General features: G+C 67.6%; 43 protein-coding genes, 1 tRNA gene and 2 pseudogenes. 24 read left to right on the top strand and 22 right to left on the bottom strand.

The window, feature by feature from the left end:
- Positions 1–269 precede the first annotated feature (269 nt).
- Positions 270–986 (bottom strand): class E sortase, encoded by a 717-nt coding sequence (locus tag AB0H83_RS43940; RefSeq protein WP_360107141.1) that lies wholly within the window; start codon positions 984–986, stop codon positions 270–272.
- A gap of 168 nt (positions 987–1,154) precedes the next feature.
- Here AB0H83_RS43940 and AB0H83_RS43945 point away from each other — a divergent pair, with 168 nt between their 5' ends.
- Positions 1,155–1,409, top strand: a complete 255-nt coding sequence (locus AB0H83_RS43945; protein ID WP_360107144.1) for an EAL domain-containing protein — start codon at positions 1,155–1,157, stop codon at positions 1,407–1,409.
- Here AB0H83_RS43945 and AB0H83_RS43950 read toward each other — a convergent pair.
- Complete coding sequence (locus tag AB0H83_RS43950; protein ID WP_360107263.1) at positions 1,406–1,897, bottom strand: hypothetical protein; 492 nt, start codon at positions 1,895–1,897, stop codon at positions 1,406–1,408. The two genes, AB0H83_RS43945 and AB0H83_RS43950, sit on opposite strands and share 4 nt — an antisense overlap.
- Before the next feature lie 283 nt (positions 1,898–2,180).
- Between AB0H83_RS43950 and AB0H83_RS43955 the strand changes: the two genes are divergently transcribed.
- The 4 genes from AB0H83_RS43955 to AB0H83_RS43970 all read left to right on the top strand — a co-directional run bounded on the left by AB0H83_RS43955 (position 2,181) and on the right by AB0H83_RS43970 (position 5,779).
- A complete protein-coding gene (locus AB0H83_RS43955; protein ID WP_360107147.1) occupies positions 2,181–2,873 on the top strand; it encodes a phosphoribosyltransferase family protein in 693 nt (230 codons plus the stop codon).
- 67 nt (positions 2,874–2,940) lie between these two features.
- On the top strand, positions 2,941–3,684 hold the full coding sequence (locus AB0H83_RS43960; RefSeq protein WP_360107150.1) for an ATP-binding protein: 744 nt from the start codon (positions 2,941–2,943) through the stop codon (positions 3,682–3,684).
- Between the two features lie 162 nt (positions 3,685–3,846).
- A complete protein-coding gene (locus tag AB0H83_RS43965) occupies positions 3,847–4,986 on the top strand; it encodes a SigB/SigF/SigG family RNA polymerase sigma factor (RefSeq protein ID WP_360107153.1) in 1,140 nt (379 codons plus the stop codon).
- 73 nt (positions 4,987–5,059) lie between these two features.
- Positions 5,060–5,779, top strand: coding sequence for a GAF and ANTAR domain-containing protein (locus AB0H83_RS43970; RefSeq protein ID WP_360107156.1), 720 nt, complete (start codon positions 5,060–5,062; stop codon positions 5,777–5,779).
- A gap of 11 nt (positions 5,780–5,790) precedes the next feature.
- Here AB0H83_RS43970 and AB0H83_RS43975 read toward each other — a convergent pair whose 3' ends face one another.
- The 7 genes from AB0H83_RS43975 to AB0H83_RS44005 form a co-directional block, all read right to left on the bottom strand.
- Positions 5,791–7,398, bottom strand: coding sequence for a S8 family serine peptidase (locus tag AB0H83_RS43975; protein WP_360107159.1), 1,608 nt, complete (start codon positions 7,396–7,398; stop codon positions 5,791–5,793).
- Between the two features lie 132 nt (positions 7,399–7,530).
- A complete protein-coding gene (locus AB0H83_RS43980) occupies positions 7,531–7,893 on the bottom strand; it encodes a response regulator (RefSeq protein ID WP_360107162.1) in 363 nt (120 codons plus the stop codon).
- A gap of 71 nt (positions 7,894–7,964) precedes the next feature.
- Positions 7,965–8,156, bottom strand: coding sequence for a hypothetical protein (locus tag AB0H83_RS43985; protein ID WP_360107165.1), 192 nt, complete (start codon positions 8,154–8,156; stop codon positions 7,965–7,967).
- A gap of 22 nt (positions 8,157–8,178) precedes the next feature.
- Positions 8,179–9,801, bottom strand: coding sequence for a glycoside hydrolase family 13 protein (locus AB0H83_RS43990; RefSeq protein ID WP_360107168.1), 1,623 nt, complete (start codon positions 9,799–9,801; stop codon positions 8,179–8,181).
- The gene (locus AB0H83_RS43995) at positions 9,798–10,739 is read right to left on the bottom strand and encodes a carbohydrate ABC transporter permease (protein ID WP_360107171.1); all 942 of its coding nucleotides are present in this window, start codon (positions 10,737–10,739) and stop codon (positions 9,798–9,800) included. Before AB0H83_RS43995 ends, AB0H83_RS43990 begins: the two co-directional genes overlap by 4 nt.
- The gene (locus AB0H83_RS44000) at positions 10,736–11,734 is read right to left on the bottom strand and encodes a sugar ABC transporter permease (RefSeq protein ID WP_360107174.1); all 999 of its coding nucleotides are present in this window, start codon (positions 11,732–11,734) and stop codon (positions 10,736–10,738) included. Before AB0H83_RS44000 ends, AB0H83_RS43995 begins: the two co-directional genes overlap by 4 nt.
- An 82-nt stretch (positions 11,735–11,816) precedes the next feature.
- Complete coding sequence (locus tag AB0H83_RS44005; RefSeq protein ID WP_360107176.1) at positions 11,817–13,157, bottom strand: ABC transporter substrate-binding protein; 1,341 nt, start codon at positions 13,155–13,157, stop codon at positions 11,817–11,819.
- 187 nt (positions 13,158–13,344) lie between these two features.
- Here AB0H83_RS44005 and AB0H83_RS44010 point away from each other — a divergent pair, with 187 nt between their 5' ends.
- The 3 genes from AB0H83_RS44010 (at position 13,345) to AB0H83_RS44020 (ending at position 14,719) form a co-directional block, all read left to right on the top strand.
- The gene (locus AB0H83_RS44010; protein WP_360107179.1) at positions 13,345–14,373 is read left to right on the top strand and encodes a LacI family DNA-binding transcriptional regulator; all 1,029 of its coding nucleotides are present in this window, start codon (positions 13,345–13,347) and stop codon (positions 14,371–14,373) included.
- Positions 14,374–14,422: 49 nt separating this feature from the next.
- Positions 14,423–14,563 (top strand): hypothetical protein, encoded by a 141-nt coding sequence (locus AB0H83_RS44015; protein ID WP_360107182.1) that lies wholly within the window; start codon positions 14,423–14,425, stop codon positions 14,561–14,563.
- 80 nt (positions 14,564–14,643) lie between these two features.
- A tRNA-Lys gene (locus AB0H83_RS44020) sits at positions 14,644–14,719 on the top strand.
- 343 nt (positions 14,720–15,062) lie between these two features.
- On the opposite strand, the pseudogene AB0H83_RS44025 reads toward AB0H83_RS44020, so the two are convergent.
- The 3 genes and pseudogenes from AB0H83_RS44025 to AB0H83_RS44035 form a co-directional block, all read right to left on the bottom strand.
- Positions 15,063–15,296 (bottom strand): annotated as a pseudogene (locus AB0H83_RS44025) (IS6 family transposase); the annotation flags it as partial.
- 89 nt (positions 15,297–15,385) lie between these two features.
- Entirely contained in the window at positions 15,386–17,044 is a 1,659-nt protein-coding gene (locus AB0H83_RS44030; RefSeq protein ID WP_360107185.1) for a DUF262 domain-containing HNH endonuclease family protein, read from the bottom strand.
- A gap of 388 nt (positions 17,045–17,432) precedes the next feature.
- Positions 17,433–17,780: pseudogene (locus AB0H83_RS44035) on the bottom strand (integrase core domain-containing protein); the annotation flags it as partial.
- A 306-nt stretch (positions 17,781–18,086) separates the two neighbouring features.
- On the opposite strand from AB0H83_RS44035, the gene AB0H83_RS44040 reads away from it, so the two are divergent.
- The 10 genes from AB0H83_RS44040 (at position 18,087) to AB0H83_RS44085 (ending at position 29,797) form a co-directional block, all read left to right on the top strand.
- Positions 18,087–18,362: a hypothetical protein gene (locus tag AB0H83_RS44040; protein ID WP_360107188.1), complete on the top strand. Its 276-nt coding sequence runs from the start codon at positions 18,087–18,089 to the stop codon at positions 18,360–18,362.
- Positions 18,363–18,610: 248 nt separating this feature from the next.
- On the top strand, positions 18,611–18,886 hold the full coding sequence (locus AB0H83_RS44045) for a hypothetical protein (protein ID WP_360107191.1): 276 nt from the start codon (positions 18,611–18,613) through the stop codon (positions 18,884–18,886).
- 64 nt (positions 18,887–18,950) lie between these two features.
- Complete coding sequence (locus AB0H83_RS44050; RefSeq protein ID WP_360107194.1) at positions 18,951–20,948, top strand: ATP-binding protein; 1,998 nt, start codon at positions 18,951–18,953, stop codon at positions 20,946–20,948.
- A gap of 258 nt (positions 20,949–21,206) precedes the next feature.
- The gene (locus AB0H83_RS44055) at positions 21,207–21,518 is read left to right on the top strand and encodes a hypothetical protein (protein WP_360107197.1); all 312 of its coding nucleotides are present in this window, start codon (positions 21,207–21,209) and stop codon (positions 21,516–21,518) included.
- 71 nt (positions 21,519–21,589) lie between these two features.
- Complete coding sequence (locus AB0H83_RS44060; protein WP_360107200.1) at positions 21,590–24,196, top strand: Z1 domain-containing protein; 2,607 nt, start codon at positions 21,590–21,592, stop codon at positions 24,194–24,196.
- Positions 24,189–25,187: a PD-(D/E)XK motif protein gene (locus AB0H83_RS44065; RefSeq protein ID WP_360107203.1), complete on the top strand. Its 999-nt coding sequence runs from the start codon at positions 24,189–24,191 to the stop codon at positions 25,185–25,187. Before AB0H83_RS44060 ends, AB0H83_RS44065 begins: the two co-directional genes overlap by 8 nt.
- Before the next feature lie 86 nt (positions 25,188–25,273).
- The gene (locus AB0H83_RS44070; protein ID WP_360107206.1) at positions 25,274–27,040 is read left to right on the top strand and encodes a hypothetical protein; all 1,767 of its coding nucleotides are present in this window, start codon (positions 25,274–25,276) and stop codon (positions 27,038–27,040) included.
- Complete coding sequence (locus tag AB0H83_RS44075; protein ID WP_360107209.1) at positions 27,030–27,947, top strand: hypothetical protein; 918 nt, start codon at positions 27,030–27,032, stop codon at positions 27,945–27,947. Before AB0H83_RS44070 ends, AB0H83_RS44075 begins: the two co-directional genes overlap by 11 nt.
- A complete protein-coding gene (locus tag AB0H83_RS44080; protein WP_360107212.1) occupies positions 27,944–28,759 on the top strand; it encodes a DUF6339 family protein in 816 nt (271 codons plus the stop codon). The genes AB0H83_RS44075 and AB0H83_RS44080 overlap by 4 nt, the downstream gene beginning before the upstream one ends.
- A gap of 591 nt (positions 28,760–29,350) precedes the next feature.
- The gene (locus AB0H83_RS44085; protein ID WP_360107215.1) at positions 29,351–29,797 is read left to right on the top strand and encodes a very short patch repair endonuclease; all 447 of its coding nucleotides are present in this window, start codon (positions 29,351–29,353) and stop codon (positions 29,795–29,797) included.
- A gap of 10 nt (positions 29,798–29,807) precedes the next feature.
- On the opposite strand, the gene AB0H83_RS44090 is transcribed toward AB0H83_RS44085, so the two are convergent.
- From AB0H83_RS44090 to AB0H83_RS44110, 5 genes are all read right to left on the bottom strand, one after another.
- Complete coding sequence (locus tag AB0H83_RS44090; RefSeq protein WP_360107218.1) at positions 29,808–30,914, bottom strand: DNA cytosine methyltransferase; 1,107 nt, start codon at positions 30,912–30,914, stop codon at positions 29,808–29,810.
- Positions 30,915–31,240: 326 nt separating this feature from the next.
- Complete coding sequence (locus tag AB0H83_RS44095; protein WP_360107221.1) at positions 31,241–33,145, bottom strand: hypothetical protein; 1,905 nt, start codon at positions 33,143–33,145, stop codon at positions 31,241–31,243.
- Positions 33,145–36,600 (bottom strand): helicase-related protein, encoded by a 3,456-nt coding sequence (locus AB0H83_RS44100; protein WP_360107224.1) that lies wholly within the window; start codon positions 36,598–36,600, stop codon positions 33,145–33,147. The genes AB0H83_RS44095 and AB0H83_RS44100 overlap by 1 nt, the downstream gene beginning before the upstream one ends.
- Positions 36,597–39,119, bottom strand: a complete 2,523-nt coding sequence (locus AB0H83_RS44105) for a hypothetical protein (protein WP_360107227.1) — start codon at positions 39,117–39,119, stop codon at positions 36,597–36,599. Before AB0H83_RS44105 ends, AB0H83_RS44100 begins: the two co-directional genes overlap by 4 nt.
- Before the next feature lie 433 nt (positions 39,120–39,552).
- On the bottom strand, positions 39,553–39,705 hold the full coding sequence (locus tag AB0H83_RS44110) for a hypothetical protein (RefSeq protein WP_360107230.1): 153 nt from the start codon (positions 39,703–39,705) through the stop codon (positions 39,553–39,555).
- Positions 39,706–39,912: 207 nt separating this feature from the next.
- Here AB0H83_RS44110 and AB0H83_RS44115 point away from each other — a divergent pair, with 207 nt between their 5' ends.
- Entirely contained in the window at positions 39,913–41,619 is a 1,707-nt protein-coding gene (locus AB0H83_RS44115; RefSeq protein WP_360107232.1) for an IS1634 family transposase, read from the top strand.
- A 76-nt stretch (positions 41,620–41,695) separates the two neighbouring features.
- Here the strand turns inward: AB0H83_RS44115 and AB0H83_RS44120 are convergent, their stop codons facing one another.
- On the bottom strand, positions 41,696–42,172 hold the full coding sequence (locus AB0H83_RS44120; protein ID WP_360107235.1) for a DUF4314 domain-containing protein: 477 nt from the start codon (positions 42,170–42,172) through the stop codon (positions 41,696–41,698).
- Between the two features lie 155 nt (positions 42,173–42,327).
- Between AB0H83_RS44120 and AB0H83_RS44125 the strand changes: the two genes are divergently transcribed.
- From AB0H83_RS44125 to AB0H83_RS44135, 3 genes are all read left to right on the top strand, one after another.
- Positions 42,328–43,017, top strand: coding sequence for a hypothetical protein (locus AB0H83_RS44125; RefSeq protein ID WP_360107238.1), 690 nt, complete (start codon positions 42,328–42,330; stop codon positions 43,015–43,017).
- The gene (locus AB0H83_RS44130) at positions 43,014–44,138 is read left to right on the top strand and encodes an XRE family transcriptional regulator (protein WP_360107240.1); all 1,125 of its coding nucleotides are present in this window, start codon (positions 43,014–43,016) and stop codon (positions 44,136–44,138) included. Before AB0H83_RS44125 ends, AB0H83_RS44130 begins: the two co-directional genes overlap by 4 nt.
- 310 nt (positions 44,139–44,448) lie before the next feature.
- The gene (locus AB0H83_RS44135) at positions 44,449–44,709 is read left to right on the top strand and encodes a hypothetical protein (protein ID WP_360107243.1); all 261 of its coding nucleotides are present in this window, start codon (positions 44,449–44,451) and stop codon (positions 44,707–44,709) included.
- A gap of 390 nt (positions 44,710–45,099) precedes the next feature.
- Here the strand turns inward: AB0H83_RS44135 and AB0H83_RS44140 are convergent, their stop codons facing one another.
- From AB0H83_RS44140 to AB0H83_RS44155, 4 genes are all read right to left on the bottom strand, one after another.
- Complete coding sequence (locus AB0H83_RS44140) at positions 45,100–45,861, bottom strand: hypothetical protein (protein WP_360107245.1); 762 nt, start codon at positions 45,859–45,861, stop codon at positions 45,100–45,102.
- A complete protein-coding gene (locus AB0H83_RS44145) occupies positions 45,824–45,997 on the bottom strand; it encodes a hypothetical protein (protein WP_360107248.1) in 174 nt (57 codons plus the stop codon). Before AB0H83_RS44145 ends, AB0H83_RS44140 begins: the two co-directional genes overlap by 38 nt.
- 900 nt (positions 45,998–46,897) lie before the next feature.
- The gene (locus AB0H83_RS44150; protein WP_360107251.1) at positions 46,898–47,335 is read right to left on the bottom strand and encodes a hypothetical protein; all 438 of its coding nucleotides are present in this window, start codon (positions 47,333–47,335) and stop codon (positions 46,898–46,900) included.
- Positions 47,332–47,598: a hypothetical protein gene (locus tag AB0H83_RS44155; RefSeq protein WP_360107254.1), complete on the bottom strand. Its 267-nt coding sequence runs from the start codon at positions 47,596–47,598 to the stop codon at positions 47,332–47,334. The genes AB0H83_RS44150 and AB0H83_RS44155 overlap by 4 nt, the downstream gene beginning before the upstream one ends.
- A gap of 250 nt (positions 47,599–47,848) precedes the next feature.
- On the opposite strand from AB0H83_RS44155, the gene AB0H83_RS44160 reads away from it, so the two are divergent.
- Positions 47,849–48,415, top strand: a complete 567-nt coding sequence (locus AB0H83_RS44160) for a hypothetical protein (RefSeq protein WP_360107257.1) — start codon at positions 47,849–47,851, stop codon at positions 48,413–48,415.
- 253 nt (positions 48,416–48,668) lie between these two features.
- Positions 48,669–48,929: a hypothetical protein gene (locus AB0H83_RS44165; protein WP_360107260.1), complete on the top strand. Its 261-nt coding sequence runs from the start codon at positions 48,669–48,671 to the stop codon at positions 48,927–48,929.
- Positions 48,930–48,983: the final 54 nt, after the last annotated feature.

Here is a 48,983-nt window from a genome sequence, read left to right on the forward strand (position 1 = left end):
CCCGGCGCCGCCTCCAACGCCACCAGATCCCGGTCCAACTGGTCCAGGTTCTCGTGCGACTCCACGAGAAACTCCTGAACGATGTCACCCAAGTCACTCACGGCCAGGCTCCCTTCAGCCCTCACCGGGACAAACCACGCAACGGGTCCGCGCACCGGCTCCCGGCGGCAAACTCACTGGACAATCGGCACAACCGGGTGCCGGTCAAGGAGATTTGTTGCGTTACGGTAAGCGAACCGTCACGCAGCATTTCAGCGATGCGGCGGGGGTCAGCCGAGTTCGGCCGGGCGCGGGCCGCCGGCGGGGTCGCGGCGCACCAGGGTGGCCTGCCGGATCAGGCGGCGCGCGGTGCTGAGCTTCGGCTCGCAGGTGACCAGCGTGAGCAGCGGCCCCGCGCCGGGCGCCGGCGGGGCGAGCACCTCGCTCTGCTCCGGCCGGACCACGCTGCCGTCGACGACGCGGTAGACCAGCCAGGTGTCCCGGGTCTCCACCACGACCGGGGCGCTGACCTCCAGCTCGTCGAGGTCCCAGAAGACGCCCGGGTAACGATGCCCGGCGATGCCGGCGTTACCGGTCTCGCCGAACGCGGCGGTGCCGGGGATGTGGCCGGGGCCGAGCATGAGCCGCGCCGCGTCGGACCCTTCGACCACGTAAAGCTTCAACCGCAGCGTCGGTACGTGCAGCAGCGCGACCGGCCCGTCGCCGGCGGTGGCGTCCTCGCCGTCCTGCGGCGCGCCACCGAACGGCATCGGCGCCGGGGGCCTGCGCCCGGCCGCCCCGGCCGCGGCGGCCGCCCCGGTGCGGGCGTGCCGGGCGTCCTGCGCCCACTCGGCGGCGAGGCGCTCCTGTGCGGCGTGGACCGCGCGGACCCGGTCCCACCAGCCCCACGCCGTCCAGCCGCCCGCCGTCACGCCCGAGGCGAGCAGCAGGACGGCGGCGAACAGGAGCAGGCGGCTCGTCCGGTCGCTGCCTCTGCCGGTACCCACAAAACGGACTATAGGCGCCAATATTCGGGCATATGGTGCTTCCATCGCCATTCAACCGTTCGGCGGATCCTGTTCGAACCCCGCGGCGCAACCGGCCGGCACCCGGCGACCCGCTGAATGGAACGGTGTGGATCTGGCTGTGGTTCTTGACGTGCGCCGCCCATCGACGTGCTGAAGATCGACCGGGCGTTCGTGTCCCGGGTCGCCGACCGGCAGGAGAAGGCGCTGTTCCGCGCCGTGGTCGAGCTGGCCCGCAGCATGTACCTGCAGCCGGTCGCCGAGGGCGTGGAGACCGACCAGCAGGCCGCCGCCCTGCGCGAGCTGGACTGCGGCTTCGCCCTGGGCTTCCTCTTCGCCCGCCCGATGCCGGCCGACGCCCTGACGGCGCTGCTGGCCACGCAGCTCGTCCCTGCGGCGCGCTAGGTCCGGCCCTCCCGCTCCTGGGCGGTGTGCAGGGTCGAGGAGTGCGGGACCCAGTCGGCGAGCACGACCGGATGGCCGAGACCGCGCAGCCGGGCGACCACCTCGGGGTCGTCGTCGACCACGACCGCGATCGGCGACTCGCGGGCCAGCCGGGTCAGCTGGCCCGCCTTGAAGTCCCGGGCCGGGCGCCGGTCGTTGGCCGGGCGCATGAACAGCAGCTCCGCGGGCAGTCCGGCCCGGCGCAGCCACGCGTCGGTGACGGGGCGCAGGTGCTCGGGGCGCCCGGTCAGCCAGACCAGCACGTGCTCGGCGGCGTGGCGCAGCGCGAGCTCGACGCCCTCGGGCAGCACCGGGTCCCGGTCGGCCGCGGCGAAGAACCGGGCCCAGTCCTTGGGCCGCTTGTCGAGGTGGCGCAGCCGGTGCCGGACGTCGGCCACGACCCCGTCGATGTCGAACACGGCGAGCGCCGCGTCCCGCTGCTCCGGCATGTCCACCCGCTCATTCTGCCGGGTCCCCGGCGGCACTCTGAGACCAGCACATCACCGCCGTTCCCGACATGTCTGGTTCACCCCTGAAGAAGTACGCCAAGCGGACGTTTTCCCAGCTCAACAGGCGTAGTCTTCGCACCGTGCGCGGCGGCCGCGGCAGAGCGGCCAAGTGGGGACGAGACCCAGCATGGCGACGGCCCCACCGCGCCGATCGAAGGGGGTGTCCGCTTGATGCGGATCATGTTGACCGGCCTCCGGGTCGCCCGAGTGAAAGCCCACGACCATGTGGCCGCCTGAGGAGGAGCGCTTCGCGGACCGGACGGCCGCGGGACGCATGCTCGGCACCGCGGTCGCGGCACACCTGCGGCAGTTCGACCTGACCCACCGGCCGCTGGTCCTCGCGCTGCCCCGCGGTGGCGTGCCCGTCGGGCACGCGGTGGCCCAGGCCATCCGGGCCGACTTCGACCTCATGATCGCCCGGAAGATCGGGCTGCCGTGGCAGGCCGACCACGGCGTCGGCGCGATCGCGGAGAATGGGCCACCGGTGTTCGACCGTAGCGCGCTCGCGTGCGCCGGGCTGACCACCAGCGACCTGACGCCCGCGGTCCAGCGCGAGCGAATGGAGCTGCGGCGGCGGCAGGAACGCTACCGCGGGTCCCGCCCACCGGAGGAGGTGACCGGACGCGCGGTCGTTCTCGTTGACGACGGCCTGGCGACCGGGGTCACGGCGCGCGCGGCGATCCGGGCCCTGCAGACCGGTAAGCCGGCACACATCGTGTTCGCGGCGCCGGTGTGCGCGGCGGAGTCGGCGGACCTGCTCGCCGGCGACGTCGACGCGGTCATCGACATCCACTCTCCCCGGGAGTTCCACGCCCTCGGTCTGTACTACACCGACTTTCCCCCGGTCACCGACGCGGACGTCGCCGACGTCTGCGCCCTGGCCTGGGGCGCCGTGAAGGTGCCCACGCCGGTCTGACCGGCGACCGTGACGCTCCGCCCGCCTCCAGGGTTTAACCCACCGGGGGCGGGTAGAGCGTCACCCCATGAGGGCGAGTCTTGCCGCGACCGTCGAGATCCGCGGCGATGCGACTGTAGTGCACCTCGCCGGCAGCCTCGGCGTGAGCACCGCGTCGGTGCTGCGCACCGCCGTCCTGGAGTGCCTGGCCGCGGAGCCGGCGCTCATCGTCCTCGACGTCTCGGAGCTGCGGGCCCACGACGACGTGGCGCTGACCGTGCTCCCCGCCCTCGCCCAGCACGCCGCGGCCTGGCCCGGCAGCGCGGTGAGCATGGCGGCCGCCCCCGCGCCGCTGCGCTCCGCGCTGGACCGGATGGCGGTCGCCCGGCAGATCCCCCTCTTCGCCACCACCGACGCGGCGATCGCGCACGGTGGTGCCGGTGCGCCCGGCGGCGAGCCGCAGGGGATGCGCGTCAACCTCCAGCCGATGCTCGACGCGACCGCCGCCGCGCGGCACCTGGTCAGCCGCGCCTGCAGGCTGTGGGGGGTGCCGCAGATCGGCGACCTCGCCGAGCTCATCATCACCGAGCTGGTCAGCAACGGGGTCCGGCACGCGCGCACCGACCTGGAGGTCCGGGTCGCGCTGCGCCACCGGCAGCTGCACCTGTCGGTGCGCGACGGCAGTTCGAAGCTGCCGGTCCGCGGCGCGGCCGGTGACACCCTAGCCGAGAGCGGCCGCGGGCTGCTCGTGGTCGAGGCGCTCACACATCGGTGGGGTTGCACGCCGGTGCCCGGCGGAAAGGTCGTCTGGGCGACCCTGCGCACCCGGTAAAGGTCACCCACGACCTCACCCTTTCACATATTCATTGGCAATTCCCCCGTGCGTACAGTGACCGGGAAAGCAATTCCGCCCGGTTCCACGACCGCACGCTCAACCGCGAATCGCTTGCTGCGCAACGCGATGGGATAGGGGGGAGTCTCCACCATGGAGACAATGCCCATATACAAAGACCGATTCGATTCGGCACTTTCACTGGAATCCTGGCGTCAAGGCGACGAGGAGATCCTGCGCCCTTCCGGAGTGCTCGACCACGCGGCGAGCCTCGACCTGCGACTCGCGCTCAGCCAGCGGCTCGACGCCGGTCAGGTGAACCTGACCGTCGACCTGTCCCGGCTGCGACTGCTCGACTGCGCCGCCGCCGACACCCTGCTCCGGGCCCAGCTGGAGGCACAGGAACGCGGCGGCGGGCTGCGGACCCCGGGCGCGTCCGACCTGGTGCTGGACGTCCTGGAGATCATCGGGGCGGCGAAACGCCTGCGCGCCTACGACGATCCTCCTCAGGGCGCGCCCGCCCCCGTACCGGAGGAGGAAGAACCACAGAGCCAGTGGACGACCGTCAACGAGCTGCTGCGCCAGGCCGCCACGATGGACGTCAAGGACGCCCGGCGCGGCGCGCTGCGGCAGCGGGCGATCGAGCACAGCCTGCCCCTGGCCGACCGGCTGGCCCGCCGGTTCCACGGGATGGGCGAGTCCCCCGCCGACCTCAGCCAGGTCGCCGCGCTGGGGCTGATGAAGGCCATCGACGGGTTCGACCCCGACTACGGCACCGACTTCGGCGGGTACGCGACGCCGACGATCGTCGGGGAGCTCAAGCGGTACTTCCGGGACAAGGGCTGGGGGGTCCACGTGCCCCGGCGGCTGCAGGAGCTGCGGATCGAGATCAACCGGGTCCGCGACACGCTGGGGCAGCGGCTGGGTCGCTCCCCCACCCCGCACGACGTGGCCGAGCACCTGGGGGTCGCCGAGGACCAGATCCTCGAGGCCCTCGTGGCGTCCTCGGCCTACCGGCCGGTGTCGCTGTTCGCGCCGCTCGGCGGGGACGACGACGCCGGCACCCTCGCCGACGTGCTCGGCGACGACGACCGCGACATCGACGGCGTCGAGTTCCGCCAGGCGGTCAAGCCGCTGATCGCGCGGCTGCCGGAGCGCGAGCGGCGGATCCTGTCGCTGCGCTTCTACGGCAACCGTACCCAGGCCCAGATCGCGGCCGATCTGGGCATCTCCCAGATGCACGTGTCGCGGTTGCTGTCCCGCACGTTGGAAGGACTCCGAAGGGCGCTGCTCGACGGTTGAGATCACGGACCGTCGGGTAGGAGGCCCCCGGTGCACCGCCGGCACCGCCGCCGGCGTGGCTGAAGGGGGAATCGTGACTGACCTCCACACTGTGGAGATCGCCGCTGTGCTGCGCCAGCTCACTGCCCGCCTGATCGCCAGCGACGACCTCGACGAGGCCCTGGAGGACCTCGTCGAGACCGCTGCCGACCTGGTGGACGGGGCGTCGTGGTGCGCGGTCACCCTGGTGCGGGCCGGTGGCCCGTCCACCGCCGCGTCCTCGCCCGAGCTGCCTGCGGAGCTGCACGACAGTCAGTACCACAGCGGCACCGGACCCTCGATGGAGGCGATCCGCACCCGGGACCTCATCGTCAGCGCCGACCTGTCGTCGGACGACCGCTGGCCGGGCTGGCGTGAGGACGCCCTCGCGGCGGGGGTGCACGGCGTGCTGACCGTCCCCGTCGACATCGACGAGCAGGTCATCGGGGCGTTGACGGTGTACGCGGCCCAGCCCGGACGGCTCACCCCGGACGCGGGGCTGACCGCGGTGCTGATCGCCGAGCACGCCGGGCTGCTGCTGGCCGCGGTGCTCGACCGGGGGCGCCGGGCCGACCTGCACGCGGAGCTGACGGAGGCCCTCGCCGACGGGGAGACCGTCAACCGGGCCATCGGGATCATCATGGCGCAGCGGGCGTGCTCGTCGGACGCGGCCCTGGACGTGCTGCGCGGCACGGCGAGCCGGCTCGGCCTGCCGCTGTCGGTCGTCGCGCAGCGGCTGGTGGAGACGGTGGAGCGGCGCGCAACCGTCGCGTGAGCCGCTTGTGGTCAGACCGTCAGGGTCCAGCTGTCCAGGTAGCCGGTGTTGCCCTTGTACGAGTCGCGCACCCGCAGCTTCCAGGTGCCGTTCTTCTGGCGGCTGCTGAGGTTCACCGTGTACGTGGCGTTGAGGTTCCTCGCCTTGTCCCTGGAGCTTGCGGCCTTGAGGCGCTTGACGGAGCCGTTCGGCGCGACCAGCTCGACCACCAGGTCGCCCTTCTTGGCGTGCACGACGTGCACCTCGACGCGGGCCTTCGCCGACGCCCTGCCGGCGCAGCCGCTGACCACGACGGCGGTGGTGACGCTGCCGCGGTCGCGGATCGCGGCGTCGGCCGGGTTGGTGCGCACGTTGCACGGCGCCGGGGGCGCGGCGACCACCGCGACCGGCTGCCGCGCCGGCTGCTGGGTGACGGGCTGCGTTCCAGGTGCCGCCGCGGCGGGTGCCTGCAGCAGGCGGTTCGGCGAGCCGGTGCCCGGGTTGCCGACGGCGTTCTGCACGGCGGTGGCCAGCAGCGCGCTCTGCACCTGCGCCGGGGTCGCCGACGGATTCGCCGAGAGGTAGAGCGCGGCGGCGCCGGCCACGTGCGGGGTCGCCATCGAGGTACCGCTCATGATCGCCGCGGCGGTGTCGCCGCTGTTGCTGGCCGAGGTGATCGCGACGCCCGGGCCGAACACGTCGACGCAGCTGCCGTAGTTGGAGAACGAGGCCCGGTTGTCGCTGGCGTCGGTGGCGCCGACGGTGATCGCCTCGCCGGCGCGGGCCGGGGAGACGCCGCAGGCGTCGGCGTTGCTGTTGCCGGCCGCGATCACGTACGTGACGCCGGAGGCGATCGAGTTGCGCACCGCCCGGTCCAGGGCCGGGCTGGCGGAGCCGCCGAGGCTCATGTTGACGACCGCCGGCTTCTGCGCGTTCGCGGTGACCCAGTCGATCCCGGCGATGATGCCGGAGTACGAGCCGGAGCCGTTGCAGTCCAGCACCCGGACGCTGACGACGTTCACCGACTTGGCCACGCCGTAGGTGCTGCCGCCGACGGTGCCGGCGACATGGGTACCGTGGCCCTGGCAGTCGCTCGCGTCGGTGTCGTTGTCGACGAAGTCGTACCCGGAACGGGCCCGGCCGCCGAACTCGCTGTGCGTCAGGCGCACCCCGGTGTCCAGCACGTACGCCGTCACGTTCGCGGCGGTGCCCGGGTAGGTGTAGGTGCCGTCGAGCGGGCGCTGCGCCTGATCGATGCGGTCCAGTCCCCACGGCGCGCCGCCCTGGCTGCCGGCAAGGGCGACGGTGCGGTCCTGCTGGACGTATTCGACGAGCGGGTTCGCGGCGAGCCGCTTCGCGCCGCGCTCGGTCAGCTGCGCCGAGAAGCCCTTCAGCGTGCTGCCGAAGGAGCGCCTGACCTTACCGCCGAACCGCTCGGCGAGCCGGCTGGCGCTGCCGGCGGTGTCGGCGGCCGCCACCGTGTCCTTGAGCACGACGATGTACCGGTCCCGGATCGCGCCCGGCTGGCCCGCGCCGTGGATCTGGCCTTCCGCCGGGGCGGCCAGGGCCGGGGAGCCGGCGGCCAGGAGTCCGGCGACCGCCGTGGCGGCGACGACCGTGGCACGCTGGGTGACTCGCATCTGGCTGGCCCTCCCGAAGTGGTGACGTCCTGCTGGGTGTCACCAATGTTCGGGAGCGGGCGGTGCGTGGCCGGTGCGCCGCGGGTTGCCGTGCGGTTGCCGTGTCCCCCGGCCGTCGTGCCCGGCCGGCGGTCAGTGCGACAGGCAGTTGATGGTGGCCAGGAGGCTGTTGAGGGGTCGGCCGCGGGTGAGCCCCGGGTCCGCGAGGGACAGGCCGTGCACCGACGTGGCGTGCGGCGCGTTCGCGCTGTAGAACACCACGGGCAGGTCCGCGGTCGCCTGGTGGCCGCGGAACAGGTCGAGCAGCTCGTCGCCGTCGGCCCGCGGCAGGTGCAGGTCGAGCACGGCCACGTCGAAGTGCGGCTGGCCGGCGGCGACGTCGAGCGCCTCCTGCGGCGTGGCCGCGGTGATCACGTGGTGGCCGCCGATCTGCAACCTGATCGCGGTCGTCTCGCGGATGTCGGTGTCGTCGTCGACGAGCAGCACACGGGCCATGACGGCAGGGTTCCCTTCCCGACGGATCGCAACCGTCTCATCGGCCGGGGAACCCTGCCATTGAACACGCGCTACGCGCTCGGCCGCCGCCGGCGCATCACGATCACCACGACCACGACGGCGATGATCACCACGACGGCGCAGCAGCAGGCACCGATGAGGCCACCGCCGCTCACCTTGCTCTTTTTCTTCGCCACCTCACCGCTGAACTCCAGCGCCGTGGGGTTGAGGTAGCTGACGACGTACGCGAAGAGAGCGGTCATGTGGTCAAGGTATCCGGTGCTGTCACGCCCTGATCCACGCGGTTGTGTCCGGCGGCAGGCTGCCGTCGGCGGCGAGGTCACTGCTGACGAGCAGCACCTCCCCCTGGGGCAGCGGCGCGGGCACCTGGCCGAAGTTGGTGATCACCCGGATGCCGCCGTTGCGGAAGTCGACCAGGTCCTCACCCGTGCCGTCGTGCCAGGTGAGCGTGCCGCGGCCCAGTTGGTGGGTACGGCGCAGGCGCAGGGCCTCGACATAGAGCGACAGGGTCGAGCCCGGCACGCCGCGCTGGGCGTCGGCGGCGAAGCGCCCCCAGTCGGCGGGCTGCGGCAGCCACGACGCGGGCCCCGGGCCGAAGCCGAACGACGGCGCGCCGGCCTCCCACGGCACCGGCACCCGGCAGCCGTCGCGGCCGCGGACCTCGTGCTTGGAGCGGAACCAGGTCGGGTCCTGGCGCTCGTCGTCGGGCAGCGTCGTGTGCTCCGGCAGGCCGAGCTCCTCGCCCTGGTACAGGTAGGCCGAGCCGGGCAGCGACAGCATCAGCATCGTGGCGGCCCTGGCCCGGCGCAGGCCGAGCGCCTCATCGGGCTGCCGGTCGCCGATGCCGATGCCGCCCTGGGTGCTGTAGCCGGGCTCGTACCCGAGCCGGGACGCGTGCCGCACGACGTCGTGGTTGGACAGCACCCAGGTGCACACGGCGCCGACCGGCGCGACGCCCTCGATCGACTCGGTGATCGCGGCCCGCTGGTCCGCCGCGGTCCAAGGTGCCATCAGGTAGCTGAAGTTGAACGCCTGGTGCATCTCGTCGGGGCGGATGTACCGGGCCATCCGTTCCGCCGGCGACACCCACGCCTCGCCGACCATCATCCGGTCGCCGTCGTAGGAGTCCAGGACCCGCCGCCACGAGCGGTAGATGTCGTGTACGCCGTCCTGGTCCCACATCGGCGGGGTGCGGTGCTCCGCGCCGGGGCTGGTGATCGGCACCTGCGCCTCGGTCCAGTCGGGCAGGCCGCTCTCCTTGATCAGGCCGTGCGCGACGTCGACCCGGAAGCCGTCGACGCCCCGGTCCAGCCAGAAGCGCAGCACGTCCTCGAACATCTGCCGGACCTCGGGCAGGTCCCAGTTGAGGTCGGGCTGGCTGGTGTCGAACAGGTGCAGGTACCACTCGCCGTCCGGCACGCGGGTCCAGGCGGGGCCGCCGAAGACGCTCTGCCAGCCGTTGGGCGGCTGCTCACCGTCCGGGCCGAGGCCCTTGCGGAAGTGGTACCGCTCCCGGGCGGAACTGCCCGGCCCGGCCTCCAGCGCCTCGGTGAACCACGCGTGGCCGCTGGAGGTGTGGTTGGGCACGAGGTCGACCACGACCCGCAGGCCACGGGCCTTCGCCGCGGCGACCAGGGCGTCGAAGTCGTCCAGGGTGCCGAAGCGGGGGTCGACGTCGCAGTAGTCGGCGACGTCGTACCCCGCGTCGTGCTGCGGCGAGGGGTAGAACGGCGACATCCACAGCGCGTCGACACCCAGCTCGGCCAGGTGGTCCAGGCGCGACGTGATGCCGCGCAGGTCCCCCATGCCGTCGCCGTCCGCGTCCGCGAACGAGCGTGGGTAGACCTGATAGATCACGGCATCACGCCACCAGACCAGCGAACTCACCCCTTGACTCCACCGGCCGTCAGGCCGCGAACGAAATACCTTTGCAGTGACAGGAACACGATGATCGGGATGACCATCGAGACGAACGCCCCGGAGGTCAGCCGTTGCCAGTCGTTGCCCCGGGTGCCGGCCAGCTCGGCGAGCCGCACCGTCAGCGGGCGGGTCTCCGGGCCGGACGTGAACACCAGGGCGACCAGAAGATCGTTCCAGATCCACAGGAACTGGAAGATCGTGAGCGAGGCCAGCGCCGGCGTGATGAGCGGCAGCACGATGCGCCGGAACACCATCGCCGGGCCCGCGCCGTCCACCCGGGCCGCCTCGAACAGGCCCGCCGGCAGCTCCGACATGAAGTTGTGCAGCAGGAACACGCCGAGCGGCAGGCCGAAGCAGGTGTGCGCGAACCACACGGCGAAGAAGCCGCCCGCCCAGTCGGTGTAGTCGCCCAGGATCTGCAGCAGCGGGATGAGCGCCATCTGCAGCGGCACGATCTGCAGCGTGAACACGCCGATGAAGATCCAGTCCCGGCCGCGGAAGTTGAGCCACGACAGCGCGTACGCGGCCATGGCGGCCAGGCTGACCGAGAACAGCACGGCCGGCACGGTGATGGTCAGCGAGTTGACGAAGTAGCTGGCCAGCCGGCCGGAGGACGCCGAGGTGCCGAAGACGACCTCGTTGTAGTTGTCCAGGGTCAGGCTGGGGTTGCTGAAGAACTTCCACCAGCCCGTGGTCTTGATCTCGTCCTCGGGCCGCAGCGACGAGACGAACAGGCCGAAGGTGGGGATCGTCCAGACGATCGCGATGATGATCGCCACGACGCTGGCCACGCGCGAGGTCAGCTTGCGCCGTACCCGGGCGGCCACGGTGTCCGGTTCGCGTGACGTACGCCCGGCGACCGGGCTGGTCGCGCCTGTTGCCTTGTCGACGGATACGTTACTCATCGCATCTCCGCTCGCTGCCGCAGCTGCCGGACCTGGTAGGCGACGATCGGCACGACGAGCAGGAACAGCACGACGGCGAGCGCGGCACCGCGCCCCTCACCGCTGGGGTCGTCGCTCAGACGGAACGCCTGGTTGTACATCTCGAAGGCGAGCACGCTGCTCTTGAAGTTGCCGTTGGTCGACGTCCGGACGATGTCGAAGACCTTCAGCGTGGCGATGGTGATGGTGATGGTGACCACCACGACCGCCGGCCGGATGCTCGGCATCGTGACCTTCCAGAACATCTGCCACGGGTTGGCGCCGTCCAGCCGCGCCGCCTCGATGATCTCGGACGGGATCGCCTTGATCGCGGCGGACAGGATGACCATCGCGAAGCCGGCCTGGATCCAGATCATCATGACGATCATGTAGAAGGTGTTGCTCGGCGAGCTGGTGAGGAACTGCTGGGGCTCCATGCCGAACCACACGAGGATCTGGTTCAGCAGGCCGATCTGCTCCTGGTCCGCCTCGCGGTACGCGTAGACGAACTTCCAGATGATCGTGGCGCCGACGAGCGAGATCGCCATCGGCATGAAGATGAGCGACTTGGCGATGCCCTCACCACGGGCCTTGTCGACCAGCACCGCGTAGATCAGGCCGAACGCGGTGGCCAGCAGCGGCACACACACCACCCAGAACAGGGTGTTGCGCAGCATGATCAGCGTTTCGTCGTTGGTGACGATCCAGCTGTAGTTGTCGATCCCGACGAACGAACCGCGGGAGTTGTTGTAGAACGACAGGGTGACCGTGCGGACCAGCGGGTAGACCAGGCCGATGCCGAGCAGGACGAGCGCCGGGCCGAGGAAGCCGAACATCTGCAGGCGCTCTTTGCCCTTCCCCCACCTGGGCAGGATGTCGAGCACGAACAGGAGCCCGCCGACCGCGGCGACGAAGGCGCCCATGAAGAGCAGTGCCGGCCAGACCTTGTCGACGTCTTCGGAGAAGTCATATTCCATTGGGGGGTTTCCTCCGACCGGCCGGCTCCGGCACCGTGTGCGCTCGTGCACACCTCGGTGCCGGAGCCGGACCTCAGCTCAGTTACTTGGGCCAGGTGCTTTCGATGTAGTCCAGCGTCGCCTTGGTGTCCTTGGTGCCGTTGATCCAGTCGGTCATACCGGTCCAGAAGGACTTGGAGCCGACCGCCGCGGGCATCAGGTCCGAACCGTCGAACCGGGCCACCGTGGCCGGGTCCTGCAGGATCTTCACCGAGAGCTTGTCGATGGAACCGGTGACCAGGTTGACGTCCAGGCTCTTGTTGGCCGAGATCCAGTCACCGAGCTTCGCCTTGCTGTTGGCCCACTCACCGGAGGCGAGGTAGGTCTGCACCTTGACGACCTCGTCGCGGTCCGAGAAGGCGGAGACGAACTCGCCACCGACCAGGACCGGCTTGCCCTTGGACGGGTCGACGGCCGGGAAGTAGAACGCGAACACGTCGCCGTCCTCGGCCACGTTCGTGCCCTTCGCCCACTGGTTGGAGTAGAAGTTGGCCTGGCGGTGGAAGCCGCACTTCTTGTCCTTGACCGGCAGGCCACCCTCCTGGAAGGAGGTGGTCACGATGGTCTTCGGGTTACCCACGTACTTGGGGTTCTTCAGGATGGAGGCGGTCCGCTCGGCGGCCGACGCGATGCGCGCGTCGTTGAACGGGATCGAGTGGTTGACCCACTGGTCGTAGACGTCGGGGCCCTGGTCGCGCAGGACGATGTCCTCGATCCAGTCGGTGGCCGGCCAGCCGGTCGCGTCACCGGACTCGATGCCGGCGCACCACGCCTTGATGCCCGTCGCCGCGATGTCGTCGGAGAGCTTGATCATCTCATCCCACGTGGTGGGAATCTTGTAGTTCTTCTCCTTGAACAGCTGCGGCGAGTACCACACCAGCGACTTGACGTTGGCACCCATCGGGACGCCGTACACCTTGCCGTTGACGGTGGCGTACTTGGCCCAGTCCTTCGACCAGTTCTTGTCGAGGTTCGCCTGGACCGACGCGGGCAGCTCCTTGAGCTGACCCTTCGTCGCGAACGAGGCGAGCAGGCCGGGCTGCGGGAAGACCGCGATGTCCGGCGGCTGACCTCCGTCGGCGCGCACCTTGACCTGGGTCTCGAACTCGCCGGACCCCTCGTAGTCGATCTTGATGTTGGTGCACTCCTCGAACTGCTTCCAGGACGCGGTCAGCTTGTCGGCCTCGGCGTCACGGATGGTCGCGTAGATCGAGACGGTCTTCTTCTTGTCGACCTTGTATTGCGCGTACGGCGCGCACTCGGGCTTGTCGGCAGCCGATGAGCCGGTGTCGCTGTCACTGTCACCGCAAGCAGCGGCGACCAATGCCAGCGCGGCCACACCGGCGAGCGCGAACGCCCGACGCCGCCTCGAAAGGACAGCCATGGTTAGCCTCCTTTTGGCTAGACCCGGTCCGGGCGAACGACTCCGCCCACGTACCGGTGTGCTGTGTCTCTCGGATGTAAGCGTTTACAAGGCGGGTTTGTCGAGCCTTTCGGCTGGATTGATCGATAACGAGTTAGCAACACGGTGGACATATTGCTGTTGCGCGGAGTGTTGCTAGCCTCCCGGTGTGGCCGACGTTCCCGTGCCCGTGAGCATGGAGGACGTGGCCCGGCTGGCCGGGGTCTCCTCCGCCACCGTGTCACGCACCCTCCGAGGGCTGCCCAACGTCTCCGACGAGACGCGCAACCGCGTGCTGCAGGCCGCGGCGTCGCTGTCGTACGTCGTGTCGCCGATCGCCTCGCGTCTGGCCAGCGGCCGCACCCACACCGTCGGGGTGATCGTGCCGTACGCGGCACGCTGGTTCTTCGGCCAGATCGTGGCCGGCGCCGAGTCCGTCCTGCGCGAGCACGACCTCGACCTGCTGCTGTACAACCTCGGCGACGCCGCGGCCCGCCAGCGCTTCTTCGGGCAGCTCCCCCTGCGCCGCCGCGTCGACGCGGTCCTCGTCGTCGCCATGCAGTTCACCGAGGCCGAGATCACCGACCTGCGCAGCCTCGGCGTGCCGATCGTCGCCGTCGGTCACGACGTCCCCGGCGCCGGCTGCGTCCGGATCGACGACCTGTCCGCCGCCACCTCCGCCATCCAGCACCTCCTGAGCCTCGGCCACCGGCGGATCGGGATGATCTCCACGTACGCCGACCAGGCCATGTTCCTGCCCGTCGCGCACGCCCGCCGCCGCGCCTACATCGACACCCTCACCGCCGCCGGCCTGCCCGTCTGCGACGAGCTCGTGATGTCCGTCCCGCACGGCCTCGACGGCGGCGAGCAGGCCATGCGCCGCCTCCTCGCCCTGCCCGACCCACCCACCGCCGTCTTCGCCGAGTCCGACGAGCTCGCCTTCGGCGCCCTCTCCGCCCTGCGCCGCACCGGCCGGCACGTCTCCGTCATCGGCTTCGACGACCACGAGCTCAGCGCCCTGCTCGACCTCACCACCGTCCGCCAGCGCGTCTTCGAGCAGGGCGTCCTCGCCGCCGGCATGCTCCGCCGCGCCATGACCGTCAGTGACTGGACCCCCGAAGAGCTCCTCATGCCGACCACCCTCGTCCAGCGGGCCTCGACCTGGCCCGTCGCGGTTAGGACCGCCGGCACCGGGTAGCTCGCCGCCCGTTGGATTCCCTTCGGTAGCACTTCAGGGGGTTAGTGCCATGACCGAGATGCCGGTGACCTGGGAGCAGCCGGACGACGAGCTCGAAGACCTGATCGGCCCCGACGCTGAGCTGATGGAGCAGGAGCCGGAGCAACCCACACCGACGGACTTCTTCTGGGAGGACGACGACGAGGAGTAACGCACCGCACAGGCCGGACGGGGGGTATCTCGTTTTTGGGGCACCAGTTGGGCGTGCTAGAGTTTCCTCCGTTCAGCCAGGCGCCGCTAGCTCAACTGGCAGAGCAGCAGACTCTTAATCTGCGGGTTGTAGGTTCAAGTCCTACGCGGCGTACCAACGATCAAGGCTCTGACCTGGGCTTATGCCTCGGCGGAGCTTTTTTCGTGTCCGACCCCGCCCGCGTGGGTGCTCGGTGGGTGCTCTTCCGCGGCCGTGCGTCCAAATCCACGGCAACGAGCAAACGGCCACTGGTTGGCAGCCGACCGGTGGCTGCATGCGCCACGAACGGCGGCCCGACCCCGTGCCGCCGCGGTCCCGGTCTCGGGACGTGTCCACGACCAGCGTGGTGGTGGTGCCACTGCCTTCGTCCGGCGCGATGGTGATGGTGTACGACTGCATGGGCGTGTCCTTCGCGTCTTGACCGTCTCGACCATGAGGGCGCTACCCTCCAGGCATCAAGCCATCGGCGGTTTGGCCGCTGGGTGAATGCCGGCAGAACCGGGCAGCGTCGGCCAGCGGCGGCGTGAGCCGCTGCACCCACCGATAGACGGTGCGTGGTCGGCCTCGACTCCGCGTTCAACCAGCAGTTCCTCGCCAGCGCGGTGGGAGAGGCTGTGGCGCAGACACCAGCGCACGGCAACGACGATGACCTCCTGCGGGAACGGAACCCGGCGAACGCCGACTTCGCAGGCAGCTACGGATCAGATCGGGTCGAAGACTTCACTGCTCAAGCCTGCCTCGATCTTGCCAACGCTCAATGCAACGGCGCCGGACGCACCGCTGTCACGGGTCGGTGAGCACGTCGGCTGCGAAGTCTTCCGTTCGCTTCCGGATCACATCAGCGGACCAATGGTCATAATCGAGCACCTGCACGCTGCGCGGAAAGTCGGAGACCCGTGGCTTCAGGTAGCCCTTCTTCTTCTCTTCGAAGTCCTTACGCCCGGCGGACGAGTTCTTGCTCTTGCTGAGCAGGACGAGATTTCCGGCAGTATTCACGAGCGCTGCATGCTCCGCGTCGGTGAAGATCTGCGCCCAGAGGCTGTCTGAGGCCGGGTTCTGCGGGAGGACATGCTCGATCGAGCGCACCGTGTAGTGATGCGGATGGTCCATTTCGCTGGCGACGATCTCCGCCCGGACCAACAGATACTTGGCGTGACCAGCGCCGTAAAAGTTGGTAGCACGGCATGCATTTTGGATTGTTGTTACATCGACGGTGATTCTTCCCAGAAACTCGCCCGCCGTGCTGGTCGACTCGATCGCCTTAAGCAGTGCGGTGTAGGTGCCATACCGCTCGTCTTTACGCACGCCACGTACCCAGTGGTCAAGGTAGACCTTCTCGATGTGCAGGACAAATCGGTAGAGATCATCCTTCCCGTATTTTTTGACAAAAGCCAATAGGCAGGCCTTCCACTCGGACGCGGTGAAGTGCTCGACCATGGCCTCCATCAGAGTGTGATAGCGGGCGCTCTTGCCGTCCGCAGAGTCCAGGAAGTCGCGTGCGATAAACAACGCGTCATAGAGATCGACCGACCTGCGCAGATCGTCCATGAACTCGTCGCCAGGGGTGGGCATGCCGGCCTTGTTGAAGATCCGATTAGCGAATTCCGACTGCAAATCGGCCTGAGGCTTCTCTTTGACATACATGAGGCGCAAGAGATGGAAGATCTCCTCGAAGTCCGCCTCGCCGAGTTGATTCTCCATTGCCTCCCAATCGGAGGCGTACTTGGCGCGGGAAGCTTCGTTGGGAACGTATTGCGGGCCCAGGTTATGCGCCTTGAGAACGTCGATGCGGCGCAACTGTTTACCTCGGTCGTTCACGACGGAGAAAAGCCGGAAAGCGTCCTCGAAAGAGTCGGTGGCGAGATAGATTACATGACACTTCTGGGTCACGATTCCCGCAAGGCGCCGTACTTCTGAATCCGACATCTTTGAGATCGCCCCCCAGAAGATCAATCTCGCGAGCTCATACCGCTCCTCGCTGGCCGTGGGCGTGCCCGTGTACGGCGCCGGCGTGGCGGCCCCACCCTTCTTTGCAACGAGTGAGTTGAATACCTTCTGATCCTTGACCTGAAGACGGTCTCGAGCCGGGACGTTGTCCAGGACGCGCTCGGGTTGGATGATCTTTTCGTGCAGCTCGTTAACGATGGCGGCGTTGTCGGAAATTGCGGGTGCATCGCGAATGCAGGCGATCAGAATGCACAGGGCGGTCAGACGCTGCTGACCGTCGACGATGTCATACTCCGACGTCTTATACCGGTGCAGCACTAGCGTGCCCATGAAGTATGGCTCGTCTGAGTCTGCGGAGGTCAGATCCTCAAGCAGTTCGGTGAAGTGCTCTGCGTCCCACAAGAACGGCCGCTGATAATCCGGTATTCTGAAGAAAAACTTTTGCGAGAAAAGCTCGGTGAGGGGGATCATGTAACTCTCGAGCTTCTTCGTCATCGTCTGCACAGACTCCTACTGGTTGCTGTCAACCCTGCTACACCATATCGTTGGAGTCCATCATGAGTTACGACGCATGTCCATAGGCGCCTCCGGCGGCGGGACGTCGGAGCGGGACTGATCCCGGAACCTCGATGTTGACCGACATCGGCCAGATGATCGGCAGCGAGGCTACCCGCAGGGCGGTCCACGTGCGTGTGACAGAGGGCCCAGATCAACCGACCCAGGCCCGCCAAGTGGTACGCCGCGTAGCTGAAACCTGTCCCACGGCGACCGAGCACCCGACATGGCGCTTCCCTGGCTGTCAAGCGAGCATTTGTGATCGGGCAGGTGGGGCTCGGGTGCCGTCGCTAAGGATTGTCAAGCCCCGGGTTTGATGGACAGTTGGTTATCTGATTTCCAAGGTTGCGGTGACCGGGTGGGTCATCGCGTGTAGGGCTTCGTGTTCGGCGGGCGGGACGGGCCCGAGTTCGCCGTGCAGGCGCCGGTTGTTGTACCAGTCGATGTACTCGACGGTGGCGAGTTCGAGGTCGTGCAGGCCTCGCCAGGGTCCTTTGTTGCGGACGAGTTCGGCTCTGAACAGTGAGTTGAACGCTTCGGCCATGGCGTTGTCGCTGGAGCCCCCGACCGAGCCGACGGAGGCGACAGAGACGCCGGCGGCGGCCTCGGCGAGGCGTTGGGTGTAGCGGATGGCGCGGTATTGCACGCCGCGGTCGGAGTGGTGGACCAGGCCGGTGAGGTCGGCGCCAGCGGCTCGGCGACGCCAGATCGCCATGTCGAGGGCGGGGTCGGCATAGAGGTTGATGGCCAGCTACCAGCCGACGATCCGGATCTCCTGGTAGCCTTCCCGCGCGACTCGGTCCGGGATCCGGAGATCTTCAGCATGGCGTAGCCGGACGCCCGCCCGCTCGGTCGCAGCGCGGCCGTCGTAGCGCCTTCGTCAGGATGAACCGACCAGCAAGTGGCTCATGAGGCCAGCGAGAACTCGACGCCTCGTTTATCGCACGGCTCGGAAGGGAAACAGCGGGTGGCACGTTACATAATGCCGCACAAGGAGGACATCTCCGTCCTCAACGCGGCGCTACACCTCGTCCTTGAGCACTCCACCGTTGGCCGGCCGACCCGTCAGCGGATCGCGCGGACGCTGACGGCAAACGGCTTGGCTAACGCAGCGGCCAAGGCGCTGGTGCTCAGCTCAGTACCACTGCGCTGCTATGCGGAGGTAAGAGTCGCGCTCGACGACGAGGCGGGGCGCGAGTTCACGCTCGCGGTGATTCGGGCTGGTGAACTGCTCGGCCGCCCACCAGGCGACTTCTGAACTCCCTGCTGCCACGAAGATCGATGCTTTCCTTACCGCGTTGCGGACTGGCGGTACCGAGGTTCAATTCGACACGGTCCCGATTCGTATCCGGCGACCAATCGTCCGGGCCCAGAGACTTTCCGGTCGAGCGATGCCGAAGTGGGCGAGTACGTGTTCGCCCGCCGGGTCCATGAATAGCCCGCGTCACTTCGGATAGGACAGCATTCGTAGCGCTGCCGGCAACGCTGCCGCTCGGCGGGCTGCTCTTGGAACCCGGCCGGTACATCCTCACCTGCGGCAACCACACCCTCGATTTCGGCTGCGCCACCATCCGCACGCCACGGCTCGCCCTGGCCAACCGCCCCGACCTGCGCGCCGCCGTCGCGGGCGTCGACGCCGCCGCCTGGTACGTCTGCACCGACGGTGAGGGCATCCACCTGTACCTGCAGGTCAACGACACGACCTCGACAAATTTGAGACGGCCTGCTCGCTCATGGCCGAGGCGCTCTGATCTCACGCAGAGTCGACGCGCTGGCCGTTAAGACGGCTAACGAGCCGCCTATCGACGGGCTGTCGAGTGATCGTGCCGGACAGTAAGGTCCAGACATGAGCGCGGACACAGGCCCACGGACCTTCAGCATCACCGTGTTAGGGCGGACCCTGGAGCACCTCGGCGTGCAGATGTACAAGCGCAGGGACGCCGCACTTGCTGAGCTCGTCGCCAACGCCTGGGATGCGGGTGCATCCCGGGTCGAGATCGATCTTCCGAACCCGGCCACGTACAATCGCGCCAACGACTCGATCTCAATTTCTGACGACGGCGTTGGCATGACCGACGGTGATCTTGAGACGGAGTATCTGGTCATCGGTCGCAACCGCCGAGCAGACGGACAGCCCGAGGTTCCTGGTCGCAGTCCGATGGGCCGCAAGGGTATCGGCAAGCTCGCTGGCTTCGGCCTCGCGCAACGGATGATCGTCGAGACACGTCGCGCCGGCAGGGTCACAACCGTGGAGTTGGACGCCGAGAGGCTCAAGACGAGGTCAGGTGCTGGAGAGACTCTCAAGCTGCCCGGCGAGGTCCGGGAAACGGACAACACGGACCTGCACGGCACGACAATTAAGCTACAAGTGCTCAAGCACACCACCGCGTTGAGTCCGGAGGCCCTCCGGCACAATCTCGCGAGGCGGTTCAGCAGATCGGTCCGGGGCCATATGCAGATCCTCGTCAACGGCGTGCCCATCGACGAGGCCCCGCTCACCTTCACACACCGCACCCCGACGGCTGGCGACGAACAGCATGTTCTGCCCGACGGCAGCGAAATCAAGTGGTGGGCCGGATTCAGCCAGACGACTCTGCCCGCAGAAATGCAGGGCTTTGTCGTGCTCGTCCGCGGTAAAACGGCCCAAGCACCACCGTTTTTCTTTGGCGTGGAGAGTAAAGCGTCTGGACAGCACGGGACGAAGTACCTCACCGGAGTTATCGAGGCGGACTTCCTCGACGAAGGAGCGGACGACGCCAGTGACCGCATCTCGACCGATCGTCAGGAAATCGACTGGGCGGATCCTGCGCTGACAGAGTTCCACACCTGGGGGCAGACTCTCGTGCGGCGTCTCTTACGGGAGCACAGTTCCCGCGGAGCGGCCACAGCCCAGAGGCGTGTCATGGAGAACGAGCAGTTGGCGCGTCGCCTCGTGCAGCTCGATCCGCCGTCACGCAAACAGGCGGAGAAGTTCATCGGGCTGGTCGGCTCGTCGAACGCCGATACCGAGCGAACCGAGGCTCTGGCCGACACCATTCTCCGAGCCTACGAGTACCGCCAGTTCCACGACTACATCGAACAACTGGACGCGGTCGCCGACGATCCCGAACAGCTTGAAAAGGCGCTGGAGCTGCTCCGCGGGTGGCACGTCCTCGAAAGCCGCGCCGTCCTCGAAGTGGTCAAGGGACGGCTCGACATTGTCGACAAGTTCTACAACATGATCGTGAACGACAGTCCGGAGACCGCACCTCGGGTCGGTCGCGACAACATGCACGACCTCATTGCGGACTTCCCATGGTTGATCAATCCCGAGTGGCAAGTCCTCGCCGAGGAGAAGCAGGTAACCAAACAGCTGAAGGAATGGGGGGCCGAGGAGATCGACGCGGCCGACCTCACACGTTACGACTTCCTGGCACTGCGCGGCGAAGGCCGGCTGATCGTCATCGAGATCAAGCGTTCCGGTCACGCCGTGCAACTTGAGGACCTACAGCAGGTAGAGCGCTACGCCAACAAGCTGGCGCAAGGCGAAAGAGGCGACGTTGAAATGGCGTTCATCACCGGCGACCGTTACGCCCTCACGTCGAACACTCGCGAGGTCTGGGACCGTCGCGGTGACATCGAACTGCTCACGTGGGGCCAGATCCACGGACGTACCAAGCTGTTCTACGAGCACTACCGCGCAATCCTCGAAGGCGACGTCGACGACTCTGGCTTCCGAAACAAGACGTCGGAGTTGTCGCGTACGAGGGACGTGCTGAACGCTGGCGCCTATCGAAACAAGGACCTGCGGACGGCGGGTCTCGGCAATCAGGACATCGACTACACGATGCCTCCTGAGACATGATCCTCCGGAGCCGTCTCCGGAACAATAGAACCAGCGCCCGCAAGCTACCGACGTTAGGGCAGGTGACAACGCATGATCCCGCGTGAGCAGATCGTGACGGATGCGATCCTTCCGGACGAGGCCATTTACTGGACTCCGCGCGAGGAAGACCTCGGCGAGGATTCGGGATTCGGTTTCTTCTGCGACACCTGACCTATCACGGACGTTACCCGGAACGAGGCGGTTCAGATCCTCGACGAGGAGCGGAGGGTCATCCGATTGGTAGACGAGATCGCTTCGACGGCCGACACATTCGAGGCGCTCCTGCGAGCGATCGAGTCGGCCGATCCCGACGCCGTCCCCGAGGACCTGCCCGATTCGGAGGCGCTGGACGAGCTCGTCGAGATGGCTGAGGACGACTTCAGCTTCACCGAGGGCCTGGACATCGGCGTAGCAGGACTGGTGTACGCGCTGACCATGGTCGACACATGCCACGCGATGGAGGCCGCCAGCGGTGGGGCGACCCGTTCGGTCAAGGTGATCGAAGCGGGGGAAGTTGGCAATGGTGTTGTACCGGTGCGACAGTCGTAGGCTCAACCGCCAGCCCACCTTCTTCTCACCGAACAGCGCCCCGATCAGGTCACCGTTGAAAGGATCAAGGTATGACCGTCGACGACGACCTGGGAGATCAGTACGAGGTCTTTCAGTCGATCCTGGAGAAAGCGACACCGGAGAAGGCTGTTGCCCGGTTGCGTGTGCTTCAGGTGCCTGAGCACATCATCGAAGAGCTCAGGAAGCGCCATGAGGCCGATGTCATCAAAATCCGTGAGATGCGTGAACCACACGTCGTCTATCGGTCGGGTCGCTTGACGTGGTACACGGGGCCGCAGGAGGGCGACCGTTTCTGGCCCGCTCTGGAGAAGACGCTCCGTACCGGCGAGCGGCCTTGGGGCGACGAGGCCATCAGGGCTTTGGACAGTTCCTCTACCAAGGTCGTCGGGCTCCTGGATCACCCCGCTGTCACTTCTTTTCGCAGCATGGGACTTGTGCTGGGTTACGTCCAGTCGGGCAAGACCGCCAACTTCACCGCGGTTATGGCGAAAGCGGCGGACCGCGGCTACCGTCTCTTCATCGTGCTGTCGGGGATCCACAACGCTCTGCGCCGCCAGACGCAATCCCGTCTCGCACGTGAGCTGGTCCAGGCCAATCCGGCACAGTGGCACCAGGTGACTACCGTCGATCACGACTTCCATCCGCCCGCCAATGCGGCCGCGTTCCTGGCTTCCCACCAACAGCGGGTCCTGTTGGTGGTCAAGAAGAACGCCAAGGTGCTGGCCAAACTCAACAGATGGCTGGCCTCCGCCAGGGATTACCTGCAGGACTGCCCGACGGTTGTCATCGACGACGAGGCCGACCAGGCGACCGTGGGCGGGAAACGCATCAACCCGCTGATCGGCGACCTGCTGAAGGTCTTCACGCGAGCAGTGTACGTGGGCTACACGGCCACGCCGTTCGCCAACCTGCTGATCGATCCTTCGAAAGAGGACGATTTCTATCCGCGGGACTTCGTCGTCGGGTTGGAGAAGCCCAAGGGATACCAAGGGCCGGAGCTGCTTTTCGGCCGCGACCCGTTGGAGGGCGAAGATCCGGGTGACGTGGCCGGCGGCGAGGACATGATCCGGATAGTCCCCGACGAGGACGTCGAGTTTGTGCAACCGAAAGGCAAATCGGCGGCGTCCTTCGAGCCAGAAATGACCCCGTCTCTGCGCGACGCAGTGCTGTACTTCTGGCTCGCCACGGCTGCGCGCCGGGTCCGCAGGACAGGCGTCCCGCACTCAACGATGCTCGTTCACACGACCCTCAACACCTGGGTTCACGAGATGTTCCGCGATCCGCTCGACGATCTCCGCCGTGCAGCGTTGAGCCTGCTGAAGCCGGACGACCTGATAGCGGACGGTACCTTCGTCGCCGAACTGAGGGACATGTGGACCGACGAGACGGCGCGGGTGGCTGCTACGGACTTCGGCGAGAAGACCGTGTCGTTCGACGAGGTTCTCGCGGAGTTGCCCGGCGTCATCGCCGACAGCCGCGTGGTGGTCGACAACCACAAGAGCCGGGACCGGCTGGACTACGAATCGGGCCCGGTCGTTGCGATCGCGGTCGGCGGCAACACGCTCAGCCGTGGGCTGACGTTGGAGGGCCTTGTCTCCAGCTACTTCGTCCGGGCGTCCTCCACGTACGACACACTGCTGCAGATGGGTCGATGGTTCGGTCACCGCGCCGGATACGCCGACCTGCCGAGAATCTGGATGACGCAGGAGCTTGCGGAATGGTTCCGGCATATTGCGGTGGTAGAGGCGGAGATCCGAAAAGACATCGACCGCTATCTGGTCGAGGACAAGAACCCGCTGACCTTCGCCGTACGGATCCAGACCCATCCCAAGATGCTGGTGACCGCACCGGCCCGGATGAAGGACGCCGTCAAGGCTCAGGCCGCGTACGGTGGCGACCTAGTCGAGACCCGCTACTTCCACGTGGACGACCGGGCCTGGCTCGAGGACAACGTCAGGGCGGCCGACAACCTGATGCGCGCCGCTTCTGAGCACGCACGTGACGGGCAGTCGGTCGACGAAACGCGGCGACAATGGCAGTTGTGGCGGGACGTCTCATACACGGACGTGCTGCGATTCGTGGAGGAGTATTCGTTCCACGACCTGTCGCAGAACGGCCGCAGGGACCTGATCAGGGGTTACATCGAAAAGCGCATCAAGGCAGGCGAGCTGCTGAGCTGGGATGTCGCCGTGATCGGCAACTCCAAGAAGGACGCCAGACGGTGGAAACTGCCAGATGGTAGGTCGCTCGGTATGCACAATCGCAGCCGGCTAAACCTCAGCCCGGACAGCGCGGCGGACATCAAAACCCTTTCCAGCGCAAGGGATACCGCCGTCAACCTCACCGTGCCCGGCGGCGTGGACGACGGACGTCGCCTTGCGATCGAGAAACTTCGTCGTGTTCAGCGCCCGAAGGTCGGCCTATTGCTGCTCTACCCGATCGATCCGGTGTCGCCGCCGGTCGAGAAGAAGGGCCGTGAACCCCTCAACGCGACCCACGACGTCGTGATGGGAGCGGCCTTCGTCTTTCCCGAGCCCACGGGAGCGGACAGCACGGTGACGTACGACTACGTGTCGGCCGACCTGTCGAAGGTCTACGTGGAGCAGGAAGACCCGACGATCCTTGAGGGAGACGACGAGGACGACGCAAGTGTCTGACGACCTGCGCAGGATCGTTGCGGACCATTGGGACGCCCTGCAGGCGGGGTCCGGAACCGGGTGGTTGACGTCGGATCTTCCGGTGCGTGCCGCGGACACCCCCCTGCGATGCGCCATCGATCCCGAAGGCGCCAGGCATCTACTCGTTCCGCTGAGCGCCAGCGACGAGATTCGGCCCGATACCCGAGCCGCCGCCGTCCATCTACTCACACGGACTCTGCAGGGGCGGTCCGCGCCAGCCCGATACGCAGATCTGGTACTTCTGCGTCCCGACCTGCAGGAAGTATTCACGGGACTGTGCGCGGACGTCCTCGCGGCAGTTGCGCTGGAGCCAGCCGACCCGCCTGGGGCGGTGCAGCGCGTCCTGAACGGCTGGCACGAGCTGTTGCGCAGCGGATCGCCGCTCGGACTGGATCAGCTCACCGGTCTGTTCGGCGAGCTGACGGTTCTCAACGCCGTCCTGGACCGCAACATCGAGGCGTTGGGGGCCTGGACGGGACCTACTTCCTCATCGCACGACTTTCTCCGCAACGCCCGTGCGATTGAGGTGAAGTCGACGACGTCCGGGACGGGACGGGCGATCCGGATCCACGGTGTCGATCAGCTGGACCCTCCGCCCGGCGGCGAGCTGATCGTGTGGTGGATGAGGTTTGACGTTTCGGCGGGTGCCGGCGTCTCGGTCCCCGAGATCGTCGAGGCCACCGCCCTCCGGTTGGGCGAACCGTCCGCGTACTACCGGCTCCTGGCCCGGGCAGGCTACTACCTCGCCGATGCGGAACGCTACGGCGGCATCAGGTTCACCCTGATGGAACAGGCCTGTTACCGGGTGGTCGGGGACTTTCCGCGGATCGTGCCCGATTCGTTCGTGGGCGGGTTACCGAACGGTGTACGGGACCTCCGGTACACCGTTGACCTCGATGCCGCGCCGTCGCCCATGCCCGTACCGACCGGAGACGTCTCGGCGTTCCTCACTGCGATGGCGGCTCCGTGAGCGGGTTCCGGTGGTACTCGCAGCCCTTCCCACCTGGGGGATCGATCAGTGCCGAGGGTATCAAGAGGACACTCGGCCGCCCGCCTATGCCGTGGCCCGCGATCCTGGTCCGCGAAGCCGCGCAGAACAGTTGGGACGCGAAGTTGGGCGACCGACCCGTCCGCTTCCGGCTCGACCTCGCAACGGTCCTTCCCCAGCATGCCAACGCCTGGCGCGACCTGCTGCTGGAAGGTGCGCCGTACAGCGACCAGTTTCCCTTGCGTGCCTTACTCCGCGGCAAGGAGGGCGGCTCGACGATCGTGCGGACGCTTACGGTCAGCGACCGGGGGACGAAAGGACTGGGCGGACCCACCCGGGCCGACACAGCGCGCGGCGGCAACCCGCGGGACTGGGTCTCGTTCGTGCTGAACGTGGGCGACCCGCCCGACACATCCCGGGGCGGCGGCACGTACGGGTACGGCAAGGGCGTTTTCTACCAGATATCCCGAACCGGGACGGTGATCGTCCATACCCGCACGGTCGAACCGGAAGGCCCACAGACCCGTCTGATCGGAATCTGCCTCGGTGAGTCCGTCGAGCTGCCCGGAAAGGACGGCGAACGCCGTCCGTATACCGGGCGGCACTGGTGGGGTCGCGTGGAAGGGACGTACGTCGAGCCTTTGGTAGACGGCGCCGCGGAAAGCGTCGCGGCCGCCCTGGGACTACGCCCCTTCGACGGAGACGACACCGGCACCGACATCGTGATCATCGACCCGGATTTCGGCGACGATTCGGACGCGACAACTGCACGCTACCTCGCGGACTCGATCGCCTGGAACCTGTGGCCGATTATGCTGCGAAGTCGAGGGGAGGTCCGGCTGTTACCGGAGACCTACCTCGGCGGCTCGCCGATCGCCGTTCCGGTGCCGGAACAAAGCCGTGACCTGAAGATGTTTGTCGCAGCCTATGAACGGATGACCGCAGATGCCGAGGGCGTCGACACACTGAACTGCGGAAATCCCAAAAAGACCTTGGGGCGGCTCGTCATCGAGCGGCAACTCGCGCTACCGCACGAGACACCTCCAGCCGCTCAGGACCTCGGGGTTCCGGACGCGCCGCACCATGTTTGTCTTCTCCGCTCCCCGGAACTCGTCGTCAAGTACCACATCGGTCCCGAGCCCGCCAGCGGGGCCCTCGCCTACGCTGGCGTGTTCAAGGCGTCCGACGAACTCGACCGGACATACGCCCGTGCGGAGCCGCCGACGCACGACGACTGGGTCTTCGCGCAACTCGAAGGCAAGGAACGGACGTTCGTGCGCACCACGTTCGTCCGGATCAAAGAGAAGCTCGCGGAGTTCACGCGACCCGCCCCCGTGAAGGCCGATCCGGAGCGAGCTCCTCTCGGCGCCGCCAGCAACCTGCTCGGTTCGCTCGTGGCGGCGGCAGGCGGCTCCGGCAGCGGCGTCCTCGCCCGGCCAACGGGCGGAACCGGTACCGGCGACGGCAACGCCGCCGGACGCACGGCGAGAGCGATACTGAAGCTGGAGGGCAGTCCGCGGTTCGAGGAAGACCCGGACGGCCCGTTGTTGGTGCAACGCCTGGTCGTGCGGGCCGACGCCCCGGTTACCGTCGAAGGAACGGTCTCGGTGACCGTGGCGGACGGGACGCGTGAACAAGAGCCGCCGGGCGATTCCGGCCAGCCACGGATTATCGGTTGGCGCATCGCCGGCCGGACCACGAACGAGGAACGTCTCACATTGCCTGCGGCACCGACCGATGTCGATGTCGAACTGCTCGTGCGGCCCGTGCCGGACACCGTCACACAGATCGAAGCGGGACTGGCGCGGACGGTTAGGACTGCCGGTGGCGACTAGGGGGGTCCGCGCCTGGCCGTACCGCCGTATCCAGGACACGACGGTCCGCGCCGAATGCTGGACGCTCGACCCGGGAACCGAGATCGAGCAGGCTCTCCCGGAGAGCCTCTCCGACTGGGACTATCACCGCGACGTGAAATTGAGCAGGCACATCACGATCGATCTTCCAGCCGCCCGCAGAGATGCAGGTCTCGGAGACGAGGTCGACCTTGCCGTCAGCGTGCGGTGGAGTGCCGTCCCGTCCCACCTGCGAGGCGCCGTCGCGTGGGTACCGGTCAAGACCGACGCGTCGGCCATCAACCTCGAGGTTGTCCTCCCCGGCGAGCGGCTCGGCGGCGTGGTGCGGCTCGAAACGATGATCGTTCTCGCGAACCGCGGCGCGGAAAGGACGGCAGTTGCGCACCGTCCCGGGAGCAGCCTGTGGGACGACGCGGTCGACATCCGCCTGCAAGGAGACGCGCCGCTGTTCCCGCTGGCGGTGATCCCATTCTCCCGATCGGCGCTGCCCGAGGCGGCCGGATGGTTCCTCGAGCTCGGCGCCGACCTGCACGCCTCCGCACTGGGTTCGATCCAGCTGCTCGTCAACCAGGAAAACCCCGACGTCGTGGCGGCGGTCGGCCGCGCGGCGACGCCCAACGACGTCGACCGGGTCGTACTGTCGGCTTTGAAGACCGATGTCATCAGAAGCATGATCGATCGTGCGCTCGGGGCGGACGACTTCTCCTTTGACGTCGAGTTCGAGGAGGGAACCTTGGGGGCGGTCCTGCAGGGCCTTCTGCGCACGTATCTCAACGCCTACACCGACGATGCGAAGCTCACCGATCTGCGACGGATGCGCAACAACGACGCGCCGTTGTTCGCGACAGTCATCCAGGCCGCGACGAGCTTCTTGGAACGGCCGCGTTGAGCACGCTGTATCCGCGCATACCGGACCGGGTCGCGAAGGAACGTTACGAGGAGATCCGCCAGGCGCAGCCGCAGCAACTCGAGGGCGCCTCGGCCGCGTCGCACCCGGCGCAGTATTACGCCGCCACCGGCGGTGTTCGGGTACACGTCGAACAACTCCGCGCGCTGCGTGAGGAAGTCCGGACAGTCGCGGTCGGGCTCGGCTTCCCGGACCGACCGCTCGGCCGTGAACTCGGCCGGTTCGACACGACGGTCGCCCGTGTACTGCACGCACACATGGGTGCCGTGCCGGCGGAGGCTGCCGTCCGGCCCGTCTGGGCCTTCATGGCGCTCATCCTGCTGCCCGATATCGCCGTATGGCGCTTTCCGGCTCCGACCGGGGATCGCGTCCTCGCCACGGACATCACCAGGCACGTGTTCGGACGTCTGTGGTGGCGTGCCGAACTCCTTCGCGACGATGCGGAATCGACGGACCCGTACCACCTGATCGACGTCTTCTCCGAACGGAACTTCGACCAGATCTTCGCCCGGCGGCGCTCCGTCGGAGGATCGCCGGAACTGGTCCGCGCTCTCGCCAAGGAATGGCTCAAGCGCGATCTGATGACACGCAACGAGACCGAGATCCTCCGCGACGTCCTCAAGCACCTCATGCGGCGTGGTGCGTTCCAGGACCTTTTCGGCCTTCCCGAGCCGCTGCTCCGCGAAGAGGTTGCAGCCGTGATCACGGAGGCGAAGGAGAACCGTGAGCGGATGTCACACGTCGGACAGCCCGACGGCCGGGCGCAAGCAGCCGATTCGGTCGACCACAGGTGAACGGAGCATCCGTGCCGGGTACCGTGCACCGGCCGGACGGGTCGATGTGCTCATGGCTGCAGCGGGACATCTCCTACGTGATACCGATGTACGTTACCCTCGGTGATCGATGTCAACGAGGCGAGCTTTACAGCTTCACCGGCTATCGGGTGGTCAGCAGCTTGCTGCGGTACGCGACTCCGCGCACATGATCGACGGCGGATGGAGCGAGGCGCGCAACCGCCTCGGGGCCGAGGCCCCAGTTGCCGGATGCGTAACCTTCTACAGTCGCCGGCGGCGTGCACGGCCAGGGACTGAACTTGTGCCGCAGGTTGGGCCGACCACTGAACCGAAGCTCTTCGGATTGCTGGCCCGGTACGCTGGACGTGCCGATTGTGGGCCGGAGCCCGACGGTGTCGGGCCCTTCCGGGTCTACGCGCGGTCCGTGACAGATCTTCACGAGCCGGCCACGCTGATGTTGGCCGGTCGGGCGGGGTTCGACCTGGTGCCACGGCCGCCATGGCATGAGCCGGCGACGGAGGTGCCGGAAGGCGAGGACGTCGAATGGGACGACAAGATCGACCAGGGCAACCGCAGCCGATTGGCGGAACGATGACCTCGGTCGCCGACATGCCGCCGGTAATGGTCGCATCGTCGACCCGGGTCTCCGCCCAGATGAGCCGTCACCCTCGGAAGGACACTCAGCCCGAGTTGGCCCTGCGACGTCTGCTGTTCGGGCGTGGTTTCCGCTACCGCGTCCATCGGCCGGTGCCCGGACTGCCGCGGCGGACGGTCGACGTCGTCTTTCCCCGTGTCAAAGTTGCAGTGTTCGTGGACGGTTGTTTCTGGCACGGTTGCCCCGAGCACGGAATGGTGCCAAAAAGCAACCGAGAGTGGTGGCAGAAGAAACTCGACGGAAACCGCGGTCGAGATCTTGAGACATCCGCACATCTCGTCCGGCTGGGCTGGGACGTGCTGCGGTTCTGGGCGCACGAACAACCGGCCGCGATGGCCGACGTGGTCGCTGCTCACGTGCTGTCACGCCGCGCCGCCCCATAGGGCGCCGGTGTCACGCGTCGGCAGTGTGGCGCTGGTCAGATCCACGACCCTGCCGCGATCGGCGTTCCATCGCCTTGACAGTGTCGCCGATGCGTTCGGCGAGCAGGCTCGGGACGGCATTGCCGATCTGCAGAGCCATCTTTTCGACGGTGCCGACCAGTCGGGCGTACTCAGGAAACGTCTGCAGCAGCATCGCCTCACGCAGCGTAATTGCCCGATTCTGTACCGGGTGCGCGAACCTACCCCTGGTGACATTGGTGCAGCCCGACGTCAACGTCGGCGCCACACCGTCCCACGCCATGCGGCCATAAATGTCGTGGTGGCCTCTGTGATTCTTGTGGCAGTCCAGCACCAAGTGCTCGGGGAGTTGGCTGCGGCTGCCGCCCTCCGGAATCCACGCGAGGCGCTCCAACGCCACTTTGCTATGTCGCCGTGCGCGGTGGAACTCGTCGTCGGGGTCCTGTTCGCCGGATGCCAATACCGGGAGGTGTCCGATGGTATCACGCACCGTGACGAAAGGCTTCCGTCGTTTAGTGCCGGTCTCGGTGTCAGGGCTCGCGCCGTGCGTCGGCTCAGGTAGCGAGGGGTCGGTCACTCTGCTGCCGACGACCAGTACACGTCGCCGTCGTTGCGGTACGCCGTACTCGGCGGCGTCGACGACATGATGCGTGACCCGGTAGCCGAGGTCGAACAGGATCTCTTGGAAGGTCTCGAAGTAGGTTCCCCAGCGGCCTTCGACAAGGCCGGGCACGTTTTCGAACGCGATATGCCGGGGATGGAGTTCGCCGACCAGCCGGAGATATTCGTAGATCAGCTCTCTGCGCTGCTCGTCGTAGTCGGTCGGTGCGGCGGCCCGGCGGAGCACGGTGAAGCTCTGGCACGGCGGGCAGCCGAACAGCAAGGTCAGCTCGCCGCGGCGTAACCCGGCCGGGGTGAGCAGATCGTTGCCACTGACGTCCCGGATGTCTTTGACGATCGGGGAGACGCCTACGTTCACGGTGAACGCCGCTGCCGCGTCTTCGTCGATTTCGACGGCACCGACCGTACGGAAGCCGGCCTCGTGGAAGCCCATCGATCCGCCACCGCAGCCGGAAAAGAGGTCGACGACGGTGTACACGCGCTCCTCCTGTCCACGACCGATCATGCCGGTATGGATCAGGACAATAGCGTCCCTGCGCCGGCGTCGTACAGCCGTACGCCGGCGCGTCGTTCGGATGGGGCTGCTCGTCAGTCGCCGGTCCCAGGCGGTGAACCTTCCCGTAGCGTTGGAAGCTTGCCGAGTAGTAGGCCGAAAAGGACTGCCGCTCCCGCTGCTGTCACCACGGCATGGTACGGACTTCCGCGGCGGTCCTGCACCAGATCGCGGTGATCCCGAGATGTGTCGCTGCCGCCAGCGGGTTGCGTGAGGCGTTACGTGCCCCGTACCGGGTTTGGACGCCTCGGCTACAACGCCGGATCCCAGTAGCCGGTCACATCGCCGTCCGGTGAGCCGTAGAGGTACCAGCGGGACAGGTGCCGGTTCCAGCACTGGCAGGCGGTCTCGGGGAGCAGAAGGCAGCCGTGGTCTGCGCCGCGGTTGTGGTGCATGCAGTTGGGGTCGTACAGGCACGAATCGTTGTCGAAGGCGCGGTTGACGACCGCGTCGAGGTTCTGTTCCAACACGGTCCGCAGGGCCCCGATGCTGGATTCGCTGCGGCCGTTGGGGTGCAGCGCGAAGGCCAGCTCGTAGGGGAATAGGTACTCCGACAGCGACGTCTCGGAGTAGCCGGAGTCGACCGCCAACGCCCGTAGGGTTTGGTGGGCAAGGGTGTGCAACAGCCCGAACAGCTGGTAGGCAGGCCACTCCGGGTCCCCCTCCTTGAGATCGGCGGGGAAGGTGGGCAGTTGCCCGTCGGTCGGGTCGAGCCGGGTCGCGAACCAACGCCGCAGGTCCGCAGCGTCGCCTACCTCGGTAGCCTGGATGAGCCGGTTGGCGATCATCCAGCGCCGGACCCGGTCGGGATCAAGGACGAACAGCAGCGCCTCTGTGGTGGTGGGGTGCGCGTACAGCAGGGTGGTCATCGGCGAGGCGCGGGAGACTCTACCGCGGTAGGGCACGAGGTCTGCCTCCGACGGGCTGAACCCGGCCCGGGCGTAGCCGACGGCGAGATAAGTCACCGGGAAGTTGCCGAGCAGGCATGTACGGTCTGGTTCGAACCCGGCCCGTCGCAGCACGGCGGGATACGTGTCGTACAGGTCGCGGCGCGCCTTGCTGCGGGCCAGGTCGCGGACCCGGCCGATCGTCAAACGGTCCAGGTGCAGGACGCGCTGGTACGTGGATAGGCTCGCGGCGAGCGCTGCGCCGCGCTCGTCGTTGACGGGGTCGTACCCGAGGACCTTTTCGACCGCCTCGGCGAGCCGGTCGAGGTCGACCGGGACGAACCGACGACGCAGAGCATCGGCCTGCGCCTTGAGGCCTGCCTCCTCCATTGCGGCGATCGAGTCCAACACCTCCTGCGGCACGGCGGCCGCCGAGGTCGCCGCACGGATCAGTCGCTCGTACTCTTCCTCGGTGCATTCGCCCAGCCAGCGGGCCAGCGTGGCAACGATGTAGCCCGGCTGGGTGGCGCTGTACGCGGCTTCGCTGGTCAGGACGTTGACCAGGCTGAGACCTTGCCCGGCGTATGCGGATCCGGCGGTGTGTAGCAGCGGCACCATCATCTTGTTGGACCAGGTGCACGCGCTGGTGTTCGGGCAGATCGCCTGGACGTTGAGGCTGATGCCGCAGTTCAGGCATTCCCATCGGAAGTCCTTGAACCGGCTGACCCGGTCGTTGAGCCGGAACGCGTTGTGGCCGCGTCCGCAGTTGCCCGGTGGTCTGAGACCTAGCAGTTCACCGCACTGATGGGCGAAGACGAACTGGAGCTGCCGGTTGCCGTTGCGGCCGCCGCAGGTCGGGCACGGCGGAGGCCAGTCCTGGCCTTGCCGCGGATCCTGCGCCTCCCAGACCCGGCCGCAGCTGGGCTTCGCGCACCGGATGATCCGTGGCCAGACCCGGCAGAACACCTTGCCTGGAATCACGACCTGGTAATGCGTGGCCGCCATGGGGTCGTCGGAGGGGAACTCCGGCGCCCGGTCGCCTCCGGCGGCCGTTCGTCCCTCGGCGCGCCACCGCCGGACCAACCGCATAGCCTGTGCCACGAGGTAGTCGCGGTCCAAGGGCAGACCGTCGTACGCCTCGTCGTTGGCGTACTGACGCACCTGCGCGATGAAGCCCCCGGCGTGGTCGAAAGTCTGGTCGGGGCGGTAGCGGAAGAGGACCTGGCCCCGGTCTCGGGTCATGTCACGGTCGCGCGGGTCGAACGACATCAACGGCTCCGATCCGACAGGGTGATGAACGGGATGCCCTCGGCCACGTCGCGCAGGCTGGTCATCGGGGCGTGCTCCAGGCCGAGATTTTCCGCGGTGGCCCGGTACAGTCGACCGCCGCCGCTGGCGGCTGCGCTGGCCGCGCCGGCTGCCCGCAGTGATTCGACCGCCGTGCGCAGCCGCTCGTCGAGGTCCGCGGCGAGCTCCAGCGCCTCCTCCCGGTCGGCCAGGTAGGCGTGGTGCAACGCATCCAGCAATGCTGGCAGTTGCGTCTCGGGGATACCGCCCGCCGCCGGGTCGCGCAACGCGGCTTTCATGCGGCCGAGCTCGTGCAGGTGGGTCGGTGCACCGCCCGCGTCCCACCAGCCGCGGTTGGCGACCTGCAGCAATTGGCCCATCAGGATTCCCGGCAGGGTGCGCCGCACGGCAAAGCGGCTCCAGCGGTTGATCGCGACGGGCTCCACCATCCGGTCCAGGTACTCGTGGAATTTGCCGTGGTACCGGAAGTGCGAACGGTCCCTTTCCCGAACTGCGTTGAAAATCATGAACACCACACCGAGATGGGCGCGCCCCACCCGGGAGCTGGCCTGGATGTATTCGGCCATCGCCCGGGGCATCCCGTTGAAGACCATGAGGTTGAGCCGGTCGACGTCGACGCCGTGGCTCACCATGCTGGTGGCTACGATGGACTCGGTTTCACCGCCTGGGGTGCTGACGTCCTTGAGCGTCGCGCCGACCTGGTCGAACGGTGTCTCACCCTTGAGGTCGGCGATCTTCAGTTCCGCCCATCCCGCGTGGCGCAGGGACTCATTGACCTGTGTGTCCATGGAGCGGCGGATCTTGCCGAAGTCGACCAGGCTGGTCACGTACGTCAGGCTGGTTCGGTACAGGTCGACCAACGCGTCGTAGTCCTGCGCTGGCAGCGCGGCCAAAGCCGTGGGCACACCGGTGCGTGCCTGGAGACGCCGGACGGCGCTATGCGCGGCGGTCAGGATCCGTACGACTGTCATCTCGGCCGTCGTCCGGGTGGGCAGCACTCCGACGAAACGGCGCAGCGGCGCGTCCGGATCGATCCGCCAGTAGAAGGACTGGTCCAGTTTGGGGCCGGGCAGCGGCACCACGACCGACCGTAGACCGAAGAGGTGCTCGCACTGTCGGTCCTCGCCGCGGATGGTGGCGCTGGTGGCGATCACCTTCATCCGGACCCCGCGACCGTCGGGCCGTCTACGGGCGGATAGGGCCTGTTGGACGGAAGCGAGTAGACCTTCGTAGTGGCCGCTGAAGGCGCCGAGTTCCTCGTCGACCATGTGCAACTCGTCGATGATTTCCAGGGTCGGGGACGGGTCGTACAGCGGTGCCGGCAGTTTGACGACGGGATGCTTGGTGGTGCGCTCGTGGCATTTGCCGCCGCGGCCGTAGCCGTGGGTTTGGCAGACGCAGTCGACGTCGCCGAGCAACGACCCGAACCGGTCGGACAGCCCGATACCGGCCAACTTGTCCAGCGTGCCGACCACGACGGCAGGTAAGTAGCGGTAGATCTCCCGGTCGGTGACGTAGAGGGGAAGCAGTTTGCCGCAGTCTTCACAAACGTGCTCGAGCGTGAGTTTGTCGGGGTCCGGCGGGCGCACGGCGACCGCCTGGCTGTTGCAGTACGGGCAGGTGTCGACCAACCGGTACCTGTTCCGTGCCTTCGGGTCGCGGCTTAGCTGATCGACCAACCCCGCGTCCAGGGCGTTGGGGGTGTTGGAGCCGCCAGCGTAGAAACCGATCCGGAACGGTGCGCCGCGGTCGCCGCCGGCTTGTTTGAGCATGTCGGCGGAATCGGCGCGAACCGTGTCGGCCATGGCGACCACATCGAGCTGTCGTTGGGTCTGCTGCAGCGACAGCAGCCGAAGCGGGAACCGGCACCAGGCGCTGGTGCCGCTGGTCTTGCCCCGGGCCCGGTCGTAGAACAGGCAGCATACGGTCAGACCGAGGTACGCCTCGGTTTTGCCGCCTCCGGTCGGGTACCACAGCACGCTGACCGCCTCGGTGGGATCTCCTGACGAGGGGTCGCCCCACAATCCGGGGGTGAAGGATTCCGACGGGTGTTCCCGCCAGGCCAGCGCCGACAGCTGGCTGACCACGAACACGAGCTGGAACAGCCTCCAGCCGGCGTCTTTCCGTCCGGCCTTGTCCGCCAGTCGCCGCATGGTGGTGTTGGTGAGTTTGAAGGCGAGCAGGAGCCGCGGGTCGCGTTCCAACCACCGCACGCCGTCGGCGAACCTGGCGACCTCGTCCTGGAATGCCTCGCGGTCCAGTGTCTTGCGGACGGCCAGATCCGGTTCCAAGCCGTCGGTGGTCCACGCGTCGTCGGTCGCGTAGGCCCGCAGGTCGGCTTCGAGGCGTCGCAACTCGGGAACCGGATCGGATTCCAGTGCCCGGTACACGGTGGCCGGATGGAGTCTGGGCCGGGCCCGTGACGTTTCGTAGACCGGTGCGGCGACGCTGCTCAGACCGACGACGTCGCCGTGCTCGCCGAGAACGGCCCGGACTCCGCAGTTGGTCGCGTAGGCCGGCAGTTCCCGGCGGTACCGGTACGCGTCCGGGCCGAGATCCATCCGGATCGGCCGGAGCACATCCTTCGCCGCGGTCACGTGCAGCGCGGCCCGGAAGAGGAAATGGTCGCGTGCTTCGTCGTGGCGTTCATGCCCGGCCGAGCGGCCCCTGCCCTGGACCACGACGGTGGGATCGGTGGACAGGTTTTCCAGGCTGGCCACGACCCGCACGTGGTTGTTGACGGCCCGGCAGGACAGGTGGATTCTGGCCGCGAAGTTCGGCAGAACCGGTTCACCGGTGTTGATCTGGTGCAGCCACGCTTCGAAGGTCGCTTCGTCGGTCAGCGCATCGGCGGGGACGGCCCGCTCGCGCCGCTCGTCGCCGTGGCGGCGTTCCACGCGCGGGTCGGCGGCCGCCAGCGCTCGCGCCCGGGTGAACTCGTGGGCGAACTCGGTTCGCCCGACCGGGATGGACGCCGGCCCCGGGCGGGAGAGATCGACCGTGATCGGATCAATCGCGACGTCGAGGCGTTGGAAGACCGGCGCGAGGCGGTAGGTGTCGGCGCTACCCAGGCGTGTCCCGAGGTGTTCGAGCTGCTCAGCGTAGGTCGGTGTCCGCCGGTAGTAGCAGCTCACGGTGGCGCTGAGCTGGATCGTTCCGCCGGCGCGGCCAATTTCGAACTCGAAGCCGAGCGAGGACGGTGTCGCGCGTCCCATCCGTACCGCGTTGACGGCGAGGTCGAGGTCGCCGGGTGCCAGGCTGGCCAGGAAGTAGCGGGCCGACGGGGGTTCGCCGAGGCAGACGTCGCCGTCGGCCACACCGGTGGCGTCGTCGACCACCGCGGCGACGAGGTAGTCGACGATCGTCTCCTGCTGGGCCCTGGTGGGCTCGAAGTTCGGGTTGATGGGGGTGCTCACTGCTGCTCCTCGTCTCGGACGGCGTGGATCAAGTCGGGCGGTTCGTCGGCGTCGTGGCGACGGCCGGCGAGGACGCGGGGCACCGCGTCGACAACTTCCACGGATGCCACGGTTACGACAATTACCGCGGTCTCGATGTCGGCGGCGGTCAACCCGCTCGCCTCGTCGAGCACCTCGTCGGGCCGAAGACGGCCGTTCGCGGCGGCCGGTCCTGCGGACCGCACCATCGAGGCGAGGCGACGCTGCAGCCTTCCGTGGGAATGGCGTAACGTGCGCATCGCCCGCGAGATCTCCGGTTGGCGGGTGAGCAGTACGTGATCGTCGAGAAGTTCACCGACACGGCGTATGTCCGCGGAGTCTTCCGGCCCGATCGTCGATCCGACGCACCACAGCCGCACCGTCTGCGTCTGAACCCGGCAGCCCAGTACCGCCAACCGCCTGTCAAGGGCCGCGTAGGAGCCGCAGAGGGCACGCGCCCGACCCAGCGCGGTCCGCCAGTAGTCGACCCAGGCGCTGGCGACCGCCAGTTCCGGTATCCCCGACGAAACCTCCAGCACTTTCGTCAACAGCGTCTTGTGAGCGTCCCCGTCGATAAGGACCAGATCGTCACCAGCAACGAGCTGGCGCGCCTCCACCTGGATGCCCTGGTTGCTGTACGCGCGCCAGCACCAGACGAAGCTGTGCGCGTGCAGCCAGGCCCATGTGCCGTCGGTGAATGTCACCCGCAGACCCGGTGCGGTTTCCGCCCGGCCAGATCCGGAGATGCTCCTCGACGTAGAGGTCGCATTCGGCTCGATGTCAGCGGTCCACTTGCCGCCGTCCCAGAGACCCGGGGGCACCTCGGGCGGGGCCAGGCTGGACACGGTGAGGCCCGAGTCGTTACCGCCGGACCGACGGTGCAGGTAGCCGCCGTCCTCCGGACAGCCGGACGACAGCGCCGCCCAGGCCCGCGCCCGCTGGTCAGGTGCCGAAATCCCCTGGTCCGCGGCGCCCTGCATGTTGACGGCGGCGATCACGACGGCGGCCTCATCGAAATCGGCGCTGCTCCGCTCGCCCGGCGACCGGGCCGACGTGGGCGTGTGCCCGGTGTAGGCCAGTACGGCAAGTTCTCTACCGACGCCGGAGCGGTAGACCCAGCGCGCCCAGGTCGGCGCCATGCCGAGCAGGACTGCGACATCGGCCGGTCGTGTCGTCGCCAACTCGCCGATGGAGGCGACCCGGACCTGCGGCCATCGCTGGGACAGGTACTGGGTGTATACCCGGGCGAAGACCGCGGTGCGGGTCACCACGAGCACGTCTTGACGCTTGTCGAGGGCCTCGGCGAGGAGCGGGGGCAGCACCGACGCCTTCGTGGTGTAACCCTCTGCGGCGGCCGGTCCGTCGCGTTCGGCACGGCGTAATGAGCTGAGCACCCCGGAAAGTTCGGCCTCCACCATCGGTAGCCATTCGTCGCGGAGTTCGCCCCGGGCGACGATCCCAGCAGCCTGGGCTAGATCCGCCACCCGGCTTGCGAACGGACGTCCGTACGACCGCTCGAACTCGTCGATCGGCATCGCCAGTCCGATGAGATCGTGGAACAGCGCGAACGCGTCACCGGCAACTGTACGTAGGAGGTGCGAGCGTCCGGCTAGCCGGAGCACGGAGCCGATGTCATTCCAGAAGAGCCCCGCGTCGGAGCACACCTGCGGCGCCACGACCGGCACCACTCGGATCCGTCGATCCATCCGGTTGATGAGCCGGGCGGCACCGGCACCGGCCGTTGTCTCCAGGGTCTCCAGGGCGATGCCTGCCCGCACGCCCCAGTCATAACCGAACGTCGGGAGGTGCCGTGCCATCCGCAGCGCCACCGGATCGGACGGATCCCGGGCAACGATGACAACCGGCAGTCCTATACCACTTAAGCTGTTCGCATCATTGACCGGCAGATCGACGATCAAGAGGTCGAGCTCACCCAACTGCCGGGCGGCCTCCACCGAATCGACGAACACCGTGGACCAGCGGCCATCATCCCGGTCGATGACATTCAGCATTCCGGTCCTGCCGACCGTTGCAGCCGGAACGACCGAACGCATCGGCACGCTGGACCCACCAGGTCGCCCGGCGACCGCCAAGCCGCGATAGAAGCCACGGAGGTGGTGGTCGGCCGTCACCACACCGACGCGTAGCTTGCTCCCAGCGGGCCGGCCGGATTCCAGCAGGCCCCGCACCATCGCATCGACATGGACTGTCGCAGCGATCAGCGCCGAAACGGGAGCGAGCGGATCGGCAGGACAGACGAGAACGGATCCCCGGCGCGCGATGGCATGTTCGACGGCGCGCAGCGCGTCAACATCGAAGACCGACGTGTCGACCGGACGGCCGTCGGAACTCAGACGACCTTCGTTCAGGCAACTCGAAATGCCCACACCTATGGCGGGCGGCAGGGGAACCGACGGACAACCATCGTCCGCGGTCCCGTAAGGGACGGCGTCCACGACGAACTCCAGCGCCTGTTTGAGCCCCGCAGCGAACAAGGGCACGACGCCCAAGCTCTATCTGCCAAGGTTCTCTGGCGAGTCGAGCATCCCGCATCCAAGGACTTCGCGCAAGCATCTTCATCCCGAAGGGTCGCCGTAGCCGTCGCAGTGCAGGTCGTCCGCGGGCCGAGCCCGGGGACTGCGACCGACACCGCCAGCGGTGTCGACGGCCGTCGTGCGGCGTCACGTTCGGGAAGCGGCGGAACCGGGCTTCGGGTCGGTGGCACGGCACGCAACAGCGTCCACCGCTACACGGCCTGCCCTACAGCGCAGCCAGGTGCCCCGTTCCGCACCGACGCCACGTGGCGGATCCGCCGGGTGAGGAGCCGCAGGATCCGGGGGTGTAGCGCCCCGCCAGCGTCGGGCCGCTCGCGCACGTCGGCGGGTCGGCGTCGAAGGCGAGCGCGGCCATCCCACACTGCCGCGGTCCGGTGGCTCAGGGGAGCTCGAACAGGCACTCCTGCTGCTGCGCGGCGATGAGATCGTCGAGCGGCCAGAGAACCCGGTCACCGCCCGGCTCGAGCTGAACGTGCAGGTAGGCAGCGTGGACGCTCAGACAGTCCGAAGCCGCTTCCCCGCCGCGAATCACGACACCGACGATCCGGCCGACGCTTGAGCCTGCGTTCCACAGCTAATCGGGGTGTGATGGCAGGTTCGGCATCATCTCGGCAGGTCAAGGCTCTGCAGGCTAGTGGAATTGCGGGAAAGCCCTAGTGACACGCTTTGGTCGATTACAGCCCGTGAGCTGCGGGCTCGACTTGATCACCTAGGAGGTTGATCGCTAGGGTCGGGCGCTGTGTATGTGAAGCGCTCCACCCGACGGACCGGCGACGGCCAGGTGATCGGCTATCTCCAGCTGGCCCACAATGAGTGGGACCCGGTCGCCAAGGCCTCGAAGACGAAGGTGCTGTACTCCTTCGGCCGGGAGGACCAGCTCGACGTCGCCGGGATCCGGCGGCTGGTCGCGGCGCTGTCCCGGCTGCTGGAACCCGCCGACGCGCTGGCGGCTACCGCCCCGGCCGAGCTTGTCTTCACCGAGTCCCGGCCGCTGGGCGGCTCGTTCGTGCTGGACGGGCTGTGGCGCAGGCTCGGGATCGACGCGGCGATGCACCGGATGCTGGCCGGCACGCGGATGGACGAGCGGGTCGAGCGGATTGTGTTCGCACTGGTGGCCAATCGAGCGCTGGCGCCGTCTTCGAAGCTGGCCGCAACGCGCTGGATCGAACACGACGTGGTCATCGACGGCCTGGAGTGCGCTGTGGTCGACGAGGCCTGCTACCGGGCGATGGACTGGCTCATCAAGGTCGAGCCGGAGTTGTCGCGGATCGTCTACGACAACACCGCCAACCTGCTGAATCTGGAAGTCGACCTGCTGTTCTTCGACACCACCTCCACCTACTTCGAGATCGAGGACGCCGACACACCGATCGGCCGCGACGAGCGGGGCATGCCGGCTGCCGACGAAGCGGCGGTGAAGGAGACCGGGTTCCGGACCTGGGGGAAGTCCAAGGACTCCCGCCCGGACCTGCCCCAGATCGTCGTCGGGATGGCCGTGACCCGCGACGGCATCCCCGTCAGATGCTGGGCCTGGCCAGGCAACACCGCCGACAACGCCCTGATCCGGCAGGTCAAGGACGACATGCGGGACTGGTCGCTGTCGCGCGTCGTATGGGTTGCCGACCGCGGCTTTGCCTCAGCGGAGAACCGCCGGTATCTGCAACGCGCCGGCGGGCACTACATCCTCGGGGAGAAGCTACGCGGCGATAGCCCCGAGGCCCGCGCGGCGTTGTCCCGGCAGGGACGATACAAGACCGTTGCCGGGAACATGGAGGTCAAGGAGGTCAGACTGGACGCCGATCTGGCCGACGATCGGTTCGTGGTCTGCTTCAACCCCGACGCCGCCGTCCGCGACGCCAAGATCCGCGCCCGGATGGTCGAGTTGCTGGAGGAGACGATCGCCGGTTCCGACAAGCTGTCCCGGCCCGAGCGGGCCAGGCTGGAGGGCGTCATCTCCACCAAACCCGGCCTCAAACGCTATCTGCGCACCACCCCCGGCGGGCTGCTGCGCGTGGACAAGAAGAAGATCAGCGCCGAGGAGAACCTGGACGGCAAGTTCCTGCTGCGCACCTCCGACCCCAAGCTGTCGGCCGAGGACATCGCCCTCGGCTACAAGCAGTTGCTGGAAGTCGAGCGCGGCTGGCGGGACATGAAGCAGGTCATCGACCTGCGGCCGGTCTACCACCGGCACGAGGAACGCATACGCGCCCACGTCCTGCTGTGCTGGCTCGCCCTGCTGCTGATCCGCATCGTCGAGACGACGACCGATGCCACCTGGCCGACGATCCGCCAGGAACTGCAACGCCTACACCTGGGCACGTTCACCGGCCCGGCCGGCTCCTTCCGCCAGCGCACCCAGCTCACCGCCGCGCAGCAGAAGATCCTCAACGCGCTCGGCCTGCCCCAGCCCCGACGCGTCCACGAGGTCACGCCCTCAACGCCCTGACCAGCAACGACCTTGCCGCCTAGTGACACGCCCCGTCACCGGGCCTACCAGCGTTTCCGCAGCTCAACCCGCATTTTCACGGACTAGCCAGCAACCTCATCTGTGGAACGCAGGTTGAGAGATTACCCTCCACACGCTCCAGAGGCGCGCGCCGGTCGACTCGATCGATGATCCAGGCCAAGCTGACGAGATCGTCTGCGGCAAGACTCGTCCGGTCGAGGCGCCGCAACGCCGCGCCAGCATCCTGAGTTGCCTCATGCGCATTCAGGGGTGATGGGACCGCGTCCTCCGCCGCGCCAGTCCACACGTCACGCTGTCCGATCCGCTCGGCACCGACAACACTGTCGATCATGGCGACTGACTGGATGACACGAATCTGATCACCCGCGTCCAGGCACATGGACAGGTTACTGCCGCCGTCCCAGTCGACGTAGACTATCTGTCGATCAAGGTCGAACCGGGCAACGGCGCCTCGATCACCAGGGCGCAGCTCAGTGAAGGCATCGGCTGTGCGAACGAGCTCAACCCTGTCGCCCGGTCGGAAGTACACCATTTGTGAAGCATAGATTGGCTGCCCGGGCCCGGCATCGACTCCGGGTTCGGCGCTGACGGTCGCACCACCGTCACGAGGCGGCACACCGGATCACGGCGGCGCGCCGACACTTGATTTCCGCAACATCAACAGGCGGTACTGCTAGGTTTTCGGGCGTGGATCTGCTGACTGACGCGATCGCCACGCTGGACCAGCGTGGCGTGCTCACCCCACTGGCCGACCTCATCCGGCAGGTGTACCGGCGGGCGGCAGAACGTCATGAGCCCGCCCTCGGCGACGACGCGATGAGCTTCGGCACCACCGTCTGGCGGAATCTGACCAACCTCGGTGCCTCGGAATTTGCTGGCCGGCCTGGCATGGACGCCCGCATCGAGGACAACTCGCTGGAAATCCTGGCCGCCGGCTACATCCTGCGGCTCTACTCGCTGCAGGGCGGCACCGACGCCAATGTGGAATCGATCCGGTGGGAGGGCAGCGAGGCACGTCTCGGTGGGGCGGTGGAGAACAGCGCCAACGGACAGCTGGCCCTCGACGACGACGAGCAGTTCCCGCACGCGTTCGCCAGCCTGGTCCCCCGCAAGCGGCACATCCGGGTCGCGCACGCCGGTGACATCGACACCGGCGAGGCGGTCGCCTACGTCGGCCTGCCCCGCGACAACCGCAGCGGCGGGTCGCCGTGGTTCGAGGTAGCCCTGTGGTTCGGCACACCCGCCCGTGTCACTTCCGGGCTGGATGAACGGGCGTCAGAAGGTACGCAGCCGCGCCATGATGAGCTGCCGATCCCGGGCGTTGAGTTGCAGCTGCGCCGGGTTGCCCGGACCGTGGGCGCGCCGATGTCCGGATGAGCCGAGCATCGAGCCGGGCTGCCACGCCCTCGTTGGCGGTGGCGGCGTTCCAGCCGAACGCCCTCACGCTGGCCCGGCGGTGGCGGCGCATGTCCAAGAAGCAGCTCGCGGTGCACACCGGTGTCACGGCCGCCGCCATCAGCCAGTACGAACTCGGTCAGGCCCGGCCGTCCGCCGGGGTTCTGGGCCGGCTCGCCCTCGTACTCGCGCTGCCCGTCGAGTTTTTCGCCGCCGGGTTCCCGACGCCTGCCACGCCGGGCCATGCCCACTTCCGGAGCCTGCGGGTCACCACGCAGGCCGAACGCGACCAGGCGCTCGCTTTCGGTGAGATCGCATGGCGGGTCATCGACGTGCTGCAGCGGTACCTGCACCTGCCGGAGCTGCGGCTGCCGCAGCTCGACCTGCCGGAACCGGCGACGACAGCGGACGTCGAGGGTGCCGCGATCGAGGCCCGTGCCGCTTTCGGACTCGGTGACGAACCGATTCCGCACGTCACGCGGCTGCTCGAGTCGTACGGCATCATCGTACTCACCCTGCCCGACGCCTCCGACCGGGTGGACGCCTTTTCCCACTGGTACGGGCAGCGACCGTTCATCTTCTCCAGCCCCAGCAAGAACGACAAGGCCCGGTCCCGGATGGACGCCGCCCACGAACTCGGCCACCTGCTGCTGCACCACGACGCCGAACCGGGCAGCCAGATCCTCGAGCGGCAGGCCACCACGTTCGCATCACAGTTCCTCGCCCCGACCAGCCGGCTGCGCGACGAACTGCCCGGCCGGCTCGACTTCGACCGCCTCCACGAGCTCAAACGCCGCTGGGGCATGTCACTGAAGGCACTCATCTACCGGGGCCACACGATGGGCGTCTACCGCGACCACACCTACCGCCGCGGCATGACCCTGCTCGCCGACTGGGGATATCCAGAACCTGGCGACCTCGGCCCCCGCGAAGCCCCCTCCATCATGGGGCAGGCGGTGCGCCTGCTCGCCTCCGACGGTATCCACCCGGATACGTTGGCGACGCGCTCGGCGATGCCCGTCGAGCTGCTCAATGCCGTCGTCGCCGCAGGCACGGAACCCACCTCCGGCAACTGGACAGAGGCCCTGAACCCGCCGAGCTGAACACCACTGCCGAACTCTACGAAGCGATCCCGACGGCGTACCCGGGTGAGAAGCGCGAGCACGCCGATCAGCCGGTCTGGTGGACACATGCACATACACCGGGCTGGCGTCCGGCGTGTCGCCCCCAGCCGAGCGCGCGCAGGCGAGCCACGACCTCGGCGATAGTGACGATCCCGTCTCGCATGTCGCGATAGCCTGCGCGACCAGGTCCGGGTCGAGTCCGGCGGCGCGCGCCTGCTCGTGCAGCGGGGCCAGGCCGATCTGGATCCGCAGGAGCCGGGCGACCGACTCGGCGTCCCGAGCCAAGCACATGGGTGGCGAACTCCTGCTGGCCGCGCCGGAGGAGGAGCATCGCGGCCGCGGCGCCGCCGAGGCCAACGGCTCCGGCGAGCCGCGCGCAGACGCCGTCCGGCATGCCGGCGACGCGCAACTGCGACGGTCCGCACCCGCGGACGACGCCGCGTTCGGCAGGGTGGTTCGTCTTCTCGCCGCAGCCGACGAGGAGATGCTGGCTCGGGTCGAAAGCCTGCTGCGCGACGAGCTTGGCCCCGGGCGGTCGGATTTCCAGTAGAACGTGCGAAGGACTTGCGGCGCGTTCCGGGGCTGCCTGGTGCAGAACGGAGGGTTCCGATAGACGACAGGGTTCAATTGACGCACCGCCGCTCGACCCGGACCTCGCGATAGGCGGACTGGCCGAAGAAGACGCTCCTGCCACTGCTCGCCGTTCCTCGGCGGCGTCTCGCGACGAGACTGCGGCGTTGTGGCCGTGGAGCCCGGGACGCGTCCGCCGTAGTGGTGACGCCATTCGGCGGTACACCATAAGAGTAATTCCGGGGAACGCGCCTGCACCGCTGGCCGACGACGCCCCGGCGCCGGACACCCGGTCCCGGGCCGCGTCGCGACGCACGGTGCCACGGGGCGGCGGCGGGCGGATGGGGCACGGCGCGGCGGCCTGCCGCGGTCAGCGCCGCGGACGGCCCTTCGGCCGGCTGTCGTCGTTGGCCGGCGAGCCGGACGGTCCGAGCAGCCGGCGGATGATCGCCTTTCGCCGGCCCTCTGTCGGGGCGGCCACCGTGTATCCGAGGCGTTCCAGCTCCCGGATCGCGGTGCCCTGGTTCTTGCGCACGGCGGCCGCGACCTGTTTGAAGCGGTACTCCAGGCGGCTCTTCTGCAGCTCTTCGTACCAGCCGTCGTGCGGCTCGACGACGCCCTCGTCGATCAGGCACTCCAGCAGGTCCTCCAGGGCGGGTCGGAACCTGCGGCCGCCGACGGGAAGGTGGATCTTCGCGAGGGCGTCGACCTCCTTGCGGCCGAGCTCGCCGAGCAGCTGTTCCAGCGCCGTGTGCCGGGCGTGCACCTGGACGTGCGCCTCGGTGTAGCGTTCCTTCTCCCGCTGATAGTCGTAGTGCAGGACGTCCTCGGGCGGGTCGCCCACCAGCAGCGCGCACACCGACGACCGCACCGTCAGGAACTGCCCCTCGTCCTTGTCGAGCATGAGGTAGGCGGATACGTCGAGCCACAGCGGCGTGTCGGCCAGGGAGCGCAGTTGCACGGGCCGGGACGTGAAGTCCTCGAGATTGGTGCCCACGATCGACTGGGAACCGATGGGCAGGATCCGGCCGTCGACCTTGGCGAAGTCGCAGACGGTCCGGTTGAGCAGCGTCTGCAGTCGTTCGGCGAACCGCTCAGTCTGCGGAAACAGGGCGTCCTTCGCCTTGCTCACCGATGGCCAGCCAGAGCTTCTTGGCCTCCAGCGAGGAGAAGTTCCTGCGCATTGCCATCTCGCTGAGCTGTTCGTACGTGAGGTGCAGGCGCTTCAGCGCGCGCTGCACAGCCTCGTTCCATTCGGTCAGGCTCATCTCGGTGACGGTCGGACGGTGAAGGTGCGTTGACGTTGTCATCGAAGCCTCCCAGGATGGGCGCGTGCCTGGTTGCTCATCCCTCATCGTAGGGACTCAACCTTCACCAGTACTACCCCTTGTCACCGACCGGTACGCCCAAAGTAACTGTTTTGCCTGCTCACCCGATGTGCCAACTACGGGTGAATCGATGTTGATCACCGATTCACCAAACGATCGGACGAGGTCAGAGCACCATACGGGCTTAACCCGATCGTGTCACGAATCCTGTCGCCCAAAAGGTATTCCGTACGACCAAATGCATGACATCGCCCACGATAGGCCGTCTCCGCCGGCCGGTCCGCCGGTCGTCTCGCGCCCTGGACCGGACGGGTCGACGACGCTGTGGGCTTGACCGCCACCCGGCGAACGGCTGCGAAACCGGAGCGGTGATGCGCACGCCCAGCGCGCGCACTGCTGCGCGGAGGATGCCGATCGGCCCGCCGCTCCCCCGCGCGGACGGCCGGAACTATTGCAGAGGTCCGGGCGTTTCGTTCGCCGAGCAGCAGTACGGCGCGGATTCTGGCCGGGTAACACTGCTGGAAGGGGAAGTGGTGGCGGTATAGCGCCGCCAGCCGCATCCTGGCACGCCCGTCCCAGTCCTGCCGCGCTGACCGCACCGGACCCGGCACGCAACGCCGGGCCGCCCGGGGCATCGAACACAGCGTTGCCCGACGCCGTGTCGCAGCCTGGAGGCGGCACCTGCCTGATGTTCCGCCCGAGGCCGGAACGTCGGTCGGATGGAGGCGCCGGCGCGTATGCCGTCGCGCGGCAATCCAGGAGGCCGACGGCGCTGATGCGGGTCGCTGCCTGACACCCGGCAGGGCTGGGGACGATTCGACGTGACGAGTGTGTTGCCGGTCAGTCGGACTGCTCGTTCGCCAGCACGTCCCAGCGTCGTTGCCACCGCTGGATGCGTTCGACGGGGATGGCCGTGTGGTCGCTTGTCGGATTGCGGGGTCGGGTGCCGCCGACGCTAGCGAGCCATGCTGCGTGATGCGTCCGGACGTCGTGCTCGACCCAGGACGCGGGCGCGACGAAGTAGTCCGGCGCGTCGCCGGTCAGGTCGACGAAGATGACGGCATGTGCGCCGTCGACGGTCGGCGCGTTGACGTTCGCCTGCCAGGGGGAACCGGCCTGACGCCATGACAGAACTTGCACCGTCCGGCCGTCCACCAACAGGCGTGTGCGGGCGCCCACAACTTCCACCTGGCGCCCCTGCGAGGCGGCTGCCGCCGCCGCGTAGAACCGCGCGACCTGATGGACCTGGTGGGTGTTCAGATGCCCGAGCTGCATCACCAGTCTCCCTGCCTGATCCGCGGGTCCATCAGAATCGCCCATGTGTAGGAAGCGCCCTGCCGGCCGGTGAGCTGACCAGGTCCGTCAGCAGGCATGAACTCCATCGCCTTGGCGAAGTTGGTTCGTGAGAGGTTCCTGTTCGTCCGGTCGACCCGCAGGTAGTTGCCCGGAACTTCATAGGTGAACGGAAGATCATTGACCGTCCGGAACTCTTGTCCGGCACAGTCCCGGATTCGAGTCCACACCGTTTCGATGCTCGCCACCGGACCATCATCGGTGATGGCATTCACTCGCGGTAGTCCGACAGCCTGACTGTCGATAGCGAGCCTTGCCGAAGCCGTCGGTGCCAAGACGGTTGAGGCGGTGCTTACCGCATCGGTTCGCCGATGAACGGGCCAGGACCTGACCACAAGATCGACAATTCGATCGAGCAGGGCACTGTCGGCAAGATGACGATCATTATGCCCATTCAGAGCCTCCAGTGCCGCTCAGGCATTCCACGATGATGCTCTTGTGAGCGCTTCCCGGATGACGCCATTCCCCCAGTGTTCCTGGCTGTTGTCGACGGCCGCTGTGCTGGTCCTTGCTGCCTGCGGCGGTTCTGCCGGGGACAGCACGGCAGCAGGTTCGGATCGCCCAGCAGCGGGTTCGTCGGTTCGCCCGTCCGCCGAAGTCACCGTGGCTGCGCCCACCCCGGCCCCGGCGTCGTCATCCGCCGCGCCAGCCGGTCCACGGTTCGGGCCGGACATGGTGCGCAAGATGTTGGTGACGAAGAAGGCGAAGGGCGGTCAGGCCAACGCTGTGGTCGTCGCGAGCGGCACGCCGACGCAACTGCTCGACGTTGGCAAGGGCTGTGTCGAGCATTTCCGGCGCACGTACAAGGCCGCGTTCTGCTACGTGTTCGGTTCGCAGGCGGACTTCGCTGTGACGACGTGGAACGAGCAGGAAGGGCTGGTCGACAAGTGCTGGATCTGGTATGTCGGCATCCCGCTCGCCGGCGGTGATTACATGCCGATGGAGATGGGCGGCATCAGCTACCAGCAGGACCGTTGCCCCGGGAAGGTGTATCCCAAGTCGTAGTCATCAGATCCGATCCCCGGATTCTGTCAACCCCAGGCCCGGCCTGTCGATCACGTTTCGTTGCCGGCCGGGACGACGGGGCTCAGTCACTCCAGGCCGTCCAGACGACGCAGGTGGCGAGGTCGCGCCCAGACAATCCGTTGGCCGTCGGGCTTCACCCGCAGCCAACAGCATGGCGGCTGGGCGTTGACGCCGTCTGATAGACCACACCGGGCGCGCAGCAGCGCATCTACGGGTATGCCATGGAGGCGGGATGGAACCAGCGGAACGGGTGCGGAAGCTGCTGGCAGCTGCGAATGAGTACGCGGCCGAGGTCAGCAACACTTACGACGAAGTGGCTGATCAGATAGCCGCACGCGTAGCGCAGACTGGAAGCCTCGGCAAGCTCGAGCTGGGAGCGCTGTGCGCGTGGAAGCGACTGCGCGCTGACACGCCCTGGATGGCCCAGCTGATGAGCACGCCTGACCACCAGGTGTCGTCGCTCACGAAATTCCCCGGGGCTGCGCTCAGGTAATTCCCCAGGTGGTGGGCCTCGGGTGTAGTTCTACTTGGTGGTGTCCTTGGTTGT

This window comes from Dactylosporangium sp. NPDC050688, assembly GCF_040654515.1.
Lineage (GTDB): Bacteria > Actinomycetota > Actinomycetes > Mycobacteriales > Micromonosporaceae > Dactylosporangium.

Coding starts and splice junctions, on each gene's coding strand:
- AB0H83_RS43950 (WP_360107263.1), bottom strand. CDS start 1,897: ATGCCGGAGCAGCGGGACGCGGCGCTCGCCGTGTTCGACATCGACGGG.
- AB0H83_RS43955 (WP_360107147.1), top strand. CDS start 2,181: ATGTGGCCGCCTGAGGAGGAGCGCTTCGCGGACCGGACGGCCGCGGGA.
- AB0H83_RS43960 (WP_360107150.1), top strand. CDS start 2,941: ATGAGGGCGAGTCTTGCCGCGACCGTCGAGATCCGCGGCGATGCGACT.
- AB0H83_RS43965 (WP_360107153.1), top strand. CDS start 3,847: ATGCCCATATACAAAGACCGATTCGATTCGGCACTTTCACTGGAATCC.
- AB0H83_RS43975 (WP_360107159.1), bottom strand. CDS start 7,398: ATGCGAGTCACCCAGCGTGCCACGGTCGTCGCCGCCACGGCGGTCGCC.
- AB0H83_RS43980 (WP_360107162.1), bottom strand. CDS start 7,893: ATGGCCCGTGTGCTGCTCGTCGACGACGACACCGACATCCGCGAGACG.
- AB0H83_RS43985 (WP_360107165.1), bottom strand. CDS start 8,156: ATGACCGCTCTCTTCGCGTACGTCGTCAGCTACCTCAACCCCACGGCG.
- AB0H83_RS43995 (WP_360107171.1), bottom strand. CDS start 10,739: ATGAGTAACGTATCCGTCGACAAGGCAACAGGCGCGACCAGCCCGGTC.
- AB0H83_RS44000 (WP_360107174.1), bottom strand. CDS start 11,734: ATGGAATATGACTTCTCCGAAGACGTCGACAAGGTCTGGCCGGCACTG.
- AB0H83_RS44005 (WP_360107176.1), bottom strand. CDS start 13,157: ATGGCTGTCCTTTCGAGGCGGCGTCGGGCGTTCGCGCTCGCCGGTGTG.
- AB0H83_RS44015 (WP_360107182.1), top strand. CDS start 14,423: ATGACCGAGATGCCGGTGACCTGGGAGCAGCCGGACGACGAGCTCGAA.
- AB0H83_RS44030 (WP_360107185.1), bottom strand. CDS start 17,044: ATGACGAAGAAGCTCGAGAGTTACATGATCCCCCTCACCGAGCTTTTC.
- AB0H83_RS44040 (WP_360107188.1), top strand. CDS start 18,087: ATGCCGCACAAGGAGGACATCTCCGTCCTCAACGCGGCGCTACACCTC.
- AB0H83_RS44050 (WP_360107194.1), top strand. CDS start 18,951: ATGAGCGCGGACACAGGCCCACGGACCTTCAGCATCACCGTGTTAGGG.
- AB0H83_RS44060 (WP_360107200.1), top strand. CDS start 21,590: ATGACCGTCGACGACGACCTGGGAGATCAGTACGAGGTCTTTCAGTCG.
- AB0H83_RS44070 (WP_360107206.1), top strand. CDS start 25,274: ATGCCGTGGCCCGCGATCCTGGTCCGCGAAGCCGCGCAGAACAGTTGG.
- AB0H83_RS44085 (WP_360107215.1), top strand. CDS start 29,351: ATGACCTCGGTCGCCGACATGCCGCCGGTAATGGTCGCATCGTCGACC.
- AB0H83_RS44095 (WP_360107221.1), bottom strand. CDS start 33,145: ATGTCGTTCGACCCGCGCGACCGTGACATGACCCGAGACCGGGGCCAG.
- AB0H83_RS44120 (WP_360107235.1), bottom strand. CDS start 42,172: ATGGTGTACTTCCGACCGGGCGACAGGGTTGAGCTCGTTCGCACAGCC.
- AB0H83_RS44130 (WP_360107240.1), top strand. CDS start 43,014: ATGAGCCGAGCATCGAGCCGGGCTGCCACGCCCTCGTTGGCGGTGGCG.
- AB0H83_RS44135 (WP_360107243.1), top strand. CDS start 44,449: ATGGGTGGCGAACTCCTGCTGGCCGCGCCGGAGGAGGAGCATCGCGGC.
- AB0H83_RS44145 (WP_360107248.1), bottom strand. CDS start 45,997: ATGAGCCTGACCGAATGGAACGAGGCTGTGCAGCGCGCGCTGAAGCGC.
- AB0H83_RS44165 (WP_360107260.1), top strand. CDS start 48,669: ATGGAACCAGCGGAACGGGTGCGGAAGCTGCTGGCAGCTGCGAATGAG.